The sequence below is a fragment of the Rhodococcus sp. 15-2388-1-1a genome, from assembly GCF_002259145.1.
GTDB lineage: Bacteria > Actinomycetota > Actinomycetes > Mycobacteriales > Mycobacteriaceae > Rhodococcoides.
This window is the reverse complement of the sequence record NZ_NPFP01000020.1, coordinates 115343-173013: the sequence shown is the minus strand read 5'-3', so window position 1 is coordinate 173013 and position 57671 is coordinate 115343. Positions and strand designations below refer to the sequence as shown.

Sequence of the window (57671 nt, the reverse complement as noted above, 5' to 3'; positions counted from 1 at the left end):
CCGCCGACGACAGTCGCATCATGACCACTCCCGCGACGGTGATCGCAGCCAACGTCGCGGCAATGATCAGCAAAGCGAACGGTGGCATCTTCACCGTCAAGACAGTCGGGACCACGACCGCCAGGAAGGACACGAGGGCGACCGCGGCTCCCACGTTCGGCGGATGCACTCGGGCCACTCGATACAGGGCGAGCCCCGCCGCAATGCAACTTGCCGCCGGCCATGGGAAAACCTCTTCCTGAACCAGCCCTGACAGCGTTCCGGCGAACATCCCGAGTGCGATCAACTGCCAGGTCAGCAGAGGTGCCACCCGGATCAGAAGGAGGGGAAGTGTCTGAACAGCGCCGAGGACGTAACTGGCGGCGACCGAGTTGACCATACTCGTCAGTTGACCTATCGCAGTACCGAACAGCACGGCGACAAGCACCGCTCCAGCTGCAAGCGCCATGAATCTCGGCCGACTACCAGGCTCGTCGGTCCGCCCTCTCATTGTGGGCAACGTCGGGCGCAGGGCCGTTTTGATTCCGGCTGTCAGTTCGGCAATCACCGACACGACCCTACTTTGAGAAGATCCGCTTCAAATCGAAGATTGCGCGGCCGCCCACGATGCAGTCGTGGGCGCGCGGCGAAGCTGATCGCAGACAGCTTCTAGATCGACTGTGGACGGTGACACAGGTTGAACGACCTACGGCGAGCCGGACATAGCCCTTGTCGTTGCCCTCAGCCACGTTCGGGTGACATACTCGAATGGTCAGGAGCGACGCCGTGGTGGTGCTACGGGGTTTCCGGCAAATCCTCCACTATTTCGGCTGTCCCTGCTTGGCAACCAGTCCGGCAGTGCCACGTGCACTCCTGGTCGCCCGGCTCGGCCCGGCTCTCAAACGAGAAGGCGGCACCATCATGACCAGCTACAGCGTAATGAAGGCATCACACGACCGGGCAGCGGTAATCGCGACGTGGCCGGGCTTCGACTCAGAAGAACATTCCATCAAGATCACCACCGTCGCCAGCGCCTCGTACGCTCACAGCCTTGCTTTTTACCTCACTCAACTATCGGAATCCGCATGGGACGCAGCTATGTGGCTCGACACCTACCCAGAGATAGCCACGGCCATATCGAAATTGATCGTGCAGCTCCGAACATCCAATAGAATTGGGCCACAAACAGTTTCGACCGACGGCCTGCGCCATGGAGAAACGTGGACGTCCTCGGCACTGGCAGAGCAGCTCGTCGACGACTACTTCATCTCCCTACTCGACGACCTGACCACCACACAACGACTCTCTGTTGCCGATGAACTCGAAACCGACGCTGACGAACGACGCGACCTACTCGACCACACTCGCGACGAATACGAAACCGACAGCAGAGTCAATCAAGCCGGCCTGGTCACCCGCGTTCAAGAATTCGGCTCCATAGGACCTCTACCCGAAGGCGCATCCGGCTACCTACGCACCTGCTACAGCGAAGGACTCGATTTCGGAGACCGATTGAGGGCCGCGAAACAAATCCGACGGATGGAACAACTCGTCGCTGCATGCAACCATCACGGCGGACGCGCACGGGCACATACCGATCCCTGCGAGGCACACTGCGTTGTCGCTGTGCACCCCGGGAAAATCAGCGACGGCGACACACCGTGCTACATCACTCCCGTTCGCTTCGGACCGCACACACATTCCCCGGGCAGACCCAACCCGTACGGCAAGCTGCGCATACGTCGCGGCCACGAGTGGATCGCCGAGGTCGACCCAGATGACACTGCAGGTTTTGTCACCGCCCTTGGTGACTGGGCTGGAACCTTCGCGTCGTAGTGCCTGAGGCCCAAAATCGGCTCTGCGGCCAACTGCCCGAGGGCGGCAAGGGAAGGAGACCTCGTCGACGCCCGCAATCACCTCGCACACGGCGATGAACCCCGCATTTGCAAACGGCCAGAGAACGAATGGTTCGCACTCTACGAATCCACCCTCACGTTGTTGGCATTGGTGGCGATGACGAAGCCGGCGTATTCGAGGCGGTGCAACTTCGTGCACTTCGACGCGGTGCTCTACGACGAGCAGGTGTCGATCGCAGAGAACGCGCGTTGAACCGTCCGTTGGGTAAGGCCCGGCCAGGCTGCCGATCGTGCTGGGGCGGGCTCTAGGGGTGCTGTGTAGCTGTCTGGTGCGCGAGTGCCACGGTGCTTACGGCCTAGCTTCCAGGGCGGCTGGGGTCGTTGTGCGGCCTTGCCCCTGCTGCGCCAGTCTGCCTGTTCGTGGTCAGTTCGGAAGTTCGCAGTCGATGGTTGCACTGCACACCAACCCGGCCAGGCGCGAGGGTGCCTGCAGGCGGCACAGGTGGGCTCACCTCCTTAGGGTGATTGGGTGAAAGCAATGCGTGGAGATCGCCCCTGGAGCCGCATCGCAGGCCTGGTGTGCGGTGCACTCGCCGTCATTTTCGGCACCTTTTCCCTCCACCGGACGGGGTGGACCGTAGATCGGGTCTTCCAGGAGTTCTGGGTAGCCACAGCTCTCATAGGCCTTGTATTGGGCTGTGCCGCGATCGGGTGCCCCATCAGCGATTTCTGGCGTGCACGTCCACGCAAAAGAGACTGGGCATGGTCCATGGCCGTAGCGCTCGGCCTGGTCGCCGTCCTTGCTCTGACGAGTACCCACACCAACGTGGATCTGGGCTCGCTGCCGGCATGGGTCTCGGCAGGTGGTGCTCTGTTCACCGCCGCAGGCGTCGTACTCGCCCTCCGGTCGTACCAATCGACGCGGCATTCGGACCTGGAGGACCAGGCGAACCAGGTCCGACTACTGCACATGCTCCCGTGGCCCGACGGCCTCGACGCGAACCGAAAGCAACAGTGGCGCACAGAATTCACCAATCGCAGCAAGGACCCGCTGTACGAGATCGAAATTCACGGCTTCCGCGCCCAGGTCGAAGACGACGCTGACGCGGTGAATATGCGGGCGTTCGCAGAGACAGCCCTGTCGGAGGACACACCGATCAGATCGGGTGGTTGGCGGAGGCAGGCCGTGCTCGAGGCGGGTGAAACGTTCAATATCCGGTGGGAATCAGACGATCCCGCCGAGCAGAACCCGGCTCCCGCATTCGTTAGCATCTGGTACTCGGCAATGGACGCCAACGGCCGCTACTGGAACGTCGTCGACAACAACGAACCCGAGAAAGTGCCCCGCCCGTCCCGTCGCCTCGGATGACACGAGCAAAGGCTCACACCCCCAGCCGCGGAAGCACACTCGACGATGTCAGCCCTCTGCTTCTCCCCCTGGGCGGCTCAGACACCATCCGAGGTAACCGGAAGAACGTCGAACTCAGCGTCGCGGATCACCGATAGATCGAACGCGTCCGAACCGTCGACCGGTGCAACGAGAATCGTCTGACCCTCATCTGGGGCTGTGATGATCCGCCCCCACTTCTCAGGCTCGTAGCGGACGAGCCCGAAGCGATAATTCCCGAGGTGACGGCCTCGGGCGGTGACGACACGAGCCGGGTCGATAAGCATGTTCGTAGCCATAATCGCACCGTACCCGAACACGGAAAGCCATAGTGCACAACACCATCAAGCATCAAAGACCTGCCGAACAATGGCAAGTTGCTGGTCGCGTTGTGTTCGCGATGACCCGAGGCTTCTACCGTCGAAATCCCCGCCGAGGGTCACGTGGCTCGTGTCCGTCCATGGCCGTGAACCACGTATCGCATGGAAAGACACGTAGACCGTGTGCCGCTGTCGCCGGGTGATAGAACACCTCGACATCGCGGTCGCCCATCAGAACGTCTGTGACGGCGTCCCAGTCGACGTCCCGCGGATGGGACGCCAGTACGGCAACATCGTCGCCATACACCTCATCGGCCAGCGCTGCGGCGGCTTGGGCGATGACGATCATGAGCGCGAGCTGTTCGGCGATCGTGTGAGGCCGGGGTAGCCGACCAGCGTCGAGGTCCTGAGCCAAGTCGTCGAAAGATCGGGCCATCTGACGTCGCCACAGAGCGGACTCGGCGAATGTGCATTCGGGAAGTCGGTTCAACAAATACCACCACCGCACCGTGTCGACCGGATCATCACCGCGCTCCTCGACGTCGTCGTACGCCATGTCGGCGCACACCCACGCGTGGATCCGTAACAACTCCCGCTGCCGATCAGTCAGTGAGAACCGCGGCACAAATCGGCGAATGTGCATTCGGGAAGTCGGTTCAACAAATACCACCACCGCACCGTGTCGACCGGATCATCACCGCGCTCCTCGACGTCGTCGTACGCCATGTCGGCGCACACCCACGCGTGGATCCGTAACAACTCCCGCTGCCGATCAGTCAGTGAGAACCGCGGCACAAACTCGATGACATCGCCCATGGTCGTCCATGCTGCCCGCCCCAGAACTGATCTGCGCACGGATCGACCACATCCGCACGTCGACCCGTGCATGCAGGAATACGCGCACGTCTGCATGCAGATCGGATACCACGTACCAGCCAGGGTCACTCGGCAGTGAGCTACCAGGACAGCCGGAAGCTCCTCAGATCATTCGATTCGATGGTGTCACCGTCCCACGCGAATCGATCGTCGGGCAGTTCAGCGTGTTCGGTCAGTTTCTCGAGGTGGAGCGCCTTGCTGTGATCGCGGCTGCTTAGGCTCGCGATGAGGCCGGTTCCATCGTCGATGACGATTGTCGTGGTGAGTCCAGTGGGCGATGTCAGCTCGGTCGACCATGCCGGACGGTCAGCGTGGTCGATCGCCGTCGGGCCCTGGGTGACGTGCTGAGGTGGTGTGCGCCGAGTCAGGAGTGAACGCGGGCCGAAGAGATCTCGCGGGGTGAACAGTGCGCCGAGGCGGATCAGGCTGGTGGTGCGTTGGTGGACCATCTGTCCATCGATGCGGGCGACGGGGACCGTATCAGTGGAGCTCGACGATGAGTAGACGATCTCGCCATTGCGTTCGACCCACCAGCGGTCACCCCGGCCGTAGCGGAACTCGAAACGGTCGTCGACGAAGCCTGTGTCGGTCACACCGACAACGTGCAGCGAGCCTGACATGTTGAGGTCGGTCGCCGCGGCATTGCGCGCTGTGAGTTGTTGCCACGTCGGGACATTCACCGTCTCGAATTTACACTTGACCTCGTTCGCTTCGACCTCCCCGAGCAGGGGCGCATCTTCCAGCCGGCGGCACGCTTCTCCCGGGCAGGCGATCGAGTCCGCACACAACCGCCGGAGTCGTTGATCGCAGGCAGCCTCTAAATCAACCTTGGACAATAGACACAAGATGAACGACCGTCATAAGAGCTGAAGGTACCCCTTGCCGTTCCCGATCGGAATTTTGAAACTTAGGCAGCAAATCTTGTGCATACTCGGTCACTGACCGGATCATGAGCGGCGATGACAAGCAGCCGATGGCATGTTCGCACTACTGCCGCAGAGCTACCCAATTCCCGCTCTTCACCTACTGCAGACAACCGCACCCGCGCCGATGACTGGACGGACTGGCTCGCAGAGACTCGCCAGACTCAGGGCACTCCCTTCTTGCTCTCGCCCGCTTTCGACTACGACACCGACCTGAACGATTTCTTTCGCACCACAGCGATGGTCACCATGGCCGCAACGACACAGATCGGGTACGCACGCGACCTCGCGAGCTTCCTCACTTTCGTCAACCACATTGACTGCAAACGTCATTGGCGGGACATCACCGACAGTGATCACCTCTCGTATCTGCATTGGCGTCGACACGATCCCCGCGGCCCACGCGTGTCCGGCAACACATGGAACCGTGAAGTGGCGGCAGTGAACAGGTTCTACCGCTGGGCACACGCCGCCGGCCACGTTCCAGTCAATCCGATCCCCCAGACCTGGCGACGGCCCGCTCCTGCACACACCGGCTACGCGGTCTCGCGGCGGTCCGACGAGCTCCGCCCGGCGACCTACAGTCACGACGGCGGCCGGGACCGCATCCAATGGCTCCCCCTTGCCGACTATCGCAGATGGCGCGACGTCGGTATTCGCGGATTCGACAGCTGGGGGATGCCGCGAGAAGGTTTTCGTGGCCGGTGGTCGGGGCGTAACGCGACCTACTGCGACGTGATGGTCCGGACAGGACTTCGGATCTCGGAACAATCTGCTCTCACCGTGCTGGAGCTTCCACACATCGATACGAATCAGAATGGTTATCAACGATTTTGGCTTCCCGGTGCTATTGCAAAAGGCCGCTCCGCACGGTGGGTCTACGTCCCGGCATCCCTCGTCCGTGATCTGGCTACTTACAGTGCCTTCGACCGAGCCAACGTCATCGCCGCAGCCCAGGAAAAGCAACGGTACGAGCGCATCCGGCACCCTCTGGTGGTGGAAGATCCGGAACATGCGATCGCCACGCACATCACGGGTGCAGCACTGAAACGGACCATTAAAGTCTCGGAACTGAATTGGTCGGAGCGACAAAGTTTGTTGATCGCGCGCCCCGGCGGTCTCGAACCCGCCGCGTTCTGGCTCGGCGAGCACGGTATGCCACTGTCGGTTGCCGCCTGGAAGAAGATGTTCGCCGAGGCCAACACCCGCTGCCAGCGCGCCGGTGTCCCGCTGGCAGCGCACGCCCACATGCTCAGGCACACGTTCGCCGTCATCACCCTCGAACAGCTTCAACGCGGTCACATCGCTGCCCTCGGCGCGCTGGGACCGGAGCAGCGCGGGCACTACACCCGCATCTTCGGCGACCCGCTCGACTGGGTACGGTGCCGACTCGGTCATCGATCCGTGGTGACCACACAGATCTACCTCCACGCACTCGCCGAACTCGAGATGGAGACGAGAATGGCACTTGTGCCCGATGATTGGGACGTCTTCACCCCGGACCCGGCCAGTACCGACGACGTAACGACTCTCCCGGCCAGCGGTGTCGTGCTGTGACCGAATCGCGAACTCACCCCGGGATGCACGCCCCACTTCCTACGCCCGGAAGCTACGCCCCGCCATCCGTTGCGTCCTCGGTTTCGTCTCTGGTCGTCGACTTTCACGGCGACGACGGACGCACCGAAACGTTCGACGTCGAGGTCCTGGCCATGCCGAGCTGGCACGTTCCGGTCGCGGAAGCCTTGGCGCTCCGTATCGGTCCTGCCGGCGACAGACGGACCCACAGTTCGGCAACGACCGTGTTCTCGTTTGCCGCACGGCTAATGCGTTTCCTCGAGAGTCTCGACAACAGCCCCGCTGCACCGGCTGACTTGACCGTGGCACACGTCGATATGTTCCTCACCAGGATCGACACCCCGCGAACAGTCGCCACGTGCACAGCCGAACTCAGTGAGCTCCGCCTGCTTCTTCGGCTGCCTCCGCTAGCAAACCAACTCAATGCCGAGGTGCTCGACCATCTCAGCACCCCGGCGGGGAAAGGCACGTTCACTTCTCTGACCGGGTATTCCGACGGCGAGTTCGCGCGCATCCTCGATGCCGCTCGTACCGACGTCGCGCAAATTCGTAGACGCATCACTGCAGGAAACGACGCAGTCACGGCTATGGCTGCGTCAGGTGTGGAGCCGTCGACGGAGTTCGAGCACATGGTCTCGCGTATGGCGGCCACCGGCATCGTCCCGGTAACCGGCGGACGAATCGTCGCGCACCGTCACCGCCGCACAGCGTGGGCCGGCCAGCTGTTCGTCACACGCGACGATCTCGCACCCTTGCTGACCTTGTTCGTTGCAGTCACCGGCCGCAACGTCGAAGCCCTCAAAGAACTACCCGCCGAGCATCGGATCGTCGGTGACCGAGCGGTAGAAGTCCAGTTGAGCAAACGACGCAACGGCCCGAACCGATGGCACGACACCGTGACCTGGGAAATCGGACCGCCGCACCGAGAACTGCACACCCCCGGCGGTCTGTACCTGCTGCTGCACCGCCTCATGGAACGTGGACGGGCACTGAGCGATACGGCCGCACTCTGGTCGTCGTGGCGCAACACCAACCACGATCGTGGAACCGTCTCCGAACATCACAACCCGTTCGCGCAATCCCTCGCCGGCCGCGCCACCTTCGCGAAATGGAGCAGACTGCGAGAACTGCACTTCGACCCAGACGTTTCCGGACACAGCGCACCGCTGGGGCTGGACATGCGCCGCGTTCGCACCAGTGTCGAAGTACGCCGCACTCGATCCGTCGGTGGACATCTGCCCTCGGCTGCCCGATCGAACAGCGTCGAAGTGCTGTTCAGCCACTACCTTCGTGGTGATCCCACCGCCAAAGAGTGGGCGCGCCAGACGATGTCCGAGGCTCTCCGCGATGCCGAATCAGCGGCCCTGTCCGCACATACCCACATCCTGGCCGAACACGGCGTCACGGAACTCGAGGTGCTCGCCGACACCGACGCCGATGAACCATCTGCAGGAGAGGAGGGTGCCTGGACAGCATGCGCCGACTCCTCCGCGCACCCTGTCACCGGACGTGCGTGTCGACGGGTGTCGTTCCTGGACTGCTTCCACTGCGGCAACTGCGTCGTCACCACGACGCATCTACCCGCTATCACCGCGCTGACGTCGACCTTGTCCACGCGACGCACCGAACTCGACGAGCAGACCTGGTGGACGCGCTACGGGCCGACCTGGACTGCGATCCACCACGACATCTACCCGAAGTTCACTGCCGCACAACTCGACTCGGCGAAAGACGAGGCACCCGAGTGCCTCCTCGAACTCGCCGAAGACCCCTGGGAGCACCCATGAGCAACCCGATCGCCGTCACCCCGGTACCAGCTAGCGACCCGCTCCTGTCCGATCCGGTACTCGGCGAGCATCACGTCCTGGCCGGCTTGTGGCTTCGTCCCGGCTACTCCCTCACAGAGACGTCGCAATTCCGCGACGACGCCTGGCGATTGGAACCTGCTGTTGCACAGGCACATGTCCGATCCTTGGTCGTCTCATTCGACACCCTCGCCGACCGCTACCGTCTGCCGGCCAAAGAGTTGTGCCTGGCGATGCTGTCCGGGCCGCTACCCGCAGGCGAGCGGCGGCAGTCTGCCGTCGGAATCCGCGGCACCTTCATCGAAGTGCGCAAGTTCCTGCACTGGCTCGCCGAACGCACACCGGCACACTCTGATCGAGAGCAGACGCCGGCATTGAGTTCGCTCACCGCTGCCGACGTCCTCGACTACCACCACTACTTGATGACTTTGCCCGTCGGAGTCGGATCGCGCGAGAACTCCCGACGGGCGGTATGCATGCTCTGGCGTTATCGCACATGCCTGACCGACACGCTCACCTTCGATCCGCGCCGCGTCGACGGCTGGACCATGTCCAAAACTGGAGCCACCGAGAACGCCACCGGTCGCATCCCCGAACCTGTCCTGGGCCCGCTGATCACCTGGGCGATCCGCTTCGTCGACGACTTCTCCGGCGACATCCTCACCGCCGCCGCACACCGAGATCACCACCGATCCAAGCGCACCAACGGACGGTACGGGCGCAACAGCGGTGCCGCCGAAGCGCTCGAACACTACCTCGCGCAACACGAGGCCGACGGCGACCCGCTCCCCGGACATCAAGGCCGCCCGAACTTACGACAGATCGCCGCTGAGATCGGCACGAGCAGACACGGTCTCGACACCAACCCAGCAATCCGCAACCGTCTCTTTGCCTGCGCGGCACTAGTCGGAGTCACCGACCACACCTGGATACCGCTGACCATCGAGGGCCGACTTCACGGCCGTCCGTGGATCGCGGGCATCGTGCACCAGCACTCCAGCAGCGGATACCTGCAGCTACAACGTATGTTGCACATCGCTTGCTACATCGTCATCGCGTTCCTCTCCGGAATGCGGGACGCCGAGATAAAACACCTACGCCGCGGTTGCCTTAGCACCGCACGCGATCCCGGCGGCACCCCCTATCGGTGGATACTGACCGGGCTGGCGTTCAAGGGCGAAACCGATCCTCGGGGAGTCGCTGCCGAGTGGACCGTCGGGGCTCCCGCCGCCAGGGCGATCGCGGTCCTCGAGAAGATGCACCCTCCCGGCCAGGATCTGCTGTTCTCGCATCCGCCAGGCTCGGAGCAAATCCGCCCCCGAAACGACGCCAGAATCGGGGCCTTGACCACCAATGCCACCTCCAGCCAACTGAAAAGCTTCGCCCTCTGGATCAATTCTTACTGCACCGAACATGCTCTTGCGGAATCGATTCCGTTGGTGAACGGCCAGCAGTGGGTTCTGAGTACTCGCCAGTTCCGCAGGACGCTGGCATGGTTCATTGCCCGCCGGCCGGGTGGGTCGATCGCCGGTGCCATCGCCTACCGCCATCTGAGCGTTCAAATGTTCGAGGGCTACGCAGGCACCTCGGATTCAGGGTTCCGCGCCGAGGTCGAAGCCGAACAGGCTCTCGCTCGCGGTGAAGACTTGATGAGCATTGCCACCGACCATCCCCACACGGTCACCGGTCCTGCTGCCGATCTCGCCCACCGCCGACTGGATGCGTTCGCCACTGCCGCTGCATTCGCTGGAGCAGTCGTCACCGACGGCACTCGCCTCAAGCGCCTGATGAAGCGATCTGAGCCCGCCATCTATCCCGGCACGTTCGCACTGTGCGTGTTCGATCAGGACAAAGCGATGTGCCAGCCCCGTCCGGATCAGGGAGGCAACAGTCGACCACAACTCGGTCACTGCCAGCCCTTGGATTGCAGCAACGTTGCACTGACCGCAGACAACATCGACGCGCTACGCACCGAACATCGATCGTTGCAGCAAGAACTGGCCACCGGGACAACCCTTCCGCCGCTCTTGGTGCACCGACTACGTGAGCGACTGAGCCGACTGACCAACTTCCTCGACCTCTACGTAGATCCCGACCCGGCACCGATCCGCACCCAGACGGTCAACCCGAAACGATGACCGATCAAGCAGATCAATCGGATGCAGCGCTCATCGACGAAGCGATCGAGCGCCTCGAAGCCGCCGCCGGCCGCACACCGTCGGTGCTGACCTTGGCGCGGCACCTGGGTCTTGCGAACACCACATTTCGGCGGCGTTACCCCGACATCGTCGATCGGCTGCGTGCCTCGGGCCCGGCATCGACTGCACCTGCCGTAGACCCTCTGAAGGTCGATTCGGACATTGTTCGACTTCGGCAACGGAACCGACAACTCACCGATGACCTCACGCTGGCGATGTCGAGTATCCAGCGCCTTTCCATCGACAACCGTTCCCTGCGGCGGCAGCTCGACGCTGCCGCTGCCGTCACGCACCTCCCGAGAAGGGGTGACGAGATCGGATTCTGATAGGTATCGCCACACACCTCAGTGCGCCCTTTTCAGTAGGCAACGGCTGATAAGCACATCGCCGCGATTCGAGGGAATTACCGCGCTGTTCGAGGCGACCTGGGGTTTTGTCGCGGATTTTGGACAGACTTCTCCCAGGTAAGGGCGATGGGTGTTGTTGCTAGCGCTGTCTGCGGTGTGCCTTGGCGAGTCGGACTTGGCGTGTGCACGCCCGGTCCGAGACCAAGGGCAGCAGCAACCGAAGTTCGCGAAGAACTCCGGCGACTGCGCCGAGCAGAACAGCGTTCAGGACGAGGTCCATGACGCCACCTCCGCTTCTGGGGTGGAATGGCTGGCGCTGAAGTGCCAGCGTGACCTGCCGCGTTCTCGGGGCAGGAGCTTGCGGCCCGACAACGGGCACGAAAAAACCCGGCCTCACGAATCGGGAGCCGGGTTGTCGTTGTCGGACGAGATTTGGGCACGAAAATACCGCGCGGTGGACATTACCCTGTGGATAACTCGATCCGCGGCCCTTCCGGCTGTGCGTTCGCAGATATTTCGGTTCGGGCAGTTGAACGATCACCGCCGTGACTGCTCGACCGGAGAGTCACGATCAGCCGACATCCGGAGCTCCATCGGACGCGGTCAACGCTCCGCGTGGCGACTGCCGACGATCGCTGATCAGGCCCCTGACTACTTCAGGCGTGCGACGAAGTCGGTGATACAGATGCGCGCTTGCTGTTGTGTCGTGTGCCCGGCCATGACCAGCGACCCCAGTCCGTGCATGAACGCCATGCACTCCGTTGCCAGATCCGTCGCCCGACGTCCGCTGATGCCCGGGCTTCGGGTGTGGCACAGATCGGTGAGGTGGTCATGGATCGCTGTGAGGTGCGCGCGATACGCATCGGCGACTAGGGATTCGGTTGTGATGGAAAGTAGTTCGAGCGACACCCCGACGCGGTGGAGCGAGCGGCTGGCGTCGTCGGTCGGTAGGGCTTCGAGAAGGAACTCCTCGATCGAGGGGTTCGGGTCCGCAGAGGCGTGCTGCCACCGTTCGACGCTGCGCCGGGACAGCCGGCTGAGTGCCGAGTGGAGGAGCTCGTCTTTGCTGTTGCCGTAGTACTGCACCAGCCGGAGCGAGACACCTGCTTCGGCCGCGGCGGCACGCATGGTGACCGCGTCGAGTCCTCCGCGGGCCAGTAGTCGTTCGACCGCGTCGAGAATCTGCGTTGTTCGTTCCTCGGTGGCCATTCCACACACCTCCCGTCCTTGATACATTCGTATCACTTATACGGATGTATCAAAGGGGGGAAGATGAGCTCGCGTCGTGCTCTGTGGGTCGCATCGATCGCTCAACTCGTCGTCGTGGTGGACGTGTCGGTCGTCAATGTGGCACTGCCCTCCATCCAGGACGACTTGGGTCTGGGTACTGCGATGACGTCATGGGTGGCCACCGGGTACAGCGTGGCGTTCGCGGGAGCGTTGTTGGCGGCCGCGCGGCTGGCGGACTCGTTCGGTGCGGCTCGGGTCGTGTTGTGGAGCACGGTCGCGTTCACGTGCGCCAGCATCCTGGGTGGCCTGGCTGTGACCGGACCGATGCTGGTCGCTGCTCGTATAGGCCAGGGAATGGCTGCTGCAGCGTTGTCTCCGGCCACGTTCACGTTGCTGACCGTGACGTTTCGCGAGGGCCCTGATCGGACTCGGGCGATCGCCCTGTGGACTGCGGTCAGTGTCGCAGGCGGCGGGGTCGGCAACATCCTCAGCGGTGCACTGACCGAAGTGTTCTCCTGGCGTGCAGTGCTGTTGATCAATGTGCCGGTCGGGATGTTCGTCGCCGCCGCCGCCCGCCGCCTGCTCGCCGCACGAGGACCGGTCGCTGGCACCGGGGTGAGGTGGTCGTCGGCGGCAGCATCGATGTTCGCATTCGGTTCGGTCGTGTATTCGCTGTCGATGTTCGCCGACGACGGCCGACTCTCCGGTCCTGTGCTGGCGGCGTTCGCGATCGGTGTCGCCTCGGCCGCGACCTGGATGCGTCTGGACCGACGAAGTGAGTCACCGTTGATCCCGTCGAGTCTGTGGCGTCGACGGAACATAGCCTTGGGGACGACTGCGACGGCGCTGACCGCGGTCTGTTTCCAGGTGGGTATCTGGTACTTCCTGACGTTCCGATTGCAGCAGGACTGGCAGTACAGCCCGATCCAGACAGGTCTCGCGTTCCTTCCATTGACGGTATCGCTGATGGCGGTGAACCTTGCGCTCGTGCCTCGACTTCTCGACCACATCGGTGCCCGCATACTGATCTTCACCGGGGCTGCGGTTGCCGCGGCGGGGGTGTGGTGGATCGCGGACGCGCAGACAGGTGCGTTCTGGAGTGCCGTAGCCGGTCCCTCGATTATCATCGGAATCGGTGGAGGCCTGATGAATACGCCACTCGCTACTGTCGTGACCTCGGGAGTACCGACAGAGCAAGCAGGGGCGGCATCGGGCCTGATGAACACCGCCAAACAATTCGGCGGCGCGGTCGGACTGTCCGCTGCAGCGGCCGCGACCACGATCTCCCACAACGAACGAGCACCGTATCTGGTGATGGTGGCCGCACTGGCAGCAACGGCTGCGATCATCTTGCTCACGCGAGCCCCTGCTGCAGGCGATCTCACGCCGCGCCCGAACGTGAGATAACAACAGTGGCAAAGTCATTCGGCCCTGAGGGTAAGCGAGGGTACCGGTGTGAGTGCAACGAGCACTGCCACCGCTGCGGGAATCACCGCGAATGCGAGGACGACGGGGTGTAGCTCCCTGCCACGTCATGGCCCACTGACAGTGCGAGCGGCCCGAACGCGGTGAATCCCACAGCGATCATCGTCGATACTCCGCGTATTCCGCCGACGTGCGCGGCACCCGCCCACCCGAGTCGGCCGTATCATACGATGCCCGCGAACCATGACAATCTCTGCTGTAGAGCGACTTTCATTCGGCATGGAACTGGTCGCGCAGTTGATGCTGAACGCAATCACCCGTCGTCCATGCGGTCTGGGACTGGCCCGTGAACGGTTGCGTGTGCAAACGAACCATGTTTCACTGAGGGAAATAAACCGCTCGGTCTGGCGGGGGATGTGGATGAGTGCAGCTACCGCCTCACGGCCCAGCCGTCCGCGTTCGATACCGGATATCGCCCGCAGGATCTCGGTTTCAGCCGTGTACAGGCCACCACAGCAGGGGTGATGCATGTCGCAATTGATACTTGGATACGACGCCTCGTGCGGATCGTGCTCTCGGGCAAGCGCACGTATACAGGATCTGCTGGGCTCGAAACTGACGATCAAGCCGTTGACCTCGTTGTGGGACGAGCGCCGCGAGGTGTTCGGGGATACCCCGCCGTGGGCTCCTACCCTCATTGAGTTGCAACCGAGCGGGCAAGTTCGTGGGTGGGCGGGTGTAAGGATGGGACCCCGCCTCACTCGTGAATTCGGTGTCAAACGCTCGATGCAAGCACTTCAGGTTATCGGCGAAGAGATGCCCGCGCGCAACAGACGGTTCGACAAGACTGCCACGCACGGTCGAAGAAGATTTTTGGGAGGCGTTGCGGCTGCCGTAGCAGGCTTGACGCTACTGAGCCCGATAGCATCCGCTCGAACGCCGTCTCGGGCACCGCCGAAGGCGACATCCAAACAATTGACCTATTCCGAAATCAACCCGGACGACGTCAATAGGATTCTCAACGCCCCGGATTCGCGCCGGATCCTCGATCCGACAGGCTTGTTCGATGAGATCAGCACCGCAAGTAGCGACCCGAGTTCATGGTGGGTCACCGATAGCGGATCCGAGTACCCCGCAAGCCAACGTTGGGTATTCGGTATGAGTCTCGACGAGAGTGGTACAACGCTGGCAATCGCTGACAATACAAGTAGCCAAATATATCGGCTTTATGAAACGTCCTCAGCGGCGACCGCAGATCGTGGAGCGGAGGCTCTCCAGTTCGGCGACGGTGCGAGCGGCGAGGGTTTGACTGTGCTCGGTGTAAGTCACAACGGTGAACAACCCGGAACCGGCAACCTCGAACGGGCAGCCACAACCGGCTCGTCATGTACCGGATGCGTGGGTTCCGGCGGTCCGGGAGATTTTTCGACGCGGGAAGTGCCTGTATGCAACTCCAGCATCAATGCAGGCTGTATCTTGAGCACACTCGGGTGCGCGGCATGTGTCGCCTCGTGCGCAGGCAGCCCTTTGTCTTGTGGGTTCTGCCTCGCCGTGTCCTGCGGAGGCGCAATCGCATCAGCGTCCGCTTGTTGTGACGGAACGAGACCTCAATTCAGTGTTACCGGTGCTCGAGTTCCCTCTAGAGTCCGAGGAGTTGACGGTGAATTTTCCGAGCGGGAAAAAGTGGATTTTCTTCTGGTCGGCGCTGGCGTTGCTGTGGGCCGTTGTCGCGGTGATTCGAGCTCAGGGCGGTGAGTTTGCGGTCTGGCCATGGGTGGCTACTGGCTTGTTTGCTGCGGCCGCAATTCTGACCGGGCTTCGCACATTTCGCCGCAGAGGTGAAACGAGCATGAACTCGTGAATCTGTAGGGAGCATCCCCGACGCGGGCATTCATCGTCGATGCCCCCAAATCCGTTGTCTCCAATGCTCGCCACCGCTGGGCCGCTCCCGTCCGGACCGGCCTGAGTGTGGGAATGGAAGCGGGACGGCCAACGCGGGGTCAGCGTTGTCGACGGCACATCCCGGGTGAAACTAGTCTTGCGCAACGGAACCGACATGTCCGCCTCGTTCCCGGATGTGGCGGCGACCTGACAGATCACATCCCCTCCCCCGCGCAAAGACCGGTCAATTGGTCAACGGGAAACCGTAGCTACAAGCAAGCCAATCGCCGGTCCCGGTGCGTGCCCATGCGAACAAGGTGCCCTCGACGGTGGTATCCATGGCGAGGCCTTCGGATCTCTCGCCTGTCCGTCACAGTTGCTGGGGTTTGACTGTTCAGCGACAAAATCGCCGTCCAACCTACCTTGTCGGTAACCACACACGCGCAGCGCTAACGGAGGCAGGCGGACGACCACCACAAACTTGTAGTCGAGAAATTCCGCTGATCGCGGTTAGACCTCGATAGTACGACCTCAAAGATGCCCATGATCGTGGGACTGAGCGTCGTTAATCCAAAATTCGAGCGTCACCAGCGTTTTGCTCGATCGTCACCGGGGTTTGATCGCCAATTAATATGGTCGCGAACTTTAGCGCCGGTGGCCCTGCTCGCCCGACGAGGACATAGACCTCATCACCGTCGACCATCGCTACTCTACGAAAGCTCGAACGAACCAGGTGCCTGGTTGGCCTTCAGAAAAGTTGCACCCTCTCACGCGACTAATTTCAGTAGCTTTTGAGATCCTCGACTGGCGGCTTGGTCCCCATGAGCGCTTATCCAGGCCTCGACGATATCCAATATGGATGTACCAAAACTGAGCTCCATGTGGGACGTCATTGCCGGAATCTCCAATATTTGGCGCGCTATCGATTCCGCATCATCACCCGGTTTCAAGCTCACCTGAATACGCGGGCCGCTCGGTCCAGACATATCCAAAGACTTACGTCCAGTCCGACTATGGATTTGCATCTCTAAGGGGCGTGGATCGGATCCCGGGGGGATACCGTTTACCATCAATTGGCCATCAATGAGCGCGACACGGCCGTAGAAGGAAAATTTCACCTTTTCGCCCGCAAACAGCTCCGGCCAATCGCCGTCAGCATGGGCGTTAGCAGGAGTCCACATCGCGTTAAGTTCGATAGCCTTCGCAGGATCGCTCCCTGCTTTACCGGCAAGCAACATAGCGACCGTACGCGGGTCAAGAGGAGGCCTGCTTCCACCTCGATGTAGATCCCCGTTGATTAAGTCGAAGGGGATTGGCGCTTCGCCAGACTGCTCGGCTTTCAAAGCGTGTTTACCACTTGGCGAGAGGCTGCATCTGGTGTATTCAGGCGGCGCAGCAGGTTCGCTCCATAACCCCATATTGCCGTCGGCTACGATGAGCGGCAGTGGCATGAGGTAGTCGTGGCTAAGTGCACATAGAGCGGCATATGTCGATGCCGGCTGGTAAGCAGGAACACCTCGGGCCATGGCCGACAGTACTTCCATACTTCCTTTTTTACCGTTGCGGTCAACCGCTCCGGCGAGCGATAGCTCGAAAAGATCGAGCCCAGCCTTTCCCAGCGCAATCGGGATCGTATCAGTCATTGTGCATTCCTACGGTTGCCATACGCGACTCGTGTGGGCCCGGGTGGCGATATCGACACCCGGGCCCACACCTTCAACACATCGACAGTCTACGTGTTTCCTTCAACGAATCGGCACGGCCTGACGGGGCCACAGGTCACGCGGTCAGATTGCGACGATCCCAATCCGAACAGATTTGCTGTCAGCCAACCCCTTCCCTCCGCCGCGATGTAGATATGGTGGATGTCCCAGAAGTATCTCTTATCCTCGGACGGATAGGGCAGCTTGTCGAAACCTTCGTCCCAGTAGGGCTCAAAAACAGTCCCGTTCAAAGCGGGCACGCCGAGGTTGTATTCGGTGTCATCGGCGTACTCATATATGTCGAGATCACTCATAAACGGCCGACGATCCTCTCGGATCCTCAACTGAAATCTGAGTTCGATAGGTACCTCATCTTGGAATCCTACCGAGATATTCCCGCTATGGTTATAGATGGAAACACGCATACTAATCGAGGTCGACCCGTTTGTACCGTCTGAATAATTCCAGATTATTTGTTCGTAGTTTGTCACGGAGTGCGAGTCATCAATTCGAGCGCGCGGCATTATTTCAGGTCCCTCACGCCCCTCCGGAAGCGTGCCCCTGCCGTCTGGGGTCTGTGCCGGATCGTCGGGATTAATCTCCTCACCAGTAGATGTGTCGATCACAGTCGCACTCGGGTCCGAATCATTCTCAGTGGGGACGGTGACAGTCAAGGTGTCGCCGAAACACGTCCAATCAAATCCAGTCCCATAATTTTCCATGGCGTAGTCGGTGCAAGGAGTTTGCATTGGCGTTGCATCTGGCTCCTGCTGTGCAGTGGCCATCGGAGCACTGAGGGCAAGCATCGACGCGCATACTGAGCTTTTCAGAACAGTTGCGCATCAACATGCGCAGAGCGCGTCATCGACGCGACACGTCATCGAATGATCACCAATGCAGTTGGTCTGGCGTAGCGACGGTGGCGGTGAACTGCGTCGTTTCGAGCAGCTCGCGTGTGATTCGGACACCGGTGAGTCGTTCCGCGAGCGCGAACGATCCCGCGACGTGGTGGAATTCTCTACCCGGCGTCTCGTCGAGGTCGATTCCGCCCACCTCACCGATCAGCGCGATGATCTCGGCGCGTGCATCAGGTGCCTGGCGGTCGGCGAGTACCCCCACTAGGTCCGACTGCGGCAACAGTGGCTCGAACGTGATTCTCAGAACACCCCGCGACCACCACTCGAATCTGTCCGCCCCGTGGACCACAACGTCGTGGGTCGTGACGATCTCGGACATCGCCGCCGAGATGCCGAGAAACCCCGGCGTCTGGAGCAGCATCGTCCACCCGCCGGCGACCTCGGCGACTGACAACAGTTGGGTGTTCACGCCATCGACATCGTGCCGCTCTCTCAGGCCGGAGCCCTTCCGATATGCGGCTTGGGCGCCGACTACCGTCAGTCGGTCGTCGGATGCCTCGAGGCTGGCCAGAACTTCTTCGGGCGTGCTTGTTGCGATGAGCGCCAAGCAGTAGCCGTCGGAGGTGAAGACCCCGAAGTCCTCGACCCAGAGGTAATCACGATAGTTGGTCACATTCACTCCTTATCAGGTCCTGCAGCAATAAGCCGTCAGAATCGAAGAGGCCGACGGCATCACCGATCCCACGCGTAGTCGTGAGGCTCACATCGTTCACCTGCTGGATCGATAACCTGATGGCCGTCCTTGAGTTCATGCGGTTCGGCCCACGCAATCGGTGCGGAAACTGCTGAACAGGATTGAGGAGTTCAGAGCTGCTTGCGCATCTTCACACTTGTGGTTTCATAACCGGCTGACTCGTAAAGCCCGCGCGCGACCGCATTGAAGCCGAACACGCTCAGTCCCAGCGTCCGCGCGCCCTGCGCCCGTGCATGGTCTTCGGCGAGCTGCATCGCTGCTCGCCCATAGCCCCGGCCTCGGTGCTCGGGCTCGATTACGACATCCCACACCCACCAAGAGCTGGCGTCGTCTGAGTTGTCACGGCCAATCCAGAGGTATCCGACGATCTGGCCGATGTCGTCAACGAGGTCGAACACAGTGTTACCCGGTGTGGGAGCACCCGCTGGGAAAGCACGCTCGAGAGCATCACTGGAGTGCTCTTCAGCGGCGCGTGGCGTCTCACCTGTAGCGATCAGGTCCGTCTTGTACTCGCTCTGGCTCCGTTTCAGCCATGAGGGAAACCGTTGAAGAGTGATCGGGACGAGTGTGATCGACATGTCGACAGTCTGACAGCGGCCTCGCGCCGACCCTCGACAGTGGTAGAACGAACATGCGAAAAGGACAAACGATGCAGAACGGACAGTTGCCACAGCGATAGGGGTCGGCCGAATAGTCTGGGGTGCGACCACAGCGCTCGTACCGGCCCGTGTTCATGGTGCCCTCGGGGTCCACTACCCGGGACCAGACCGCGGCATCTGGATCAAGGCATTCGGCGTCCGCGACATTGCGCTTGGCGCGGCGGCCCTTCACCCCGATCAGACCGTCAGGCGATTAGTCCTGCAGGCAGGTATTGCGATTGATCTCATAGACGCGGGGGTAGTGATCGCGGCCGCCCGCAATGGCGTCCCCTCTCGAGCGGCCGGGATAGGGGTCCTACTCGCGGGCGGTACTGCGGTGGTTGCAGCCCTAGGCCCGTCACTGCTTCGCCGATCAGGGCAAGGCACGCGCTGACACCGCAACCCTCCGTGCGCGTTGTCACCTACTGGGGTTACAACTGGTTCCTAACAGTTGCTCAATTCGAGCAGATCATACGTCGACTGAACGCGATCGTGACTTCATTTTCAACGAAACTAGTTCTCCTGAAACCAGATTGGCGTAGGTGGCGTATCCTCCTTCGTGCTTTTCGGTGATCTGGTAGCGGTAGCCGAGCATGGTCGAAACGACGGTCAGGGGGCTTGGTCGAGCTCCCCGTCGCCAAGTACACGGTCGAGTGTGGTGCGCCCGATTCGACTCATGGTCGGGTTACTGTCGAGGTAGTACCACACCAACCCGATTGCTTGTTCGAACGCCCATGCTTTGCCGCGTCGCCATTGCTCGTCGTCGACACCGAGTCTGCGCCGCAACACCTCTCGCGGTCCGGCGTCGAGCAGGTGCCATGCTCCCACGAGATCGAGGGCTGGATCCGCAGCGGCCAAACCCCCGACATCGAGCACACCCGCGAGGCGACCGTCGGCAACCAGGACGTTTCCGGGCATCAGATCGCAGTGGTTCATCACATCCGGGCTGTCTCCGCGAGGTAGCTCACGCCATTGTGCCCACGCCTGCGACAGCGACGCCACATCCATCAGTCCGGCGCTGCGTGAGATGCACTCTCGTACCCAGTCGTCGTGAGATGCGAGGTCGCCGCCACGCCCGCAGCCGTTGTAGGTCCGACCGCCTGAGGCGATACCTCGCACCTGCATGATGAACTCGGCGAGGTCCTCGGCGAAAGGCTCCGACTGAGAGAGATCGCCGGTCGTTGCGGGGTCCCCGTCGATCCATGTCTGTACCGACCACGGCAGTGGGTAGTCACCGCCGGGCTCGCCCAGGGCCACGGGTTCAGGCGTGGCGAAGCGCGTGCTGCCGGCAAGCTCGCGAGCGGCCTCCAACTCTGCGAGTACTTCCGCTCGCGTCGTGTCGACATCATGGGCTTCGAGCCGGAACCGGGCCACGAGATCGGTACCGATCCGGAAGATCGCGTTTTCCGTGCCGCCGGCATGCACCTGGTCGAGCGCGAGGTCGCGCCAGTCGGAGAACTGCGTGTCGATCAGTGCGCGCACGGTCGAGATCGAGATCGTCACCTGGTTCGGATGCATGTCCACTCGTGCCAGTCTTGCGACCGACGGATTAGCCGTGCAACTGGTTTTGCCCGCTCGGCCCGGTTGCGCTGCCACGGTTTGTTGCGACGCACACAACGGCAGGGCCGTGCGACGTGGCGGGTGGACGCCAGTTCGATAGCGTGCGGGACCGGATCGTCGAGCCCGGCCACGTATCACGTTGTGCGGCAATCCCTGTCGCTCGACACGCGTTGTGCAGAATTGCGCACAGGCTTCTTAAGTCGACTGGGCGCGTGACGCTACGGGCACCCGGCGGTGCAGGGCGACACAGGTAATGACGGTGACGACCATGATGGCGGCGCCGATGCAGGATGCGATCGTGTACGCGCCGTCGATTGGGAAGGTGTCGGTGGTGCCCGCCGCGAGGACGAGTCCGCCGACGGCGCTTCCGAGTGAGAACCCGACACTGCGGACGACCTGGTTGACGCTCATCGCGCTCGACGTCTCTTCCGGGTCCGTGACCGCGAGGATGACGCCGGGCATCGCGGAGGAGAAGGATCCGACTCCGAACCCGAGCACCGCCATCGCGACGAGGAGTTCGGCGATGTTCGACCGAGCGGCGGCGAAGACGACGAAGCCGGCGAGTACGACGGCAGCCCCGGCCGCGAGGGTCAGTGGGGCACCGAGGCGACGGGCCAGGTGTGGGGTGAGTTTGCCGGCGGCGAATCCGAGTGCGGAGAACGGGACGAGGACGAGCCCGGCGACGAAAACGGTCAGCCCGAATCCGTAGCCGGCAGACAGTGGTGTTTGGGCGTAGCGGGTGATCAGCGTCAGCAGCAGGTACATCCCGACCCCGCCGACGAACATGGCGACATTCGCCCCGGCGACGGCGGGGTGCGCGAGCAGCCGAACGTCGACCAGTGGTGCCGCGGTGCGCCTTTCGACGATCACCCAGACTGCGAGTAGGACGGCGGCGGCGAGGGCCAGGAGCGCAGCGAGCGGGAGGTGCTCGGTCCACAAGTGCGTCTGACTGGCCAGGAACAGGACCAGGAACAGAGCCGCTGCCAGCAGGAGAGCGCCGGGTATGTCGACGCGGGCGGGCCGTCCCGGCGGCGGCGACGGGATGGTGCGCAGCGCCGCGGCGAAAGCGATGATGGTGACGAGGACGCCCAGGCCGTACGCGGTGCGGAGACCACCGATCTCGGTGAGCAGTCCGGCAAGCGGGTAACCGATACCGATACCGATGGTGGAGGCGACGGACAGCAGCGCAATGGTGGAGGACGCTCGGTGGTCGGGGAGGTGATCGCGGGCGACGCCCATCATCAACGCGGTCAGGCCCAGTCCGGTGCCCTGGGCGGCGCGGCCGACGAGCAGCCACCCGAACGGTAACGGGAGCACGGTGAGGACGCTGCCGGCCACGACTACGGCCAGGGTGATCAGAATCGTGGTCCGGCGGTGCGGTCCTGCGCCGAGCCGGCCCAGCACCGGGCCGGCGATCGCGCCGGTGAACAGGGTGATCGTCAGCGTCCACTGGGCGGAGGCCAACGACACGTCGAGTGTGGTTGCGACACTGGTGATCAGTGGTGCACCGAGGCTGCCGACAGCGGCGACGACGAGCGCGATGAACATCAGCGTCGGGATGAGCGCTCGCGGCGGCGTACCGGCTGCGGGGGTGTTCATCGGTTCGTCTCGGTGGTGATGTGGTCGAAGAGCCCGGGTTGGATGCGGGTCTGGATAGCTGTGGCCCACGGTTCGTCAAGATTCGGAACCTGGAGGGCAGCAGCGTTGTTGAGGAGCATGCCGAAGGCGAGGAATGCTTTGACGGTGACGTCGTCGAGGCCGGTGATGCCGGCGACGGTGGTCCACATGCGTCCGAAGCTGTCGCGGACCGCACCCTGGACGTCGGGGTCGCCGCACGCGGCGAAGCCCTGCAGCTGCAGCAGCAGAGCCGTGCGGTCGCTGAGCATGTCGTGGTAGCGCGCGCCCATGGCCGCCAACGCGTCTCGGCCCGTGTCGTCGCCGGCCGCCTCGCGCATCGCTTCTGTCAACCGGTCGAACGAGGCGACCATCACTTCGGCGAACAGTGCCTTCTTGGTGCCGAAGATTCGGAAGATGTACGCCTGGGTGATCCCGGCTCGCCGGGCCATCGATTCGGTGGACGCCCCGTGCAGTCCACCGGCGGCGAACTCCTCGGCGGCGATGTCGAGGATCTGGGCGCGCCGGTCGGAGCCGGTCATCTTTCGTTGCTGCCTCACAGGAGCGAGAATACACCCGTTAGTTACTGGTCACTAACTAGTCACACGGCCGCCAGCCAGGATGCTGTTTCCCTGCCCAGACGCTGCGCACACCCCGGCGCAGGCCACGTCGTGGGTGCGCCGAGTGTCGGTTGGCGGTCCATACGGCGCCGACGACGACGGCGGCGCCGAGGAGTTGCAGCCAGGTGGGGCGTTCGTGAAGAACGAGGAATCCGAAGACGATGGCCAGGACCGGTTGCAGGAGAAGCAGTCCCGCGATCGTGTTCGTCGGGAGATCGCGGGATCCGACGCTGACGAACAGCCACGCCGCGACCTGACCCAGCAAGGCCAGGGCGATCATCCACGCCCAGGCTCCGGCGGTGATCGTCAGGTCGAGATCACCGAGCGGAGCCGAGATGACCCCAGCCGTCACCGCCGCGGAGGCAGTGGCGACACAGATCGGGGTAATCGTGTGCTTCGGGCTGCGTTGCCCGGAGCGCCGATTGAGAAACAGATACCCCGCATACGCGACCCCTGCCGCGATGCCGAGGATCGATCCGCGCACCGCGCTGCCGCCGCCGGTGTCACCCGCCGGCCCGATCACCGCGCCGGCGAGGGCGACACCGAGCACCATCGCGGGTGCCGTCACCACGAACCGTCGAGGAACAGCCGTCTTGTCGACCACCAGGGCGAGCAACGGGAGGACGACGACCTGCACGTTGATCAACACGGTTGCGATGGACGCTCCGACGTCGAGGATCGACTTGGTCCACATCACGTAGTCGGCACCCAAGAAAACCCCGGCGACGATCGCCAACGGGTACAGCGGTATCGGCATCGCGCCGCGACGACGCACCTCCCACACCGCCAACGGGACGAGAACGACCAGCGCCAGCGCGCAGCGCAGGAACGCTGCGGTACCGGAGGTGACGTCGGCGAGCTTGACGAACGTCGCCGACAACGACAGCGACGCCGCGCCGAGCACGACCAAGGTCGTCGAACGTCCGAACCGCGGTTCGCTGTCAAGGGTGGCGCTGGCTGTGTATGTCACGTGTTCAGCGAACCAGCACCCCAATTGGTAAGTCTAATTCGTATTACTCGGTTCGATTGCGTAGTCTCGCTTCGATGTTGACCTGGGATCGTATGCGCGTGTTCGCCGCCGTCGCCGAACACGGATCGGTGACGAAAGCCGGGCACGCGTTGCACATGAGCGGATCCGGGGTCACCCAGCACATCCGCAAACTTGAACGCGAAGCCGGCACCGCACTCGTCGAACCCGACGGCCGCACGATCCGCCTCACACCCGCCGGCCGCGTGTTGGCCGTACGGGCCCTCGAGATGGTCCAGGTGGCAGACGCCGCTGCCAGTGACGTTGCCCGCATCGACACCGAGATCGCCGGACTTGTGCGGATCGGCGCAGTGGCGAGCGCTCTACGCCGGCTGGTCGTCCCCGCCCTCGCCGAGATAGTGCTTACCAATCCGATGCTGACCCCGCAGGTCGTCGACGGCGAAGGCGTCCACCTTCTAGCGCAGTTGGAACGACGCGCGCTCGATATCGTCGTCTTCGAATCCTGGGACATCCGGCCCACGGCACTCCCGAAAGGTGTGCACGTGCAGACCCTGCACACCGAGGAAGTCCACCTTGCGCTGCCATCAGCGAGCGGATCTGCGGCGCGGGTGGATCTTTCGGGGCTCGGCGACGCCGTGTGGACAGTGTGTCCGCAGGGATCGGACGCATACGCAGCGACGACACAGGCGCTGCGCGATTGTGGGGTCGAGCCGCGGATCGCGTACGAAGTGTCCGACTACGCAACCCAACTCGCCTTGGTCGAAGCGAACCTGGCCGTCGCACTCTTCCCGGTGACGGCACGCGTCCCCACCGCGGCGGTCACCTACGCACCCACCACGCCGGTCATCACCCGGTCACTGCGCATCGCCACCTCGACCGACCTGCCGGCCGTCACCGCACTGATCGCCGCGCTCACACGGTCACTCGAGACCAACTGAACGACCTTTGAAAGCTCACACGACGATCGCAGGACCAACAACAGTGCGAAACTGCTTCTCAGCAAACCGTTTTCGGCCAATCGAACCGCTCAGGCCAGGGTACGCACTAAAGGTTACCCATCGCGTCCCCGGATACGATTCTGGTCGTGAGGCAACAGCGGCTCGCCAGCGTGAAAATATCCCATGCCGTTCTCACAGTGCTTGTCTCAGTGGCTCTGCTGGTAATGGTAGGCATGCGCTACGACCAGCCGCAGATCCTGTCGGGCATGAGTGGACCCGATGAACTCGTGGTCGGCGGCATGTCGGCCCTGCTCCTGTCTGCGTGCGGGCTTGCCTGGTTCTTAAAGACGCTCGGCTTGGTCGAGCGGCGAGAGCGGTCATGGTAGACCGTTGTTCCCCCTGTCTTGGTAGGCCTCGCCCTGGTTGTGTGCACTGCGGTGCCGACCGAGTAGTCGGACCCAACCTCGTTTTTGACGCTGGTCGCGGTGCGAAACTGCTGGGCCAAGTATCTTTCAGTGATGACGCTACGAGGGATGGTGTTCTTCGATATCGACGGAACGTTGGTGCCCTCGATGTCGAGCGGGAGCTTTCTGGCGGCACACATGGGACACCAGCACGAACTCGATGACGCTGAACGACGTTACGCAGTCGGGGAATTGACAAACGAACAGGTCAGCGTCATCGACGCCCGAGGATGGCGCGGAGTGGACACGAGCACCGTCGATCGGTGGCTCGACGACTTACCGGTGATCGACGGGGTCGACGACGTCACGTCGTGGTGCCGCAGTCGTCGGATCGAGCCGGTGCTTGCCTCGTTGGCGTGGCAGCCGGTCAGCAGCGCGATCGCGAGGCGGTACGGTTTCACCACCAATGGCGGTCCACAGGTGGGGATTTCAGAATCGGTCTATGACGGCACGGTGGCCGAGCATTTCGACGAGTTCGACAAACGTGACCGCGCGGTAGCGCTGGCGGGCGAACGGGGGATACCACTGCACCGGTGCTGCGCTATCGGTGACAGCCGTTCGGACATTCCCTTGTTCGAGGTTCTTCCCGAATCGCTAGCTCTGAACGCGAATACCGCCGCCCGTGAGGCGGCGACCGCAGCACTCGATACCCGTGATCTCACTGCGCTGCTGCCGTGGTTGCAGCAGTGGGAACAACACCTCGATTGACGTCCTGACCTGCGACCGGTGTTGGTGGTGGCCGAGTACGGTATGGCCATGAGTGATGCATGGAGCAACATCTCGCTGGCCATGCACGCGACGTTGACCGGTCAGTGCCTATGAGTGGTTATGTGCGAAAGCTTGCCCGAAGGTGACTGTTGACTTGTTCTGTTGCGTTCGGTGGTCAGTTCGTGGATGACCTGCGCGTAGATGTTGACTTGTTTCCGCAGCCGATTGTTTTCTTGCCGAAGGCGATCGTTCGCCGCTTCAGCTGTTTTCGCGCGTCTATCGAGGTCTTGGAACGCAGCTGGCATCTTGCCCTGTGTTCGTACCCGTTGTGTGAACTGTTCGGCGAGGTCGGTGTGTTTGTGTGTCAGGACCCATCGCTTGACGTCGGCTTCGACGGCAAGCTGGACGATGCTCAGGGCACCGGTCGAGCGTTGCGGTGTGCCGTCGAGCAGCCGCGTGATGGCTGCCTCGATCGCATGGCGTTCCGTCGTATTCTCATAAGTCATGATCGTTGCCTTCGCGGCGATTGTGTTGAATGACAGCGTCTTCGAGTCGGAGTAGTTGTTGTCGTTCACGTGCAGCACGTATCGGTGGTGCCAGAGGATCGTCGACCAGGATGCGGAGAGTTTCGATATCGGTGGTGAGTTCGTCGATATCGCGGTCCGTGCGGGCGATGTTGACGCAGTTGGGTCGGCAATCGGTGAGGTCGGGGGTGCGGCGGGTGTCGGTGTCGTCTCGGCTGAGGTGGCATGCCGCCCGGCGCGGGTCGAAAACGCAGGTCATCCCGTGTCCCGGGTAGATTTGCAGGTCTGGGTTGGCGAGCAAGGTGCGTGCATCGCTGCTGGTGCGTAGGACGTGTCCGGCGAATCGTTGCGCGCCGTCGACGCGGTGCCGGTAGGTGTGTGCAGCCGGGCCGCTGACATGTTCACCGTGTCGAAGGTGCTCGTCCGCGTCGGCGAGGAGGTCGAGTCGGGCGAGCCACTCCTCGAACGCCAGGTCGTCGGGGAACCCGGAGGCGTAGCTGCCGGCGTAGCCGACGGTCATCTGCACTTTCAGGTGACCGTATTGGATCGCGGCAGCGACGAGGCCGCGTGGTTTGCGGGCGATGAACCAGGCCAGAGTGCGTCTCAGACGGCGGGCTGGAATGCTCGGATCGGTCGGATCGGGTGGTATGACGTCGGTGCGGCCGGTGGCTGCGCAGTAGGAGTCGACCCAGCCGATCATGTGGGCGATGTCGGTGTTGATGCTGCCGGTGGTGCGGGCTTGTCCGGTCCGGAACTGTCGTGGCCCTGAGTTGTGTTCGCCGAGCATGTGCGGGAACAGCAGCTGGTCGTGGTGAAGGTTTTCCAGCACACCGATTGCGGTCGCGACGGGTTCGGCGACCACCCAGGGGTCGGGACGAATCTGTCCTTGCGGCACGGTGGAGCCGCTGGCGTCGTGTACCCCCTTCCAGTGTCGACCACGAATGAGCAGCAAGCCACTGTCGGGATCACGCTGCAGGCATCCGCGTTCGAGGGTGAGTACCTCACCGGTCCGCATGCCGGAGAGGTAGCCGATGACGATGAAGCAGGCGGCGGTGAGGTGGCGGGCCAGCTGGTGGGCTTCGCGTTCGTCGATGGAGTCCCTGCACCATAGCTGCCCGTCGAGCGTGCCGGTGGCCGGTATCAGCAACGGTGCACCTTCGCAGATCGGCAGCCCCGACCGGCTCAGAATGTCGAGGATCTCCGGACGGCGGAGTGCGTCGGGCGCGGTGTCGAGGAGCCGGGCCAGATAGGGCAGGTGATGGATCAGTTCACCGCTGCGACTACGGATGCCCGGTAACGGGCGACCCATATCGCGATACCTATCGATCAGGGTCTTCAGATCGGTGACTAGCTCACCTGGGCGGCGCCGCACCCGGTCAGGCCGTAGACGGGCCGGCAGCATGCGTCGGTGGAGCCGTTCGTATTCACCAAAGCCGGCCGTGATGTCGTCGGCGAAGTCCTCTACGAACCGCAGTGACCACGCCAACAAGCTGTTCATGGTGTCAGGATGAATGCGTGGGGTTCGGATCTCCACATGGCGTGAGGCTTCGAGCAGCCGGTAGATACGTTCGCCATTCCACGGCGGTGTCGGCGGGAGACGATTGGATCTCGGGACGAGTGCCCGGTAGCCCCACATCTTGATCACCGCGGCGAGGAGGTCCTCACGCTTGGCGTACGTCGTCTCCGCGGTTTTGACGTGCACCAGGTAGTCGTCGAGATCGGCGGGGCTGACCTGTGTCAGCGAGTGACATCCACGCGATGCCAGCCAGTCGGTGAAGGCGCGGGTGAACCGGAACATAGTCGAGATCGTCAGCATCGCGGGTGTGCCCCCACGATGATGTCTGTTGACAGTGGCGTCGTCACCACCAGGGTTGATCATTGCCCAGTACAGGTGTTTGAGAGCGAGCACGAAATCGGGGTGCACGGACCCGAAGTTGAGCGAGGTGCTTCGTGCGTGCGGAGCCAACAACGCAGGTGTCAGAGTCCACCGTTCGTCACCGAAACGGGAGAGTGCGGTTACATCGGTATCGGCCCGTAATGGACGGTTTTGCAGCACAACGGTTTCCGGTCCCGGGAACCTCGCATCGCCATTGTCGGTGAGGACGCTGGTCGCGGTCATCGGATGTCCAGGTTGCGCGCTAGAAACATGGTGACCAGAGTTCGTTGTTCCTCACTCACGTTTATGCGCGCCTCCTCGATGACGGTGTCGGGGTATCGGCTCATCACATCGGCGAGTTGAGCCACGGGGCCTGCGAATCGCTGCGCCCACCGCAGCGGCGTCATCTCCTTCGCCTTGTTTTGCAGTCTGTCGTGGACTTCGGCGATGACCGGTAGGTGCTGTGGAGTTGCCCGCGCGCACGGGCACGACAAGCACAGCAGAAACGATGCCGTGCACGGCTGCCCCACGGGGGCGTGTGGACTGTGGGTGTTGTCGACACAACCGGCAACAACGGTGTCGAGACGGCCACCCAACAGGTCAGTCAGCACGCTGGCGGTCAGCCCGACTTGAGCGGCGACTGCGCTCGGATCGGTGCGAGCGTGTTCGATTTGTTTCGCGGTCAGGCTGCGCATCACCGCAGTGCGCCGCGCTTCGGTGACCTGCTCGTCGAGGGTGGTAGCCACGATCTGCTGATATTCCGCGAGATTGCCGCGATGCCGGGCGAGATAGTCGTTGGCGAGTGTCTGCTCGGTGTGTGCGACCGGTTGCTGGTGCTGTTCGAGCCAGTTCATCCGTAGTCGTCTGCTGTCGAGTCGCCGCGGTACAGGCTGACCGGTCTCGTCGACCGTATCACCGAGCACACCGCGTGCTTGTGCCCATTCGCCGAGCACGTTGCGGCGTAACCCTGGCAGGAACAGCATGCCGTTCTTCGGCGTGAAATAGGCGAACAGCACCTCGGTTTCGGCGCGAGCGCGCACCGGTCCGCAAATATCGTGAACGACCTGATACACCGCGTACGCACTGGACAAGTCGAGCCGGGCTGGAGCGGACGCGGCCGCTTCGTGCAAGGCGATGCTCTGGTGGGCGTGATGTCGACCGCGTCGGGGTTTGATCGTCTCCACGATCGCCGTGCGGGAGGCTCCGGCGTCGCCGTCGGGCCTGTGATGCCGTGCTGGGAGCGTGGCGATCGCGGACAGGTTGTGCCCGGTCAGACAGATCAACAACGCTGCCGCAGCGGCGACATCCTGGGGTGTGGGATACAACTCGGCGAACAACACCGCCGTCCCTCCATGGGCGGTGGAAAGATTGTGTCTCGAACCGTTCGCGTACCGGGGCACTTGGTCGTGGCGGTCGATGTGATCGAGTAGCCACCCTCGCTCCCAGCCGTGTTTGTCGAGGTCCCGATCGATCTCCCCGGCCCTCCACCGAGCCAACAGAACACGACCTCCATGAATCCGGTGGACGCATTCGCGCACATGCGATTTCGCTGCTGCCGTAATCCGTGTGAACTCTGCAGCACTGTAGGCCTGGAACTTCTGATTTCTCGAACTGATCTGGGTGCGATGCATCCTCGCAGCGAAATCGTCGGGCACATCGCTGGCATGTCGCAGCAAGCTGCGCAGATTGATCACCTGTGTTCGACGGTTCGACACCCGTTGCGCCAGTACATACTGATCCCAATATGTCCCGTGCAGCTGCGCCGGCGTCGCCGGTGACCGATCTGCCGAGTCCAAGTATCGAGCGAACGACCGTGCTGCGCCGAGCAATGTCCGTGCCGATGCCAATGTTCGGGCGGACCCGCTCGGCCCGGTTCCTTTCGCGAGCGCTGCGGTAAGCCACTCACGCATCGCCTCCCCAACCGGCAGGTCGGAGAGGTCGAACGTGGTCGGGCGGCCACCACGCTCTGGATGGAAAACGACCCGACAACGGTTGTCCCCCAACGGATCTTGCCGTCCGGGAGACGTGTAGCCCAGGCCGGGCAGCTGGGCTCGACGGCCTTGTGCGCTCACGAGAGCCCTGCATCGGCGAGCGGGTCGGTGATCACCCGAGGGTCGGTTCGGAACAGATCCGTCAGCACCCGGTCCATGGCCGCACCGTGCGCATGCTCGATCAGTAACGAGACGTCCAGATCGCGGAACGGCTCCAGATAGGTGTTCATCGTGGTGGCAACATCGGCGTGCCCGAGAAGCGTCATCACGAAGTACCAGGTGTCACCGAACTGTGCCCGGTAGTCCCTCATCTCCTCGGCATCGAGGTGCGCGAAGCGCCGCTCGTACAACAACCGACCGACCGAGAACCACCGCAAAGCGAACGAGTGCCGCAACATGTGCGCGGTCGCGGCCAACCCGATCAAACCTTCACGCTCGACTCGCCGGTTTGCGGTGACGAACGTGTGCTGCCAACCATGCGGTATCCGCGGCATGCCGTCCTCGTTCACCCACAGCGACGCCGGGCTCAGCCCGCCTGCATCGTCGTGAAACAGATACAGCCGTGCGGCCGGGTCGAGTGCGTCCAACGACACCACGGATTTGGCACCGCCACGGTCACGGAGTTCGAGCCGCCGACCACCGAGCAATCGAACCACGATCCGGCGCTCCAGGATCCGGTCGTAACGGCCCTCCCGACGTGCTCGCCGTACTGCTCGGGCTCGTTCGCCCTCCACATAGGCACGTACGTCAGTCAACGTTTCGCGAGGCATCCAGAACCTGCGACCTCGGCTGCCCTTCGCACAGGCCGCCGCCAACCGGCACGTCGTGAACCCCCGGCTGGCATCGTCGACCGGCAGCTCGACCATCAACACACTCGCCCACTCCGACAACCGCAGCCCCGTTCCGTACAGGCCGTCGGCGAACGCGGTGTCGCGCTGCGCGTTCCGGCCACGCCACCCCTCCGCTTCTCGACCACGCCGGTCCAGACCACGCAATCCGATGTCACGCCATCGCCGGTACCCTGCTGGGTCGAGCCACTTCACGTCACGATCACGCACCACGTGCGGAGTCGCCTGATATGCCTCGGTAGCTATTTCTCTGGGTCGGTGACCGCGGACTGCCACGCGTAGCACCGGATTCGTTACACCATAAGTGCGGTGTGCCCACTCGTAGAACGTGCTGATCGCGACCAGATCCGATCTGACGGTGCCACCTGCAACGCGTACCGGGTTTGCCGCATCGGTCATCCGCCAGAACTTGAACGCATCGATCTGGTCGGAACCTGCCTCGTGCCAACGACATTCGATCGCGTCGAGAAAGCCCACCCACGTCGCGAGTGTGAACGCATACTTGCGGACCGTCCCATGCTTGCAGCTCCGCATCCGGGGCGAAGCGAAGAACTCGTCGACCTCCGGCACACAGTGGCCATCCGTACGCAGCAGAAACGGTTGTCCCGCACGCGTCCCATGCCGGCGGGCCCACTCCGGCAACGAGGGCAACCCTGCAAGCACCGGATCGTCGACGGCATCAGCCGACGAACCGGCTGGATCGCACCAGAACACCTGCCACCGACAAAGATCGACCATTGCGATCCACCGTATCTGCAAGCACCACGCTGGCGGCCCGAAATCAGTCAAATCGATTGCAACAACAACACTTCACTGGCTAGAGACCTTCGGACCGGACTTTGAGCGGCACCCCGTCACGGAAGGATCCTCCAGACGAGCCAGCCACGGTGAGCGCGACGCTGACCAAGACTCTCTGAGGGGGATCGACAACGAGGCGTGTGGGCGGATCGAAAGTGACGGGCCAGTTCTCGTACATCTCGGGGCTCACTGCACGACCGCCAGACCGTGTGGCCGGTGCAGGACGGCCGCGTCGACGCTGCTCGGGATCCACCGCAGGCCCTGTTCGCCGAACGTGGGCGCGGTGAGGGTGTAGCGGCCGGTGCGCTCGGCGATACCGCGCCCGTGCACGGTGGTCTCGAGGGTGATCGACCGGATACGGCCCCTGCCCTGCTCGATTCCGCCGTACGCGACAGGCCGCGAGGAGACTGCCAGGTCGAGACCGGGCATGCGTCCGTTCGTGATCGCGAGAATTCCTGCGTGCGTACGGTTTCGGGCCAACAGGGCACGCGCCCGGGTTGGCGGAACATCGCGTCCGTGCACGGTCGTCACGACCAGATCGAGGCCCTCGATACAGAGGCTCGCAGCGTCGAGGGGGTCTGTTTGGCCTGGGTCGATCAGGTGGATTTTCGACAGGTCGCCGCCCTGCTCGTGGACGGCGAGGAGTCCGAACTTCGACTGCCCGATCAATGCGACGTGGTGGCCGGCCGCGCTGGCTGTAGCGACGAGACCGACGAGGATCGATCCGGCACCAGTAATCGAGATGGCCGTTCCGCGGGCCAGCGCACCGCGTGGGAGGAGTTCCGACAGTGGCGTGGGCACGGGGATGGTGCGCAGGGTCTGTGAACGCACAGGGCCGCTGAGGGTCTGTTCGTCGGCGGGCGGGGCCGTTGGCTGAGATGGGGCGAACAGGGATGCGTCGACGGGCTCGATGGGTGCGTGGACACGTCGTCCGGGGATCGCGGCCATGCTGCGTCGGAGCGCGGCGAGCTGTTCGGCCTTGCCCAAGCCGGTGAGGTCCCCGATTGCGTCGACGGTGGCCATGTGGATCGACCTTTCGCGCGCCGATAGGAACCACCACACCGTATCGAACGCATGTTCGATTGTCGAACGTGCAGGTGGGCGCGTTCAGCGGTGGAGGGTGCGAGTGTCGAGGGCGTCTGCCGTGAAGGTCCAGGCGAGATGCCGGTATAGGTGAAGCGTTCGTTTCACCTGGTCGAGGGCGCTTACGACGGCCGGGTCGCTGGGGTCGCGCCCCTCGTCACGGATGGCTGCGCACTCGTCGTCGTCCATGCTGTGTTGGACGCACAGCGCTGCTTTGTGGTTCCCAGGCAACAATCATTCATGTGAATGACTGGACGAGCTGCGTCGTTCTTTCCGGCATGACGGTGCATCGGTCTTCTCGAGCCTGCGCCGAGGAGTTCCAATCTACGTCTAGTTCGACGCGTCGGCCTCGGGGGCGGTTGCTCCGTCGTAGATCAGGTCGTCCGAGCCGTGGTAGCGGTAAGCACGCTGTCCACTGGGCAGAGTCACCCAGCCCGCCTGGCCGTGATCGGCGTCCGGATCGAAACTACGGTCGTTGGTCATTCAACACTCTCATTCTCCGCAGGCGGGCGCACCACAGTCACCTTGCTCTTGACGACAATCGGGGCATCCGCGGGCCCCTGCAAATGCTCATCGATCCACATGGGTAGATGACGCTTCTGCGATGGATACCAATGCCGACGCCAATGCCCCCGAACGACGTGGCGGTGCGAGAGCTTGCCAGATCCTTCCGACGATGAAGCACTGGATGCAGACCGCGGCTGCCGGTACGACAAATACGTCACCTCACGCATCCGCTTGACTACGCCGTCGTTGTCTCGCATGCGCGCCGACTGCTGGCGGGTGGACTCCACGAACTTGTTGCCTCGCAGCATGTTCACCATCGAGAAGAACGTTCGCGCAACGTAATCCAGGTCATTCATGGCGGTCACGGAATGCGCAGGTTCGTCGGGACCGACGTCCGTGAAACCCGCGCCTCCTGATCGGTTCGGTGCACTGGGCGCAGCATCGAATTCGGCTGGGCTGAGCTGGACCTCGGCGAAAGGAAACACCGGTAGGTAGTCGTTGACGACGCGGTACAACCGGTTTCCGTCAGTAGGAAGTGCCCCGTCGGCCCGCGCCAACCACCACCGCAAAGCAGGAACGGTAAGCATGGCTATCAGGAGAACATCGGTTCCACTTCCACTGTCGCGACCTGTCTCGTTCCACACCAGGACCCGCCCGTGGTCGGGCACTCCATCCGCTGGAGCGAGATAGAGAACTCCTCTGCTCGAGGGAAGATCGGCCACGGTCACAGCAACATCATGGTCTCGATCGGCACTCTGGCCGGCCTCGATCAACGCAGACATCTCCGGCGTCGCATAGTAGGCATACCGGTCCGCCGTCGACGCGCGCAGAAGGAAGTGGCTGTAGTAAAGCATCTGGAACCAACGGAAGGGCTGCAGGCCGACATCGTGCGATTCCGGTTCGTCATCGAGCCAGAAGGGCAAGTGCTTGTGGGGCTCCCGCGCAACAGCTTCGACCGGCAGCTTCGTCATCCGGGACAACCTATGGAGCATCTCGCCCACGTCGGCCGGGTCGGACCGAAACCGGATCACGTCGTAGCCGCCCTTAAGGAATTTTCCCAGGTAGGTCTCCACCGGCCAGGCTGCGGCCTCGATGGCCTCGAGCACAAGGGGCCACCGCGCCGCGGTGACCTTTGCTTCCAGCACCTCGGCGGCCTGACGGCGGATACGCATGTCGACCGAAAATTGTTGCCCTGGAACGAACTCACCGTCGAATCCATCACGGCGAACCCGAGTGCCCTTCGCATTCCGAGGCTTCTGCCCTCTTCTATCCGAACGCCGCGCCAATTTTCCCATCCCGCCCCCTCGTCTACCACTCCATGGCACAAATCCGCATCAACACTCTGACGATATGGACCATCGCAACATTAACTGGCAGTTGTCATTCGGAGTCTGGTGTTGCGGCGGTGACGAGTTCAGTCAAGACCCCGTGGCAATCCTTTGGGTGCAGGAAGTTGATTCGGGACCCCATTGAACCTTGTCTCGGCTCGTCGTAGAGTGCCCGGACGCCCTTACTCCGTATGGCTTCTGTTTCGCCACTCACGTCGTTCGTGCCGAATGCGATGTGGTGGACGCCTTCTCCGTTCTTGGCCAGCCACTTGCCTACTACTGAGTCGTCCCGGGTCGAGCCCAGCAGCTGGAGGTACGAGGCGTAACCGTCCGGGGTCTCGTTGATCTTCAACATCGCTTCACGGATACCCTCCTCCTCGTTCGATTCCAGGTGAGTAACCTCGAATCCATAGGTGGCACTGTAGAATTCGACGGTTTTGTCGAGGTCGAAACAAACAATCCCGATATGGTCAATTCGAGTCAGCATGCCTACAGTCCACCGCATAACTGCTCGCTATGCAACATGCTGACATGACCGAATCCGCTTGTCTGACTGATATTTACAAGATCAGTCAATCTGAACTCTGCCAACAGTCCCTACTTTGCTTGGTTGCCTAGGTCGTCAAATTCAGCCCAACCCTTGACTCGGGCCCAGTTCAAGCCGCTGCGCAGGTGATTTCGTGCCATGCAGGTGTCCCCGTCGATGTCGCAGACTTCGATCACCTAACGGTGGCCCAAAGCTTCGCTGCTTTGCAAAGCGCGGCAGAGGTAATGACTGGAGGAACGATCTGCTCCAGCTCTACGTCATAGGAGATTTTCGCTTGGCCTCAAGGGCTCTAACTACCTCGGCGGCCCCTTCTTGACGGCTGGCGGTAGTCGTCACAATGGGGACGTCGCGTTGACCAAGCTCGATCACGGCCTGGAGTTCGCGAAGTACTGCGTGGACTCCGTTCTGATCTGCCTTGTTTACGACGTAGAGGTCGGCGATTTCCAGAACACCAGCCTTGGCCATTTGGATGCCGTCACCTGCTCCAGGCGCTAGAACAACGATGGTGTCGTCCGCGATTGATGCGATTTCCACCTCTGACTGCCCGGTTCCGACCGTCTCGATCAAGATCCTGTCAAATTCGATCTCAGACAGGATCGCGATCATTGTCCTGGCCGTGGCCGAAAGTCCTCCGAGATGGCCACGACTGGACACTGACCGAATGAAAACTCCGGGATCATCTGAGTGCTCCTGCATACGGATGCGGTCACCGAGGAGCGCACCGCCGGTTATCGGCGATGACGGATCAAAGCAGAGCACTGCCACGCGCTGACCCCGCTTGCGGTACTCGGCGATAAGACATGAAATCAACGTCGACTTTCCGACACCAGGAGGACCTGTCAAGCCAATCACCGTACAGGCGGTTCGGGGGTGGTCCGGTGCAGCCGGAGAGATGACGTCAACCTCAGTGATGGCGTAGTTCTCCGCGCGAGTCATTAGTTGCGCCAGCGCCCTGATATTGCCTTGCCGTGCAGACTCCAAGGTCTGACAGTTCTGGTGCCTCGTCACTCCGTCTCCTTGAGCGGATGTAGGTTCGTTTGTGCCCAACGGGTGATCTCCTGAAGGGAATCCCGAGAGGTAAAGACCCGGAGCACTCCCATTTCAGCGAGCTTGCGTGCGTCTCCAGGTGGAATGACGCCGCCACAGAAGATGGGTATCTCCATCGCGTTATTCTCGGCCAACAGCTCGATTACGCGGGGTACCAGTTCCATGTGAGCGCCCGATAGCAGTGACAGACCGACAGCGTCGGCACCCTCTTCCAAAGTGGTGCGGACGATTTGCTCGGGTGTCTGACGCAATCCGGTGTAGATAACTTCCATGCCGGCATCACGAAGTGCGCGCGCCACCACTTTGGCACCGCGATCGTGGCCATCCAGCCCAGGTTTGGCAACCACCACTCGGACACGATGCACGCGGCCTTCGGCCTTTCCTGCGTCGAAGCTCGGGTTCGGAGCTGTCATGCCGTCACCAGCGGTGTGATCCGCGCCTCGCCGATCCGGGAACGCAGGTCGACGTCGGTGACACCGAGCCCACTCGAGGGTGCTAGGCAAAGTATGCCAACTTTGCCGAGGTGCTCGTTTAGTTGAATCCTGCGTGCGGCTTCTGGTGTCTCTTGAAACGGGTGCACTTCAGACAACATAGGTTGCACTTGGCCGCGCTGGATGAGGCGGTTCGTCTGCCACTGCTCGTACAAATTCGCCCCGTGGCTGCCTACTATTCTTTTCAGGCGCATCCACAAGTAGCGGTTGTCGAACGTGTGTTGGTAACCCGTGCTCGATCCACAGGTGACGATTGTGCCGCCGCGGCGGGCCACGAATACCGAGAGGCCGAAGGTCTCGCGGCCAACGTGCTCGAAGACGATGTTCGGATCCTCTCCGATCTCTCGCCTGATGATCTTGCCCAGCAGTTTTCCTGCCGCGACGGTGGCGTCCGGGTCAGCGGAAATCTCACCGATCTCGCGCCGATCGATGACCAGCTCACAGCCAAGCTTGCGGGCGACCTCGGCTTTTGCGTCCGAGCTGACTATGCCGATTGGTATGCCGCCGCCGTTGCGGACGAATTGCACGGCGTAGCCACCGAGGCCACCCGCCGCGCCCCAAATGAGGACTACATCGCCTTGACGCATGTTGGCACCGCGCTCGCTGACGAGCATCCGGTAGGCCGTTCCCGCGCACAATGGGTTGCTGGCAGCCTCTTCCCAGGTGAGGTGCGCTGCCTTGGGTAGTAATTGACTCGCGCGGACGACCGCATAGTCAGCGAGGCCTCCGAAGTTTGTCTCAAACCCCCATGCTCGCTGCTCGTGGCCGAGCATGCCGTCGTGATGGGTGAGCGGTTCCTGGTCATCGACATGAGCCGTCCCTACGGCGACATGGTCCCCGACCTTCCACTTGCGCACACCGGCCCCGACGCGCACGATCACCCCGGCTGCGTCCGACCCCAGTACGTGGTACGGCTGGTCGTGACGAGAGGCCCAGCCGCCCTGTTTTGCGTAGTGCCGCAGGAAGTTGAAAGTGGGGATCGGCTCGAAGGTAGCGGACCAGATTGTGTTGTAGTTCATCGCCGCTGCCATAACAGCGACCAACACCTCATCAGGAGCAAGTTCCGGCATGGGCACACTGCCGAGGTGAATCGACTTTCGAACGTCTTTGTCCTCGACGCCGGCGAAAATCTGGATGTCTTCTACATCTAGGTAGGCGGCGTTGTATTCAGGTGGGACGGGAAGGCTCTCAAGTACGTCCGGAGAGGCACCCGCGATTACAGCTTCAGAGAGTTCGTTCATTGTCATCCTTGTTCGTCGGTAGGGTGTCGGTACAGGTGATTTTGATACGTCCAGGCAGATCACTGGCGTGCAGAAAAGTCCGCAGATGTGCTCGGATTTCTCGTGCGCTCGGGACATTGCGAGTTGGTCCAGACACACTGAGCACCGCGGTGTCGGTACGGCCCCTCACCAGCTGCACTTCCGCCTCTCGTACCCAAGTGTGGGTTCGGGCGACGCGGGCGACTGCGGAGGCATCAATGAGGCTTCGGGTGCGGATCCACCGACCCTCCCGAGGTCCTAGGTGTCGCATCTCGCCGTCTGCCGCGACGTACCCACAGTCGTCGGTGCAAACCTCGCGGCCGTCGGCGAGATGAACCCAGATCGTGCCCGCTATACAACAGGGCAGTAACTGTTCCGACCGGCCACGCACGGTGAATCTCACACCGTCCGATGGCATCAAGCGCGGAGGGTGGGGAGCGTCGTCGTTACATAGTGTCCCCGCGCGGACGCCAGCACAGATGTACGGGGTCCCCGCGCCGGCTGCTCGGGGCCGGACTTTGCTCGTAGAGCTGACCAAGGATGTTTCTCGGTCTGAAGCGAGATCTGTGACAGCAGTGCGAAAATCGGCAAGAAATATTTCTGCTTCCGCTGCACCCATCAGATCCTGGCGATAGTCGAGCCGCACCCGGCACTGCGGCCAGTGCGCACGGATCTGCAGCGTTCTGGCCAAAGCAGCGTTTGTGTTTGGCGTGAAAAACTCCCACTCCGAACGTAGGCCGGGGATTTCCAGGTCAAGTTGGGCTGGCGGACGGGGAAATGACAGGCCGAGCTCAGTACTGAGCCGAGCGAGGGGTCTGCCGGGCACACCGGACACCAGGTCCACGAACGGGACGCGGCGATAGCGAGCCAAGTGTGTGAGCGCCCGGCGGGCCGAGGCAACGGATTTTTCCGTCGCCATCTGGCGGGAGGTTTCGATGGATACGGGGACCACGTTGGTTTGCAAGCCGGCGACATGTCCGGTGTGTTCGTCACTGACGTCCGAAGCCACAGACAACACCGGATCAATGTTGTCGTAAGCCGTCATTTGTCGAGTGAGCGCTGCGAAAAGCATCGTGAATGTGCTCACCTGCAGGTTTTGAGCGATCGCGCGAAGGGCGGCAACCGCTGAGGGCTCCAGTTCGATTGTCGGCGAGGCAGCAATGGACCGCTGCCCCAGACGGCCGCCCTCGGGAAGTGTCAAGGGCATCCGTTTGTCGATAGCAGTACGCCAAAATTCGATGGCCTCCGCGGTGACTGCCTCCGTGGCAACGGGCGTACTGGGCGCGGCCAGCGGCGTCGGATTCACTTGATGGCCGATTCTCAGTTTCCCCAGATAGTTCGAGAAATCGCGGGCGACAATAAACTTGCTGCGCCCGTCAAAGCCGGCGTGATGAGCCTCGAAGACCATCGAGCAGCGGTTGGGAGCATGGGTTAGAAGTTGGAAACGAATTGGTGCCTCGGTGGCTAGGTCCCAGCGCTTGTCCTGTTCGCGCTGCTTGCACCATTCTCGGACCGCCGCCGACTCGGAGCCGTCTTCGCATGGGATAGTGGCGCGCTCGAAAGAACATGCCTCAAGTGCCGGCAGGACGCACTGGCGCAACTGTCCCCGCACAAGCCGCAGCACCGACCGCAGCGGCTCGTGTCGTTCAAGCACGGCGCGCGCAGCGGCCTCGAGGTGATGCTCGTCAAGTACACCGCGAAAGGTCGCCACGAAATATCCGCCGCCACTAATCGAGGGATCAATCGTGGCTTCGGCCCAGAGTGCGTATTGGCCCGCATCGGCGGGCCTATCGTGCAGGATTGTGGTCATTCGTCACCGCCCTGACTGTGTCGGCGACGCCGCCGGCAGTCATCTGCGATGAGCTCAGCGACTCTCTCACGATTAACCTTCCCGCTGGGGGTCCTGGGCAGTTCGGGCAGTTCCGTCACCGAAACAGGGACCGAAACCTCGGGCAGTACCTTGCGTAGTCGCTTAAGAGCGTTGGCCTCGACTGGGCCGGTGCAGCCCTCACGAAGGACTACTGCGGCGCGCAGGCTGGCATGGCCGGACTTAGTCACCACCATGACCGTCGCCGCTGCAGCGAAGTCGGGAGCTGTTAGCAACTGCGCATCGATTTCTAGGAGATCAACGCGGATTCCCCGCACTTTGATCTGGCTGTCCATTCGGGATAGGAAGCGCAAGCCGCTGTCTGTCAGCTCCACCAGGTCACCGGTACGGAAGGCTCGGGTGTTACCGGCTGGTGAGGGAAGGATGCTGACGTAGCGCTCCACTGTCAGCTCGGGACGCCCCAGATATCCATCCGACAATGGATTTCCGGATACGAGAAGCTCTCCGATGTTCGGAGTTTCTGGAACTTCCGGCGCGATGAGTAGTTCGCATCCCGGCAGGGGTTCGCCGATTGGTGGCAGATTGGGCCAGGCATACGGATCGGGCCCCAGGATGTGCGAGGTCACCATGGCGGATTCGCTTTGTCCGTAGTGGTTGACCAGCCGGCAGCCGGGCATACATGCGAACATTGCGCGAATATCTTCCGAGCACACTACTTGCTCACCGGCGGTATTTACCTCGACCAAGCACAGTTGCGCCAGCATGTCCCGCTGGGCCGTCACTGCCAGCATCTGCAACGCAACGAATGGGACGAACAGCCGCTCGATTCGTTGATCGGAGAGCCATCGAAGCAATTGGGCTGGTTCACGGCGTAGCTTCTCCGGCATGATCGCAAGCGTGCCGCCGCCGCACAGCGTGCCCAATATCTCCTGGAACGAGACGTCGAAATTTAGCGGGGCGAACTGTGCGGTGCGTAGTTCGGGGTGGGGTGAGTGGGATGTTTGCCAATCGACCATTGTGTCGATGCAGAGATGGTTCAGCGCTACGCCCTTCGGCCAGCCGGTCGATCCGGATGTGTAGATGATGTAGACCGGAAGTGCGGCATCGCACGCGACGGCGCGCAGGTCGATCGGTTGGGTTACTCCGGGGGGCAGCCCGATGTCGACCAGCGGGGCGTGGTGGTTCACACGTGATCGCGTGGTGGCGATTAGGGCGCGAGGTGCGCAGTCATCCACCATGAACTGAATCCGTTCCACGGGGTACTCGGGGTCCAACGGGACGTACGTCGCTCCATGCAGCAGCACCCCGAGTAATGCAGCGACTGCACCCGCGCCTCGCGGAAGCGATACCGCAACCCGGTCTCCTACGTTCACGCCGGCCAGCGTCAAGTTGGACGACACCGTTTGCGCCCAAGCTGCCAGTTCTCCGTAGGTGTACGAACGATCGGCGTCGACTACAGCCGTACGCCCCGGATCGTGGGTGACACGGCGAACAAATCCAGTTAAGTGACAATCGGGTGTCGCCGGACCTCCCCACAGTGACTTGAATTTTGGGGCGGTCATGCATCTTCTCCCCGCGGCGCTACCCCTGCTAGTTCTTCATCAACGGCCTCCACGAATTCTTCGATGGTGGGGTTGTTAAAAATTAGATGCAATTCCGCTTGCAGCCCATACTCCCGCTGGATAAGGGCAAGGATTTTCGCGGCCGTGAGCGAATCACCGCCCAAATCGAAGAAATTGTCATCGAGCGTGAGATTTTCTTCGCCGAGAGCCCGTTCCCAGAAACTCGTAATAGTGGTAGCCATCCGTTGTTTGCTCATATTTCTCTGCTCCCCATCCGAGTGGTCAGTTGGCTGCACCCTTGAGTGTGTTTGGGTACGGGATTGACCCGGACTGCTGCTGCTCCGGTTAGATGCGGTCATTTCGATTCGAGCCCTTCTGCCACCGCCCGTTGCATTTGGCCGATGCTGGCCCGAGCCCGTGCTGCTGCGATCATCGAATTCATGACATTGCGGCCCGCGGCCACGTCATCGGTCACAGCACGTAGTTCTGCGCTACAAACCCCGCGCTCGAAGGGACGGCGGCGGCCCGGTACGACACCCGAACGCAGTTGCCTTTCAGTGAGCCACTCCTCTTCTTCGGAACTCTCGGCTTCGACGACGCCGACGACGGGGCCGCGGGTGGCGTAGGCCATGTCGTCAATGCGCGATTCCAGCCAGCCACTGCGCAGACAGTCCAACAAGCCACCATGGGCAGCGATGTCATCTAGCCACCCCGTAGCCTCTGCTTCGATTTCATCGGCGATGCGAGCTATTGCCTCGGACCCGCCGAGGGGGTCGACGTATCTGGCTAGATCGGTTTCCTTCAAGATGATCTGCTGAATCCTCAGCGCAATGCGTGCCGATAGCTGCCCAGGCGTTTGTTCGGCCTCGTCGAAGCCGCACACATGCAGAGACTGCACCCCGCCGAGGACGGCCGCTACGGCCTGAATGGTCGTACGCGCGATGTTGTTGAGCGGTTCGGAGGCGGCGAGAGCGGAGCCGAAAGTATTGACCTGAACACGCATGCGGCTCGACTTCGCGTCAGCAGCGCCGAAGAGGTCCACCATGCGGCGGGCATACATCCTGCGTAGGACACGGAACTTGGCCGCCTCGGCAAGAACCTCCATATGGGTCCCAAAGATGAAGCTGAGCCGGGGTGCGACCTCGTCGACGGTAAACCCCCGCTCCAGCATCCCTTGCAAGTACGTCTCCGCATCAGCGATGCCGAGCGCCACTTCCATTGCTCGGCTCGCACCGGCTTCACGGGCGTGTCCACCCGAGATCGATACCGGATTGACCTTGGGCAAGTTGCGTATGCAGTACTCGATAACGTCTAACGAGAAGCGGAAGCTGTCGTCCAAGTCGAACACGAACGCCTTGCGAGCCGCGTGCTCTTTCAGCATTTCGTTCTGCAAAGTGCCACGTAATAGCGCAGGGTTGACGCCTGATTCTTCGGCAACCACGATCCATAGGGCCAAGATCATCGGTGCGGTCGCATTGATGGTGAAAGAGACTGACACCTGATCCAGCGGTATTCCGTCGAACACTGCGGCCAAGTCGTCGACGGTGGACACCGAGACCCCGGCGCGACCGACCTCACCGGCAGCCGTTGGATCGTCCGGGTCGAGTCCGAGCTGGGTGGGCAGGTCGAAAGCCAACGAAAGACCTGTCTCGCCTTGGTCGAGGAGATAATGGAACCGCCTATTGGTGTCTACGCCGTCGCCAAGCCCAGCCAATTGCCTGATCGTCCATGGCCTAGACACATAGCCCTTGGGATGAATACCTGCCTCATAAGGAAACTCGCCTGGTTTACTCATAATCGTCGCCTTCCAGTTCTGCACGCAGCCGGTCGCCGTAGGCGTCCAACGCATCGGGACTCAACATGTCGTTGTGTTCGCACTCCACTGCGATCTCCGTGACTGGACGAGCGATAAAACGTGTCCAGTCTCTTGAATAACCTGGATCGCGTTCGTGATCGCTTCCCTGGAACACCACAGCGCCGCCCCCGAATAGGTCCGGTGTGTGGCCGTGCCAGAGGTCAGAATTGAATCGGAGATTGCGAACGACGTGGCTGATCATCCAAGCTGGCGGAATAGCTGCGCCGAGTGACGAATGAGTTTCCAGCCATTCCGTGGCCTGCTCGTAAGAGGTCAATTCTTTCAGATCGGGCAGGTCGACGTTCTTGGACACGAAATGCCGCAGGACGTCGGTCTCATTGAAATCCGCGTCTGGCGAGCGTGTCGTACCGGGTTCTACTAGAGCTGCGTCCAACAGTATTAGCCGACGTACGTGCGCCCCTCTCCGTTCCAGCACGGTAGCCATCTGGTGGGCGACGACACCACCGAAGGACCATCCCAGCAGGTCGTAGGGCCCATCGGGCTGGACTGACTGGACGAGGTCGGCATACTCGCCGGCCATTTCGCGGACCGTACGCGGACGTTCGCCGTCGACGGTTTGCTGAATAGCGAATATTGGGCGCTGCACGATGCTTCCCAAGGCGCGGTACGCCCAGCTGACGCCCCCACCAGGGTGTATGCAGAAAAGTGGACGCCCTGGCCCTCGGCACAACTTCACGACCTGAGGTATCTCGTCGGAACTGGACCAGTTGAAGAGTTGTTTGCTCAGGCCCGCTACGGTGGGGGCTTCCATGAGTGCACGGACGCTGATTTCACAGTCGAAGGTTTCCTGCACGGCGGCTACGACACGCATCGCAGAGAGCGAGTTGCCGCCCAGGTCGAAGAAGGAGTCGTCCACGCTGACTCGCGGCAGGTCGAGAACCTTCGTGAAAATGCCGGAGATAATTTCTTCAACCGGAGATGACGGCGCTCTGTGAACGCCGCTGGCGAATTGCGGCTCGGGCAACGCCCGTTTGTCCAGCTTGCCGTTGACAGTTAACGGCAACTCGTCGATGACCATCACCACGGCCGGAACCATGTACGCAGGCAATCGCGCGGCAACTCGTTCGCGCAGCGCCCCACCATCGATTCCCGCAGACACCTCGGTAGGTACGACGTAGCCAATCAACTGCTTGCCGGTATCGGTATCACGGGCCACCACTGCCGCACGCTCCACTCCGGTCAAGGCAGCGAGTGTTGCTTCCACTTCACCGATTTCGATGCGGTAACCACGAATCTTCACCTGATCGTCAGAGCGACCCACATACTCCAGCTCGCCGTCGTGATTCCAACGAACCAGATCGCCGGTGCGATACATCCGCGAACCCAAAGGGCCGAGCGGACACGCGACGAATCGCGATGCCGTCAAGCCCGGCCGTCGCACATAACCGCGTGCCACACCCCGCCCCGCGACATACAACTCACCAACCACACCGATCGGAACCCGCCGCAAACCGGAATCCAACACAAACAACGCATCACCCGGCACCGGCGTACCGATAGGAGCTCCATGACCAGGCTTCATGGGCGCACTCATAGAGGCGTAAACGGTGCTTTCGGTAGGACCGTAGGAGTTGATCATTTCTCGGCCTGAAGCCCACCGATCGACAAGTTCGGGCGAGCACGCCTCACCCCCCACAAAAATGGTCCTCAATGCGCTCAGCCGCTGCGGTGACAGCCGGCCGAGGGCGGACGGGGTCTGGGTCAGAACCGAAACACTTTCGTTCACAAGTAGGTCATGAAAGTCGGTGGCAGAGTTGGCCGTGTCCTCAGAGGCTATGACTAAGCGGCCACCGTGCAGCAGAGCGCCCCACATCTCCCACACCGACACATCGAACGAGTACGAATGGAACATCGACCACACCTGTCCTGGCGACAATTCGGACGTCCGTGCGGGTCTGGTGAACAGTTGCGTCACGTTCTGGTGGGTGACCGAGACGCCTTTGGGTGTGCCTGTCGTTCCTGAGGTGTAGATGACATAGGCCGTCAGTTCTGGATGGGGGAATGGAAAGGTGACAGTGGGAGGTTCGACGGTGACCCTGCCCCCGAGGGTCACGACTGCCACTTTGCTCTCATCGACCCGGTGCAATTGCGCTACCGTTGTCACTATTGCTGCTGGTTTGGCGTCTTGTAGAACGAATGCCAGGCGCTCGTCAGGGGTGTTGATGTCGATCGGCAAGTAAGCAGAACCCAGCTTCAGCACCGAAAGTATGGCTATCACAGTGTGTTCCGAACGTGGCAGCAACAGTGCAACAACGTCCTCTACTCCCACCCCACGCCCAGCCAACAAATGAGCCAACTGCGTCGATGTGTCGTCCAACTCCTGATACGTCCACGACCGACCCTCGAACACCACCGCTATGACGTCCGGCCGCACCCTCACCTGCTCGGCGAACAACTCCGGAATCGACACGCCAGCAACGGACTCCGTCACAGCCGACCTGTTACCCAGTACGTCCAGCTGCGTCAGCTCATCCTCACCCAGGATGTCGAACGAAGCCAAAGGACGATCCGGGCCCGCCGCCATCGCAATCAATAGTGTCTGGAGCCATACCAGGATTTGCTTGGCCAACCGCTCGTCGAGGACCGCCATGCGGTATTCCAGCCGCACCCTCAGCTGTGGACCGGGCCAGATCTGTAAGGCGATTGGATAGTGAGTGAACTCGCGACTTGAGGCTATGCGTACGCTCAGTCCGTTTGTCTCGAGCTGCCCGCCGGACATCCTCAGTGGGTAGTTCTCGTAGACGAAGAGGGTGTCGAACAGTTGTTGATGTCCCGCGGCGCGCTGGATATCGGCCAGGGCCACGAACTGGTGGTCTAGCCCATCGTGGTAGTCGTCCCGCAGCATGCCGATCAGTTCAGCCGTGGTCGTCGTCGCGGTCAGGGATGCTCTTACCGGGACGGTGTTGATGAACATGCCCACCGCCGACTCGCTGCCGAACAGTTCTGCTGGCCGCCCCGATACGGTAGTGCCGAAGACGACGTCTCCGCTGCCAGTCAATGCGCCCAGCAGACGGCCCCAGGCGGCCTGTAGCACGATGTTCATGGTCGTGTTTTGCGAGCGAGCCAACTGCTCAACAGAACGCGTGACGTCGATAGGGAGGTCGACTCGCAACAGCGATCGCGCATCAGTGAAGCGATCTCCTGGATCTAACAAGGTCGGCGTTTGAAGTCCCGCCAGCAGCTTCTGCCAATGCCGCCGCGCCGCGCTCCAGTCCTGGGCGGATAGCCACTCGACGTAATTTCGGAAGGTGGGCGCGGGTGCCAGAGTCTCCCGTTCGTAGACGGCGAACATCTCTTTGAGCAGAATCTGGATTGACCAACCGTCCACCACGATGTGATGGACGGATAGCACCAGCGTGTGCTTATTCGTCCCAGTCTGATGAAGGAGAATCCGTAGCGGTGCCTCATCTACGAGGTTGCCGCAGGCGGCGAGCTCTGCATCCAGCAGCCTCTGATCGCACTCGTAGCCGTTAACTACCGTCCACGGTATGTCTGGGCGTGTCGGAATGATCTGCACCGGCTCGGGGAAACCCTCGGAGACGAACCGAGCCATTAGGTTGGGGTGGCGTCCGACGACTGTATGAGCGGCCTCGCGCAAGCGCGGCACGTCGAGTACGCCAGCAATCTCGATACCCAGTTGCACGGTGTACAGCTCTACGGGTTCATTACTGCCGGAACGGCGATGGAAAAGCAGCCCGGTTTGAAGCGGAGTCAGCGGGAGAAGGTCTGCTGGTTCCACGATTTGTGCGAGTTGATCGATCTGCCGCTGATTGACCACCGCCGGCAGGACGTCGGAGGGAGTCAGTCCTCCGCCGCCGTTCTGCACGTACGCCGCAATTCCAGCTAGAACGTCATACCAGCGCGCGTACAGCTCGGTGATATAGGAGCGATCCACCTGTGTGCTCGTCCAACTCCAGGACACGTGTAGTTCTGACTGCGAACCTTCGGCTAGCACGGCTGCATTGATGCCGACTGTGTGCGGCAACAGCATCGAGCGGGAACCAAAGCGTCGAGCATCAGGCGATTCAGTCGGTCCGAGGATCCGCCAATCTTCGAGGGGTGCGTCGAGCTGGCTCACGCTGCGCCGGCCGAGGTAGTTGAAGCCGATGGCGGGATCTACGCCAGACAGATTGTTGGTGCCTAGATACTTGAGAAGACCGTAGGTGATTCCGTCGGGGTGGGCACGCAGCTGTTCCTTGGCGTCCTTTATCCAGATACCCATGTCCGAGCCCCCGGTCAGAACAGTGTCACGGTCCATGGGTACGACGTTCAAAGCGACCGGGTGCTTTGCGGTGAACCATCCGACGGTGTTGGTCAAATCGATCCCACTGCCGATTTCATCGCGACGTCCGTGGCTCTCCACGTCGATGCGGAAAGGGACGTCGAAGTGCTGGTGCTGTTCAGCGAGGGCAGAACCGAGTGCGATGAGCAGCAGATCCTGAACGTTGATGTGCAGAGCCGCAGTCACGTCGGTTACCAGCACTTCGGTTAGCTCCGTGTCGATGCTGACCGACAGATGCTCCACATCGCGCCAGATACCAGGAGTCGGGTGCGGGCTGGGCAGCAGGGTGGCAACGGCTTCAATGCGCTGCCAATGCGGAAGCTGGTCAGTGACTTTCCGCTCGGCAGCGTACTGCGCCAACATCGTTGACCACTCACGGAACGAGGTGCCGCTGGCATCCAGGGTAATTTCTCGCCGCTCGGTGAGGCAGCGCCAACCCGTTGCGAGATCCCTTTGGATGATTCCCCAGGAGACCGCGTCGACCGCGAGGTGGTGGACGATGAGCAACAGCTGGCGGGTGCGCTCAGCCCACAGCCCATGCACCATGGCTCCTCGACGCGGGTCAAGACGGCTCAAGGCATTGGCAAACGTGGTATCGGAGAAGTCCACGACGGGGGTTACACAGTCGGCTGCGCTGATCGAGCCTGTTGGTAGGACGATGCAGTTGTCCGCGTCCTCAGTCGGGGCGTTGTCCACCTGCAACCGGAGCATGGCGTGCCGATCGACCAATGCCTGTAGTAACAACACCACGTCGCTGTACTTCGCCTGCTGCGGCCCCTGGAACAACATGGTTTGGTTGAACTCGTCTGTCGGTGCCGTGAGAGATGCCAGCCACCGCATGATCGGCGTTGCCGTGACGGGCCCAGCCTCAGCCGGCCGAAGGAGAGACTGCTCCGGGACCGAGAGCTGGAGAGCGTGGGCAAGTCGTGCCACGGTTCGCTCCACCAGGATGTCGCGGGGCTTGCAGTACAAACCGACTTGCCGGGCCCGGGACACCACCTGAATGGACGAGATGCTGTCGCCGCCTAGATCGAAGAACGAATCGTCGACTCCAACTTTCTCCACATTCAGTACGCGCGCGTAGATGTCAACCAGGCTCTCCTCGAGTGGAGTAGTCGGTGCTCGGTATTGGTTCGATTGTCCTAGTTGAGGTACCGGAAGCCTCTTTTTGTCAAGCTTGCCGTTACTCGTCATGGGCAATGCATCGAGGACCACGACCGCCGCAAGCGACATATATTCGGGCAGCCACGCGTCGGTCAAGCGGCGCAATTGGTTGCCATCCAACTCGCCCGCCCAGTCTGTGTGGGGAACGACGTAGCCGATCAGCCGTTTGTACCCTGGGTGGTCCTCATGGACGACGACCGCAGCCTGTCCTACTCCGGGGGCCGTCCGGAGCACCGATTCGATCTCACCGATTTCGATGCGGTAACCACGAATCTTCACCTGATCGTCAGAGCGACCCACATACTCCAGCTCGCCGTCGTGATTCCAACGAACCAGATCGCCGGTGCGATACATCCGCGAACCCAAAGGGCCGAGCGGACACGCGACGAATCGCGATGCCGTCAAGCCCGGCCGTCGCACATAACCGCGTGCCACACCCCGCCCCGCGACATACAACTCACCAACCACACCGATCGGAACCCGCCGCAAACCGGAATCCAACACAAACAACGCAGTGCCGGAGCCAGCGGCACCGATCGGCACTGCCCCTGTAGGGACTAGCGGTTCGGTCATCGAAACGTAGACGGTGCACTCGGTCGGGCCATAAGCATTGATCACGGCTCGCTCAGGCGTCACCCATCGCTCGATTAGCTGGGCTGGGCACGTCTCTCCCCCGAGTAGAAGTAGCGCGATCGACGGTAGCCCCTCGGGAGACAGCCGTGCCAACGCCGACGGTGTCTGGGTCAGCACCGTTACTTCTTCGTTTACGAGCAGGTTATGGAAATCGGAAGGAGAGTAGGCAACCTCTTCGGGAACCACGACCAGCCGTCCCCCGTGCAGAAGCGCGCCGCACATCTCCCAGACCGCGAAGTCGAATGCGTATGAATGGAACAGCGTCCATACGTGGTGGTGGGGTTCCAGAGTGCCGGTGGTCGGGTCCTCGACATTGGCGAGGCGCGCGATGTGGGTAGCGATGAGGTCATTGACGCCGCGGTGGGTGACCGAGACGCCTTTGGGTGTGCCTGTCGTTCCTGAGGTGTAGATGATGTACGCGAGGAGGTCAGCATTCGGCACCGGCAACGTCGTCGTCGGCTGTTCAGCGACCTTGGGATCCTCGACATCTATCAGTGGGACCCCGGACTTACTGACGCGACCAGCGAGGCTCACCGTGGTCAAAATCGCGGCCGGCGCAGCGTCTTGTAGAACGAATGCCAGGCGCTCGTCAGGGGTGTTGATGTCGATCGGCAAGTAAGCAGAACCCAGCTTCAGCACCGAAAGTATGGCTATCACAGTGTGTTCCGAACGTGGCAGCAACAGTGCAACAACGTCCTCTACTCCCACCCCACGCCCAGCCAACAAATGAGCCAACTGCGTCGATGTGTCGTCCAACTCCTGATACGTCCACGACCGACCCTCGAACACCACCGCTATGACGTCCGGCCGCACCCTCACCTGCTCGGCGAACAACTCCGGAATCGACACGCCAGCAACGGACTCCGTCACAGCCGACCTGTTACCCAGTACGTCCAGCTGCGTCAGCTCATCCTCACCCAGGATGTCGAACGAAGCCAAAGGACGATCCGGGCCCGCCGCCATCGCAATCAATAGCTGCTGCCACCGAGCCGCCATGCGCTTTACGGTCTCGGCGTTGAAGATGTCGGTGCGGTACTCGACGATTCCGCTGATCCCATCGGGCTGACCGTCCGCAGTGAACCGCTCGCGCAGGCTGAATGCCAGGTCCATTCGAGCGGCTCCGATGTCGACTGACGCCGTCTCCACGTCGAGACCCGGCACCGAGATGTCGGGGACCGGGTCGTTCTGCCAGGCGAACAGGATTTGGATCAACGGATGGTGAGCCTGCGTACGGACCGGATTGAGGCGCTCGACAAGCGCATCGAACGGCACATCTTGGTTCGCGAACGCGTCCAGGCTCCGCTCCCGTACCTCCTCCAACAAATCACCGAAGTTCATCTCGGCTGAAACCCGCGTACGCAACACCAGCGTGTTGACGAAAAACCCGACCATGCCGTCAAACTCGGTTCGCCCCCGCCCCGCCGTCGGCACCCCGAACGCCACATCCGCGCTCCCGCTCAAACGCGCCAACAGCACCGAAAGCGCCGCCGACATCACCATGAACGTCGTCGCATTGCGTTCCCGCGCGATCCGCTGCGCCAATTCATGGAAATCCGCGGGCAGGTCGACGACGACTCGACCCCCATTCGTGTCGGTCTCCGCCGGGTACGACCGGTCCGTGGGAAGCTCCAACCTGCTGGGTAGATCTTTCAGGGCGTGTTCCCAGAATTTCAACTGCCCGGCGAGCACGCTTTGCGAATCCGCTTCGTCACCCAGCAGAGCGTGTTGCCAAAGCGTGTAGTCGGCGTACTGGACGGGAAGTGGCGACCAGGAAGGCGACTCGCCCGCAGCGCGGACTCCGTAGGCGCTCCATAGGTCACGCAGGAGCGGAGGAAGTGACCCCCCGTCGACTGCAATGTGGTGCATGACCACGACCAGACGATGGTCAGTGGCAGACACGACAAACAGCGCCGCGCGGAAAGGAAGGTCTTCGGCTAGGTCGAAAGCATGCTGACCCCGAACACGCGCTGCGTCGGATATTTGAAGTTCCGTCCAGGTGGTGGCGTCAATGATGTCCCAGTCGAAGTCAGTCTCAGCTGCAAGGACACGCTGCTCCGGCACACCAGCCACCGCTGGAAACACTGTCCGCAGACTCTCGTGCCGCTCCACAACATCAGCGATCGCCGCGCGCAGCGCACAGACATCCAAAGAACCGGTAATCTGAATCAGTAGCGGTATGTTGTACGTCGCCGACTGCCCTTCCATCTGGTGGATGAACCACAGCCGACGCTGAGCGAACGACAACGGCAATCGCTTGGGACGAGCTACTGGGACCCATGCCACGCCGCCACCCGGCGATCCACCCACCAACCGTGCGAACCCCGATACCGTTGAGGCTTCCCAGAGCGCCTTCACGCCGATCGATGAATCAAACGACTCCTGCACGGCCGCGATCACTCGCATCGCCGATAGCGAATTTCCGCCGAGGTCGAAGAACGAGTCGTCCACCCCTACCCGCGGTAGGTCCAGCACACGCGCAAAGATTTCAGCCAAAATTCCCTCAACCAAGGTCGACGGATTTCGGTAGGATCCGCCTGCGAACTCTGGATTCGGCAATGCCTGCTTGTCTAACTTGCCGTTGACCGTAAGCGGTAGGTCATCGACGATCATCACCACTGTGGGGACCATGTACTCCGGTAGGTGCGCGGCCACATCACCACGCACCACAGCACCATTTACTTTTGGACCGGTCTCCGCAGGTACGACGTAGCCGATCAGCTGCTTGCCCGAACTCGAAGACCTCACCACGACCGCGGCGCGCTCCACCCCCGCGACACGGGAAAGAGCAGCCTCGACCTCACCCGGTTCAACACGAAAACCACGGATCTTCACCTGGTCGTCCGAGCGGCCCACATACTCCAGCTCGCCCTCGCGGTTCCACCGCACTACGTCACCCGTCCGGTACATCCGCGAGCCCGGCGGGCCGAGCGGAGAAGCAACAAACCGCGACGCCGTCAGCCCCATGCGTTTCAAGTAGCCCAGGCCGACACCATGACCTGCCACATACAACTCTCCGACTACTCCTACCGGCACGCGGCGGAGACCGGTATTCAATACGAAGAAGGCAAGGTCAGCAAGCGGACCGCCCACGGGACTGACATGGCTGTCGAGGTCAGAAGAAACGATCCTCCGGAACGATGCGTGGACGGTGGTCTCTGTGGTGCCGTACATGTTGATCAGGTGCGGCCAGGAATCCAGCTGATCTAGCCAAGGTCGCAACTTCGACGGTTCGAGAGCTTCGCCTGCGAAGACAATCGCTTCTAGACCGCTCAGCCGAGACTCGCCCGGCCGGCGCATGTCGACTGCCTGCAGAGCATAAAATGCTGACGGTGTCTGACTCAGAACGGATACGTTCTGGTCTCGCAGTAGTTGATGAAAGTCGTTGGCGGACTGGGCAATTTCTCCAGGTACGACAACCAGTCGGCCACCGTGTAGCAGCGCGCCCCACATCTCCCATACCGACACATCGAACGCGTAGGAGTGGAAGAGTGACCACACCTGGTTTGAGGACGGCACGAACCCCGGAGCCGTCGAGCTGAACAATCGCGTGACGCTCGCCTGGGTAACGGCAACCCCTTTGGGGACACCGGTGGTACCGGAGGTGTAGATGATGTACGCGACTTGGCCGGCCTCTGGCGCAGGCAGAGCCGTAACCGGCTGCACGGCAATCGCGTCGTCGTCGACATCCACAACTTCGATACCAAAACAGTCTACCCGGCAAGTCAGTTCGGCAGTGGTCACGAGGGCAGCTGGAGCGGCATCGCCCAAGATGAACGCCACCCGCTCATCGGGGTGCTTGATGTCAATGGGTACATAGGTTGCGCCCAGTTTCAACACTGCCAGGATCGCGATTACTGTCTTGTTGGAACGCGGGAGCATGAGAGCAACAACTTCTCCTCCGCGTACCCCACGAACGGCTAGTAGATGTGCCAGTTGCGTGGAGGCCTCGTCAACTTCCCTGTAAGTCCATACCTGATCCTCGAAAACCATGGCGTGCGCTTCCGGCGCTCGATTCGCCTGTGCTGCAAACAGTTCGGCTATGGATATACTGGCGGCAGTCTGAGAGTGCGCAGAACGATTGCCCAGGCGGTCAAGATGAGTGTGTTCGTTTCTGTCTAGTACGTCGATCGAGATGACTGGCTGGTCGATCACGGCGATCATCTCGGCGATGATTCGCCCAAGCCTGACGATCATGGTCTCGACCGATGCAGCGTCGTAGACATCAGAGCGGTACTCGACCACTCCGTCGATTCCCTGCGGCTCGCCGAACTCGGAGTACCGCTCCCGGAGACTGAAGGTCAAGTCCATCCGGGCCTGTCGAGAAATGGTGGGTACCGCCTCTGCCAGCACCCCCGGCAAGTCCAACTCCGTGGAGATCTGGTTCTGCCATCCGAGCATGACCTGGACCAGTGGGTGATGCGATTGTGACCGAGCAGGTTTGACGAGATCCACCAGCGCGTCGAACGGGACATCCTGGTGGGCCAATGCGTCCAAAACCGCGTCCCGTACTTTTTGCAAGAGGCGACGGAACGTCGAACTGGCAGACACATCAACGCGGAGCACTACTGTGTTGGCGAAGAAACCGACCATCTCCGCAAGATCAGCGTCACGTCGGCCCGTAGTTGGAACACCGAAAGCGACATCGGAGGTGCCGCTTAGTTCGGACAACAGCACCGCCAGCGCCGTCGAAATCACCATGAAGCCGGTAGAACGATGCTCCCGGGCCAACTGTCGCACCTGCTCTTGCATCGACACGGGCCATTCGATGGGGATTCGATTGCCTCGATAGTCGGCCACGACCGGATAAGGGCGGTCGGTTGGGAGCTCAAGCCGCCCCTCGTATCCGGCTAGCGTGTTCTTCCAGTAAAGGAGGTGCCGGCTCAGCGCACTGTCGGGGTCGGACTCGTCGCCGAGCGACTCACGCTGACGGAGCGTGTAATCCCGATATCGCAATGGCAACGGCACCCAGGCAGGCACCTCTACGCCCACATGGGCCCTGTACGCCAGCCCGACGTCGCGTACGAGGGGCGTGAGGGACTGGCCGTCTGACGCGATGTGATGCATCAGGAGCACCAATACATGCTGATCGGCCGATAGTCTGAAGAGCTGCGCTCGGAACGGAATCTCAAAGCTGAGGTCGAATTTGTATCCCACTGCCTGTGCGACTGCATCGTTCAACGCGTCTGTCGACCATCCTGACGCTTCGACTACGTCCCAGCCGAAGTCTGCGTCGGCCGAGCCAAGAACACGCTGCTCCGGCACACCCTCATGGGAGGGGAAAACAGTCCGCAAACTTTCGTGTCGACTCACGACATCGCCGATTGCCCTGCCCAGCGAATGAACACTGAGCTCACCAGTCAGGCGTAAGACCAGAGGAATATTGTAAGTTGACGACAATCCCTCCAACTGGTGGATAAACCACAGCCTACGCTGCGCAAAAGACAACGGGATCAATGCTCAACCCTTTCAGCGCCCAGCAAAACACTTCCTTGCGAACCACTCGGGTGACCACCCTCAGCGTTAGATTCAGACCCGAAATATTTCATCAGCAAGCTACAACAAGTCGACGAGCTCGGCCGACATAAATTCGCGCATCCCGATGGCCCCCGAAACCAAACCGAAGTACCGAGATGTAAGTTCGGGCGAATTGGCAATGGCATGCAGCATGCGCAACCGGGACTTCGTCGGTTGAAGCTTCGCCAGGGCGAGAGTACTCATGTACGGCTCCTCTAGAACAGCTCCTGTCGACAGTGCAAAGTGCACCATCGCCTCATCTACTGCGACCGAGTTCCCGACATCCACCCCGGAAATAGAATCGGTGAGCAGGTCGGCTTGAATCAGCGCATTGGTGATGCCGCGGGCGCTGATCGAGTCAAGGTGGTGAGCCGCATCCCCCGTCAATGCCCAGCCCGGACCGTGCGATTTACGGAAATAGTTGCGTTGGTCCCCCGTACCCCACCACCGATCCACTCGGTCGAGTGCCATAATTTGTTCGTATAAATCCGGCGCTGTCGATTCGATCGCGGACAAGTACGCCCTCTGCGGGTCCCGCCGAACGACCGAGAATTCGCTCTGCGGCAGGTAAGCTGCCACAATTGTCAGGTCGTCATGTGTTGGAATACGGGCTATCCAGCGGCCGACTCGCTCATGGAATCCGAATCCTGTTCGCAAGCCTTGCCAGAAGGTGTAGTACACGCAGCTTGCTATGGGTGCCGATCGGAGGATCGGTGCCTGAACAAGTTCCGCGACCTTTGATCGCATACCGTCGGCCCCAATAACCAATCGAGCAGACACCGATGTGGTCGAATTTCCACTCCGGAGGCGAACTCCGGCGACGCGTTCGTCGTGCCAAATCAATTCTAGGACCGACGTCCGATCCGAGAACTCCGCGCCCGCTGACACGGCAGCTCGAATGAGTAGATCGTCGAGTATGTACCGCCGTGGTGCGTAAGCGGCATTAACACCGTCCTTCGCCGGGGTAGCAGCGATCAGACTCAGTCCATCCACATCGTGACTAATAGTGCCCAAAGGCGGACAACCGGAGGCCACAACATCATCGAGCATCCCCCACTGTGCGAGTCTCACGACCCCAGGGTGCTGGATATACAACGTGGACATGGTGTCCGCCGGAAAGGAGGCCCTATCGACCAGCAGAACACTTCGCCCCTGTCTGGCTAACAGCAGTGCCACCGAAGCGCCGGCACATCGCGCCCCAACAACAACAACGTCGTAATCCATTACCAACCTTCTGGCTTTCTCTGGCGATGACACCGACTTGGTCACGTTCGCCGGTCGGCTCTTTTGCCGGATTTTGGTCCGGAAGCAATCCCCCGGAATCCCAACTTCATTCCGAAGGTTGAACGATTGACCTGCTCGACGAGTCGGAATGGCGGCGGACAAGGTGCGTGAGAGCAGTAGCACAATTTATAAACTCCGCTTGCATCCGTAAACCGATGAACAGACCAGGCCGAAATGGCTGAGCCGGTGCGAAATTGAAGGTTTACAAATGGCGGGCACGGAATGCTCTTTTGGCGCAAAAGGCTCCCGGGCCGTGGGTTCCGTCGGTGCGTCCGACATGTCCCCATCAGAAGTTGTTGTAGTCACCATGGCTGTACTCCCGCATGAACGAAGCTAGTTCTTTGCCTCGCCCGGCGTGGTTCGCGCTGAAGTGGTCCGCCACCCGTCGCCTGGTCTCGAGGTTCTGCTCCTGGCTGAGCTTGAACATGCCATCCGCCGATTCCACCTCAAAACTGAATGCACCCACAGCCGGACCGATCCTTCGGTAGTGGTCCAGCGAACTGTCCATCTCCCACCCGCTGCCGAATTTCTGCTCGTACGTACTGACTGTCAATTGAACGACCTTGAGCGTCTCCTCGAAATC

The 57671-nt window shown here is 61.7% G+C and carries 43 protein-coding genes (2 of these 43 running past the window's edge); 11 read left to right on the top strand and 32 right to left on the bottom strand.

The features are described 5' to 3' along the window. Window positions 1-448 carry the 5' end (the start) of a sensor histidine kinase gene (locus tag CH302_RS13590; RefSeq protein ID WP_139278552.1) on the bottom strand. 731 nt of this gene lie to the left of the window's left edge, so the window shows 448 of its 1179 coding nt (coding positions 1-448); its start codon is at window positions 446-448; its stop codon lies off the left edge, out of view. Between the two features lie 389 nt (window positions 449-837). Here CH302_RS13590 and CH302_RS13585 point away from each other — a divergent pair, with 389 nt between their 5' ends. Then, entirely contained in the window at window positions 838-1815 is a 978-nt protein-coding gene (locus CH302_RS13585; RefSeq protein ID WP_032407140.1) for a hypothetical protein, read from the top strand. Window positions 1816-2604: 789 nt separating this feature from the next. Continuing rightward, a complete protein-coding gene (locus tag CH302_RS13580) occupies window positions 2605-3204 on the top strand; it encodes a hypothetical protein (RefSeq protein WP_037186477.1) in 600 nt (199 codons plus the stop codon). Window positions 3205-3281: 77 nt separating this feature from the next. Here the strand turns inward: CH302_RS13580 and CH302_RS13575 are convergent, their stop codons facing one another. From CH302_RS13575 to CH302_RS13560, 3 genes are all read right to left on the bottom strand, one after another. Further along, window positions 3282-3521, bottom strand: a complete 240-nt coding sequence (locus tag CH302_RS13575) for a hypothetical protein (RefSeq protein ID WP_141215468.1) — start codon at window positions 3519-3521, stop codon at window positions 3282-3284. Between the two features lie 115 nt (window positions 3522-3636). Beyond that, window positions 3637-4098 carry a hypothetical protein gene (locus CH302_RS13570; protein WP_094717151.1) on the bottom strand — a complete coding sequence of 154 codons (462 nt, stop codon included), beginning with the start codon at window positions 4096-4098 and terminating at the stop codon, window positions 3637-3639. A 400-nt stretch (window positions 4099-4498) separates the two neighbouring features. Then, window positions 4499-5011: a hypothetical protein gene (locus CH302_RS13560; RefSeq protein WP_141216651.1), complete on the bottom strand. Its 513-nt coding sequence runs from the start codon at window positions 5009-5011 to the stop codon at window positions 4499-4501. A gap of 366 nt (window positions 5012-5377) precedes the next feature. On the opposite strand from CH302_RS13560, the gene CH302_RS13555 reads away from it, so the two are divergent. Genes CH302_RS13555 through CH302_RS13540 form a run of 4 tightly spaced genes read left to right on the top strand, consistent with a single transcriptional unit; the run spans window position 5378 to window position 11245 of the window. Next, window positions 5378-6898 (top strand): tyrosine-type recombinase/integrase, encoded by a 1521-nt coding sequence (locus CH302_RS13555; RefSeq protein WP_080730368.1) that lies wholly within the window; start codon window positions 5378-5380, stop codon window positions 6896-6898. After that, window positions 6895-8703: a hypothetical protein gene (locus CH302_RS13550; protein WP_032375867.1), complete on the top strand. Its 1809-nt coding sequence runs from the start codon at window positions 6895-6897 to the stop codon at window positions 8701-8703. The genes CH302_RS13555 and CH302_RS13550 overlap by 4 nt, the downstream gene beginning before the upstream one ends. Then, a complete protein-coding gene (locus CH302_RS13545; protein ID WP_032375866.1) occupies window positions 8700-10859 on the top strand; it encodes a hypothetical protein in 2160 nt (719 codons plus the stop codon). Before CH302_RS13550 ends, CH302_RS13545 begins: the two co-directional genes overlap by 4 nt. Continuing rightward, window positions 10856-11245, top strand: coding sequence for a hypothetical protein (locus CH302_RS13540; protein WP_032375865.1), 390 nt, complete (start codon window positions 10856-10858; stop codon window positions 11243-11245). Before CH302_RS13545 ends, CH302_RS13540 begins: the two co-directional genes overlap by 4 nt. A 160-nt stretch (window positions 11246-11405) precedes the next feature. Here CH302_RS13540 and CH302_RS30055 read toward each other — a convergent pair whose 3' ends face one another. After that, window positions 11406-11546, bottom strand: a complete 141-nt coding sequence (locus CH302_RS30055) for a hypothetical protein (RefSeq protein WP_155290127.1) — start codon at window positions 11544-11546, stop codon at window positions 11406-11408. A gap of 371 nt (window positions 11547-11917) precedes the next feature. Beyond that, window positions 11918-12475 (bottom strand): TetR/AcrR family transcriptional regulator, encoded by a 558-nt coding sequence (locus CH302_RS13535; RefSeq protein WP_032375864.1) that lies wholly within the window; start codon window positions 12473-12475, stop codon window positions 11918-11920. A gap of 63 nt (window positions 12476-12538) precedes the next feature. On the opposite strand from CH302_RS13535, the gene CH302_RS13530 reads away from it, so the two are divergent. Beyond that, window positions 12539-13903, top strand: coding sequence for an MFS transporter (locus tag CH302_RS13530; protein WP_052047230.1), 1365 nt, complete (start codon window positions 12539-12541; stop codon window positions 13901-13903). A gap of 1678 nt (window positions 13904-15581) precedes the next feature. Further along, a complete protein-coding gene (locus CH302_RS13520) occupies window positions 15582-15782 on the top strand; it encodes a hypothetical protein (RefSeq protein WP_141216650.1) in 201 nt (66 codons plus the stop codon). A 787-nt stretch (window positions 15783-16569) separates the two neighbouring features. Here CH302_RS13520 and CH302_RS29620 read toward each other — a convergent pair. From CH302_RS29620 to CH302_RS13480, 8 genes are all read right to left on the bottom strand, one after another. Then, window positions 16570-17445 carry a hypothetical protein gene (locus CH302_RS29620; RefSeq protein WP_141216649.1) on the bottom strand — a complete coding sequence of 292 codons (876 nt, stop codon included), beginning with the start codon at window positions 17443-17445 and terminating at the stop codon, window positions 16570-16572. An 89-nt stretch (window positions 17446-17534) separates the two neighbouring features. Next, window positions 17535-18290: a hypothetical protein gene (locus tag CH302_RS13510; protein ID WP_032375861.1), complete on the bottom strand. Its 756-nt coding sequence runs from the start codon at window positions 18288-18290 to the stop codon at window positions 17535-17537. A gap of 103 nt (window positions 18291-18393) precedes the next feature. Continuing rightward, complete coding sequence (locus tag CH302_RS13505) at window positions 18394-19035, bottom strand: DUF6461 domain-containing protein (RefSeq protein WP_141216648.1); 642 nt, start codon at window positions 19033-19035, stop codon at window positions 18394-18396. 191 nt (window positions 19036-19226) lie between these two features. Further along, entirely contained in the window at window positions 19227-19694 is a 468-nt protein-coding gene (locus tag CH302_RS13500) for a GNAT family N-acetyltransferase (RefSeq protein ID WP_032375859.1), read from the bottom strand. A gap of 669 nt (window positions 19695-20363) precedes the next feature. Continuing rightward, a complete protein-coding gene (locus CH302_RS13495) occupies window positions 20364-21272 on the bottom strand; it encodes an aminoglycoside phosphotransferase family protein (RefSeq protein WP_032375888.1) in 909 nt (302 codons plus the stop codon). Between the two features lie 237 nt (window positions 21273-21509). After that, a complete protein-coding gene (locus tag CH302_RS13490) occupies window positions 21510-22913 on the bottom strand; it encodes an MFS transporter (protein WP_032375858.1) in 1404 nt (467 codons plus the stop codon). After that, a complete protein-coding gene (locus tag CH302_RS13485) occupies window positions 22910-23488 on the bottom strand; it encodes a TetR/AcrR family transcriptional regulator (protein WP_306436679.1) in 579 nt (192 codons plus the stop codon). Before CH302_RS13485 ends, CH302_RS13490 begins: the two co-directional genes overlap by 4 nt. 37 nt (window positions 23489-23525) lie before the next feature. Beyond that, the gene (locus CH302_RS13480) at window positions 23526-24518 is read right to left on the bottom strand and encodes a DMT family transporter (RefSeq protein WP_230596115.1); all 993 of its coding nucleotides are present in this window, start codon (window positions 24516-24518) and stop codon (window positions 23526-23528) included. A 74-nt stretch (window positions 24519-24592) separates the two neighbouring features. On the opposite strand from CH302_RS13480, the gene CH302_RS13475 reads away from it, so the two are divergent. The 3 genes from CH302_RS13475 (at window position 24593) to CH302_RS13465 (ending at window position 26646) form a co-directional block, all read left to right on the top strand. Continuing rightward, window positions 24593-25474, top strand: coding sequence for a LysR family transcriptional regulator (locus CH302_RS13475; protein ID WP_032375856.1), 882 nt, complete (start codon window positions 24593-24595; stop codon window positions 25472-25474). Window positions 25475-25620: 146 nt separating this feature from the next. Continuing rightward, window positions 25621-25860 (top strand): hypothetical protein, encoded by a 240-nt coding sequence (locus CH302_RS13470; RefSeq protein WP_032375855.1) that lies wholly within the window; start codon window positions 25621-25623, stop codon window positions 25858-25860. Window positions 25861-25992: 132 nt separating this feature from the next. Then, window positions 25993-26646, top strand: a complete 654-nt coding sequence (locus CH302_RS13465; protein WP_032375854.1) for an HAD family hydrolase — start codon at window positions 25993-25995, stop codon at window positions 26644-26646. 101 nt (window positions 26647-26747) lie between these two features. Here CH302_RS13465 and CH302_RS13460 read toward each other — a convergent pair whose 3' ends face one another. From CH302_RS13460 to CH302_RS13375, 18 genes are all read right to left on the bottom strand, one after another. Continuing rightward, window positions 26748-27221: a hypothetical protein gene (locus CH302_RS13460; protein ID WP_217903119.1), complete on the bottom strand. Its 474-nt coding sequence runs from the start codon at window positions 27219-27221 to the stop codon at window positions 26748-26750. Then, window positions 27142-29289 carry a hypothetical protein gene (locus tag CH302_RS30435; RefSeq protein ID WP_032375852.1) on the bottom strand — a complete coding sequence of 716 codons (2148 nt, stop codon included), beginning with the start codon at window positions 29287-29289 and terminating at the stop codon, window positions 27142-27144. Before CH302_RS30435 ends, CH302_RS13460 begins: the two co-directional genes overlap by 80 nt. Continuing rightward, a complete protein-coding gene (locus CH302_RS13450; RefSeq protein ID WP_141216647.1) occupies window positions 29286-30386 on the bottom strand; it encodes a hypothetical protein in 1101 nt (366 codons plus the stop codon). The genes CH302_RS30435 and CH302_RS13450 overlap by 4 nt, the downstream gene beginning before the upstream one ends. Before the next feature lie 728 nt (window positions 30387-31114). Beyond that, window positions 31115-32623: a hypothetical protein gene (locus tag CH302_RS13445; protein ID WP_141216646.1), complete on the bottom strand. Its 1509-nt coding sequence runs from the start codon at window positions 32621-32623 to the stop codon at window positions 31115-31117. A 246-nt stretch (window positions 32624-32869) separates the two neighbouring features. Beyond that, on the bottom strand, window positions 32870-33706 hold the full coding sequence (locus tag CH302_RS13440; RefSeq protein ID WP_015586180.1) for a hypothetical protein: 837 nt from the start codon (window positions 33704-33706) through the stop codon (window positions 32870-32872). Between the two features lie 390 nt (window positions 33707-34096). Next, window positions 34097-34249, bottom strand: coding sequence for a hypothetical protein (locus CH302_RS30050; protein ID WP_155289037.1), 153 nt, complete (start codon window positions 34247-34249; stop codon window positions 34097-34099). Continuing rightward, the gene (locus CH302_RS13430; RefSeq protein WP_032375849.1) at window positions 34246-35445 is read right to left on the bottom strand and encodes a hypothetical protein; all 1200 of its coding nucleotides are present in this window, start codon (window positions 35443-35445) and stop codon (window positions 34246-34248) included. The genes CH302_RS30050 and CH302_RS13430 overlap by 4 nt, the downstream gene beginning before the upstream one ends. Before the next feature lie 208 nt (window positions 35446-35653). Further along, window positions 35654-36088: a methylmalonyl-CoA epimerase gene (mce, locus tag CH302_RS13425; RefSeq protein ID WP_015586177.1), complete on the bottom strand. Its 435-nt coding sequence runs from the start codon at window positions 36086-36088 to the stop codon at window positions 35654-35656. A gap of 312 nt (window positions 36089-36400) precedes the next feature. Continuing rightward, a complete protein-coding gene (meaB, locus tag CH302_RS13420) occupies window positions 36401-37156 on the bottom strand; it encodes a methylmalonyl Co-A mutase-associated GTPase MeaB (RefSeq protein ID WP_015586176.1) in 756 nt (251 codons plus the stop codon). Beyond that, window positions 37153-37608: a cobalamin B12-binding domain-containing protein gene (locus tag CH302_RS13415; RefSeq protein WP_015586175.1), complete on the bottom strand. Its 456-nt coding sequence runs from the start codon at window positions 37606-37608 to the stop codon at window positions 37153-37155. The genes meaB and CH302_RS13415 overlap by 4 nt, the downstream gene beginning before the upstream one ends. Next, window positions 37605-38927: a crotonyl-CoA carboxylase/reductase gene (ccrA, locus tag CH302_RS13410; protein WP_015586174.1), complete on the bottom strand. Its 1323-nt coding sequence runs from the start codon at window positions 38925-38927 to the stop codon at window positions 37605-37607. Before ccrA ends, CH302_RS13415 begins: the two co-directional genes overlap by 4 nt. Continuing rightward, window positions 38911-40755, bottom strand: coding sequence for a condensation domain-containing protein (locus tag CH302_RS13405; RefSeq protein ID WP_015586173.1), 1845 nt, complete (start codon window positions 40753-40755; stop codon window positions 38911-38913). Before CH302_RS13405 ends, ccrA begins: the two co-directional genes overlap by 17 nt. Beyond that, window positions 40752-42335: an AMP-binding protein gene (locus CH302_RS13400; protein WP_015586172.1), complete on the bottom strand. Its 1584-nt coding sequence runs from the start codon at window positions 42333-42335 to the stop codon at window positions 40752-40754. Before CH302_RS13400 ends, CH302_RS13405 begins: the two co-directional genes overlap by 4 nt. Then, complete coding sequence (locus CH302_RS13395; protein WP_032382025.1) at window positions 42332-42592, bottom strand: phosphopantetheine-binding protein; 261 nt, start codon at window positions 42590-42592, stop codon at window positions 42332-42334. The genes CH302_RS13400 and CH302_RS13395 overlap by 4 nt, the downstream gene beginning before the upstream one ends. Before the next feature lie 98 nt (window positions 42593-42690). Further along, window positions 42691-44154, bottom strand: a complete 1464-nt coding sequence (locus CH302_RS13390) for a methylmalonyl-CoA mutase family protein (protein ID WP_032364855.1) — start codon at window positions 44152-44154, stop codon at window positions 42691-42693. Then, the gene (locus CH302_RS13385; RefSeq protein ID WP_255138112.1) at window positions 44123-55735 is read right to left on the bottom strand and encodes a non-ribosomal peptide synthetase; all 11613 of its coding nucleotides are present in this window, start codon (window positions 55733-55735) and stop codon (window positions 44123-44125) included. The genes CH302_RS13390 and CH302_RS13385 overlap by 32 nt, the downstream gene beginning before the upstream one ends. A gap of 108 nt (window positions 55736-55843) precedes the next feature. Beyond that, window positions 55844-57028 carry an NAD(P)/FAD-dependent oxidoreductase gene (locus CH302_RS13380; protein WP_015586168.1) on the bottom strand — a complete coding sequence of 395 codons (1185 nt, stop codon included), beginning with the start codon at window positions 57026-57028 and terminating at the stop codon, window positions 55844-55846. A 346-nt stretch (window positions 57029-57374) separates the two neighbouring features. Beyond that, window positions 57375-57671: the 3' end of an FMN-binding negative transcriptional regulator gene (locus CH302_RS13375; protein ID WP_202902192.1), read on the bottom strand. It continues 366 nt past the right edge of the window; the window shows 297 of its 663 coding nt (coding positions 367-663); its start codon lies beyond the right edge, outside the window; the stop codon is at window positions 57375-57377.

Excerpts from the sequence above, each read along its gene's own strand:
- CH302_RS13510 (WP_032375861.1), bottom strand. The coding sequence starts at position 18,290 with ATGGCCACTGCACAGCAGGAGCCAGATGCAACGCCAATGCAAACTCCT.
- CH302_RS30050 (WP_155289037.1), bottom strand. The coding sequence starts at position 34,249 with ATGACCAACGACCGTAGTTTCGATCCGGACGCCGATCACGGCCAGGCG.
- CH302_RS13380 (WP_015586168.1), bottom strand. The coding sequence starts at position 57,028 with ATGGATTACGACGTTGTTGTTGTTGGGGCGCGATGTGCCGGCGCTTCG.
- CH302_RS13495 (WP_032375888.1), bottom strand. The coding sequence starts at position 21,272 with ATGCATCCGAACCAGGTGACGATCTCGATCTCGACCGTGCGCGCACTG.
- CH302_RS13530 (WP_052047230.1), top strand. The coding sequence starts at position 12,539 with ATGAGCTCGCGTCGTGCTCTGTGGGTCGCATCGATCGCTCAACTCGTC.
- CH302_RS13445 (WP_141216646.1), bottom strand. The coding sequence starts at position 32,623 with ATGGTCGATCTTTGTCGGTGGCAGGTGTTCTGGTGCGATCCAGCCGGT.
- CH302_RS13570 (WP_094717151.1), bottom strand. The coding sequence starts at position 4,098 with ATGGCGTACGACGACGTCGAGGAGCGCGGTGATGATCCGGTCGACACG.
- CH302_RS13430 (WP_032375849.1), bottom strand. The coding sequence starts at position 35,445 with ATGCGTATCCGCCGTCAGGCCGCCGAGGTGCTGGAAGCAAAGGTCACC.
- CH302_RS30055 (WP_155290127.1), bottom strand. The coding sequence starts at position 11,546 with ATGGACCTCGTCCTGAACGCTGTTCTGCTCGGCGCAGTCGCCGGAGTT.
- CH302_RS13490 (WP_032375858.1), bottom strand. The coding sequence starts at position 22,913 with ATGAACACCCCCGCAGCCGGTACGCCGCCGCGAGCGCTCATCCCGACG.
- CH302_RS13400 (WP_015586172.1), bottom strand. The coding sequence starts at position 42,335 with ATGACCGCCCCAAAATTCAAGTCACTGTGGGGAGGTCCGGCGACACCC.
- CH302_RS13395 (WP_032382025.1), bottom strand. The coding sequence starts at position 42,592 with ATGAGCAAACAACGGATGGCTACCACTATTACGAGTTTCTGGGAACGG.
- CH302_RS29620 (WP_141216649.1), bottom strand. The coding sequence starts at position 17,445 with ATGACTGATACGATCCCGATTGCGCTGGGAAAGGCTGGGCTCGATCTT.
- CH302_RS13545 (WP_032375866.1), top strand. The coding sequence starts at position 8,700 with ATGAGCAACCCGATCGCCGTCACCCCGGTACCAGCTAGCGACCCGCTC.
- CH302_RS13475 (WP_032375856.1), top strand. The coding sequence starts at position 24,593 with ATGTTGACCTGGGATCGTATGCGCGTGTTCGCCGCCGTCGCCGAACAC.
- CH302_RS13415 (WP_015586175.1), bottom strand. The coding sequence starts at position 37,608 with ATGACAGCTCCGAACCCGAGCTTCGACGCAGGAAAGGCCGAAGGCCGC.
- CH302_RS13555 (WP_080730368.1), top strand. The coding sequence starts at position 5,378 with ATGACAAGCAGCCGATGGCATGTTCGCACTACTGCCGCAGAGCTACCC.
- CH302_RS13500 (WP_032375859.1), bottom strand. The coding sequence starts at position 19,694 with ATGTCGATCACACTCGTCCCGATCACTCTTCAACGGTTTCCCTCATGG.
- CH302_RS13465 (WP_032375854.1), top strand. The coding sequence starts at position 25,993 with ATGACGCTACGAGGGATGGTGTTCTTCGATATCGACGGAACGTTGGTG.
- CH302_RS13575 (WP_141215468.1), bottom strand. The coding sequence starts at position 3,521 with ATGGCTACGAACATGCTTATCGACCCGGCTCGTGTCGTCACCGCCCGA.
- CH302_RS13535 (WP_032375864.1), bottom strand. The coding sequence starts at position 12,475 with ATGGCCACCGAGGAACGAACAACGCAGATTCTCGACGCGGTCGAACGA.
- CH302_RS13405 (WP_015586173.1), bottom strand. The coding sequence starts at position 40,755 with ATGACCACAATCCTGCACGATAGGCCCGCCGATGCGGGCCAATACGCA.
- CH302_RS13540 (WP_032375865.1), top strand. The coding sequence starts at position 10,856 with ATGACCGATCAAGCAGATCAATCGGATGCAGCGCTCATCGACGAAGCG.
- ccrA (WP_015586174.1), bottom strand. The coding sequence starts at position 38,927 with ATGAACGAACTCTCTGAAGCTGTAATCGCGGGTGCCTCTCCGGACGTA.
- mce (WP_015586177.1), bottom strand. The coding sequence starts at position 36,088 with ATGCTGACTCGAATTGACCATATCGGGATTGTTTGTTTCGACCTCGAC.
- CH302_RS30435 (WP_032375852.1), bottom strand. The coding sequence starts at position 29,289 with ATGACCGCGACCAGCGTCCTCACCGACAATGGCGATGCGAGGTTCCCG.
- CH302_RS13440 (WP_015586180.1), bottom strand. The coding sequence starts at position 33,706 with ATGGCCACCGTCGACGCAATCGGGGACCTCACCGGCTTGGGCAAGGCC.
- CH302_RS13580 (WP_037186477.1), top strand. The coding sequence starts at position 2,605 with ATGGCCGTAGCGCTCGGCCTGGTCGCCGTCCTTGCTCTGACGAGTACC.